This window comes from Novosphingobium hassiacum, from assembly GCF_014196055.1.
Lineage (GTDB): Bacteria > Pseudomonadota > Alphaproteobacteria > Sphingomonadales > Sphingomonadaceae > Novosphingobium > Novosphingobium hassiacum.
Window position 1 is genome coordinate 1 of sequence record NZ_JACICY010000006.1, and the last position, 56,738, is coordinate 56,738.

Here is a 56,738-nt window from a genome sequence, read left to right on the forward strand (position 1 = left end):
CCGTACGCGCGCATCCAATCTGCTCGCTCGCGTCGACGATCTGGCCGACCGCGTCTGCGCCGAAGCGAACGTCGACCGCTGGAACCGTGCCCGCAAAGGCAACTCGCGTCGTAGCCACCCGATCTCTGCCGACCATCCAGATTGAAAGTAGCCGATCTGATATTTCAACCTGCGGGTATTCGGTCGGCATCTGGCCCGATATCCATGATCAGTTTCTGTTCTTCTTGGCGGGAGTGGAATCGCCAAAGAAACGTGTTGAACCGCCAGGCACGGTTGCTGGCGGCTTGGTCGACCCATACTGCTGCTCGCGCGGCGGGTTGCAATGACCACGGTAACGCGATGCTGTCGCCCGCCCAGTGCGAATGGCAGCAGATTTTGAAGGCGGAAGGCGTCCAGAAATCTAAGGGCTGTTCGCGGGAACGATCATGACCGAACAGCAGATCGCTCTTGCTCCGACCGCCCCTGCTGAATACTCGGCCTTCAAGAAGGCCTTGCAGGCAGCTTTCGCGCTGGCAGTCGTTTCAGGTGTGGGCACGATTCAGGATGGCCCCATCCCCTCAGATCAGGATCTGGATCTGGATCAGGCGATGACCGCAAAGGGTGCGGTCGTACTGAATATCATGCAGAACGGTCAGGTGGCAGGCGGGGCGGTTGTGACGATCAACCAGGCAACGCAGCACAACTCGCTGGACATGTTTTTCATTGCTGTTGGTCATCACAACCAAGGTCTTGGCAAGCAGGCGTGGTTTGCGATCGAGCGTGCTTTTCCGCAAACCGCCGTGTGGGAAACCGTGACGCCCTGCTTTGTAGAGCGCAACATCCACTTCTACGTCAACGCGTGTCATTTCCGCATTGTCGAACGATTCAAGGATCCGGACTTCACGCAGGAAGTATCGCACCATCCAAACGTACCGGACGATGGTGACATGTTTCGGTGCACGAAGGTCATGCGGCCTGATGGCGGGCAATTTCCGCCCGCCTGACGTCAAGCGTCTTCAGGATGGCATTTCGGCAATCTGCCGTGCTGCGCGTTCCCCTTCGGCAACTGCCGTTTCCCACATTTGTGCGCCGGCCAATTCGGAATGGCCAAAGGCGATGCGATGGAACGGCGTTTGCAGCACGTCCTTGGGCGCTTTCTTTCCATCCTTGCCGAAGAAGAAGCCCGGAGCGCCGACGAAATAGGCATGGCCCTGCCGGTTGGTCACGATACCGGCAATGTCGCGCTTGTCATCGAAGCCGTAGGGACCGAACATCTTTGTGAACTGCTCGCGCACCTGTGCTTCGATATCCGCATAGGACATCGAGAACAGCTGCATTCTGGCTGCGGTGCATTGCTCTGGAAATGGCGTATCGGGCAGCAGGAACGGAATATACTGCGTGAGCACGACCGGCTTGTTGGGGTCCAGCGGCTGCGTCTCTTGCCCGTCAACCACAAGGTTGCGTCTCAGGCTGGTCCACCAGCCAAACCCGTTGAACCAGCGGACGCCCGAAACCCCGATCTTGTCGAGGAAGCGCCAGTTGCGCAGGGCCACATTGATCACAAGCATCGGCGCGTGATGGAACGCGCCCATCGCTTCGCGGTATTCTGCGTTGATGTCATGGCAGATGCGGCGGTTGGCATGTTGCTGGCCTGAACAGATCACGGCCTTGGCCCGGACGCTCAAAAGCTTGCCGTCCTTGTCGTATGTGACGCGGACGGTCTTGGCTTTGGCCGGCTTTCCTTCATGCACCACCGAGAACACTGTGCTGGACAGGCGCATGCGAACGTTCTGGCCGGATTGATCGAGCTGATCCCACTGCACCTTGCCGTTCATGACATCGGTCATGGTGTCAGCCCCGGCAATCGCTTCGGGCTTGGTCCGTTTCAGCAGCTTGCGTGCAACAATGCCGTTCCCGCCGGGGAAGGATGCAAGATAGAGAACATCGGTGGGGTCCTGCCCATCGAACTGATAGCGATAATAGCCGTTCACGCCGGGCTGCAGGAAATTGTAGGCCGAATAAGCCGAAATCACATCACCGCCCTGCCCGCAGCCCATCGCTGCCATGACCGGACTGAGCACTTCCAGAACGCCATCGATGCAATCAGCCGGAACGCCGACGACATCGAGGAGAAAGGCCTTGTAGGTCATGGAATCGAGCCATTGGGCCCAGTCCTCGCGACGCGGCGGGGTGCGATAGAGCTCCAGATCGACCAGTGCCCGCTTGATCTTGTCCGGGATCGGCGCATCGCGAAAGCTGTTCTGCCACGGATTGATGACCATGCCCTTGTCTTCATAGAAGAACGCGGTATCGCCGCGCTCCCACGAAATATGCATCGGGCCCCATGCATCGTGCGGAATCTGCAGCGGCTTTGACAGGCCGGTCGCTTCCTGGAACTTGAAGGTCTCCGGGAAGCCCAGCTCCTGCAGGATCGGCGCCGCAAAGCCAAGCTGGGACGCGCGCGCAAACGGAACGACGATGCCGGTCGAACCTTGCGGCCCGGTGAGGCGGTGGCCGTCTACATCAAAGTCGTTCTGCTTGGCTTCGCCCCCGAAAATCGCATGCTGATCTAGAATCAGGATTTTCGCATCCGGCTTGCTCTGGCGATAGCGATAGGCCGAGGTCAGTCCGGAAATACCGGCGCCGACGATGACAAGATCGTAGAGCTCATCGACCACAGGCGCGTTCGCGATGCGCTTGTCGAGATCGCCATTGCGGATGTGGCCATGCGCTGCATTCACCACATCTGCCGTGTTGCCGTTCTTGCCGGCATAGTCGCCGACGCCGCCCGGCCCCGTCCATTCAGGGCCCAACCCGTTGAGCGGAGCAGCAAACGTCTGCGCGCGGGCAGGCGAGATCACACTTGGCGCAGCCGCTGTCATCAGCGCCGCGCCCGATCCGACCAGCGTCCCGCCAACGAAGTCCCGCCGCGTTACTCCGCCCTTTTTACCGTTACCCATGTGTGCCCTCACAGCCAGACTTTATTCGATGGTAATCGACTTTTGGCCCGGAGCGCAAGCGCCGTTACGAGGTTGCAACGAAATCTCTCAAATCGTTGAAATATCGTAGATGCAGGACGGGGTGTTAAAACTGCCGGGGCGTTCGCGCGCTGTTGGCGATGCGGCGAAGCCCACGCCGTCGGCTTGACAACCGGTTTTGATTCCCGTTTATTACTCGAATTAATTCAACTTATGGACATTTGTCCGCACACGCCAATCCGCCGCGTCATGCAGCAACCCTCGCAAATGCGTGCGGTCGTCCGCAGAGCCAGATTTCAATTGAACCAACAGGAAAAATGGAATGAAGCACCTTCTGTATTCGGCCGCGCTTATGGGCGTTGCTACCATCGCCGCGCCTGCCCAGGCCACTGATGCCCCCGTGGGCAACCTCGTCCAGGCGCCAAAGGCAATTGCGGACGATTTCCGCAGCCAGGTCGATGCTCTCTATCGGATGAAGGAAAAGGCGTTTGCGAATGAGGACGCCGACAAGATCGTCGAGCAGTTCTATTCAGCCGATGCGATCACCTTCGGCCCCGAAGGCAAGCCGGTCGTCGGCCGTCCCGGTTTCCGGGACGACTATCGCAACATCGTGAAGATCGCCAATGTTCGGGTCGAACCCGTCCACACTCACGTTGGCACCGATGCCGCGTGGGAATGGGTGAACTTCCGCGCGACGCCCAAGGATGCCAGCCAGAAGCCCTTTACCTTCATCATGCTGTTCGTTTTCGCCAAGCAGGATGGCAAGTGGGTTTCGGGCGGCGATGCCTACACCATTGGTGAGTTTCCTGCCGCCAAGTGAACTCGCTTTGATCGCACGGCGCCTGGCCGAGCCTGCCATCCCCAAGGCAGCTCGCGCCAGGCAAGCCCCGTTCGCTCACCGCGGCCGCGCAGGAAGGCCAGTGGGCAGCGCGGAGGTGATTGGCGTTGTCGATGGAAAAGAGCGCCGATATAGCCGGATATATGGCTGAACCGGGAACCACCAAGCGTTACACGCAGGCAAGAGGCAGAGCGCGCCGGGAAGCGCTTGTCGCTGCCGCACGCACGCTGCTGCAGGAATGCAGCGTGGATGAAATCACGCTGACCATGGTCGCCGAGCGCGCGAGCATTCCGGCAAGTTCGGCCTACCATTTCTTTCCGGACATTCGCGTCCTGTACAAGGAACTGGCCTGCCAACTTGCCGACGAGATGACAGAGATTGAATTGCCGGCGATGCAGTACGACCGCTGGCAGGATTGCCTTGCCGCATTTGTTGGCACGTCGGCGATGTATCTGAATGGCGATGCCGCAGCGCGCCAGCTCTTGCTGGGCCCACAGACAGCGCCGGATATCAAGCGGGCCGCCTGCCATGACGACATGCGTTTCGGCGCCATTCTTTTCAGCTTGCTGGATTCACAGTTTCATTTGCCGAAGCTGCGAACCCCGGTGCTGACGTGCTTTTACGCCATCCAGATCGCTGACACATTTTTCAGTCTGTCGGTGCAGGACCACCAGAAGATCAGCGAGGACATGTTGGGCGAAGCGCTGGTTGGCGCAACGTCCTACCTCGCCAACTATTTCCCGCCGATCCTGCAGCCCAAGGCAAAATTGACTGCGGTTGCCACAGACGCGATGTAGCTCCCGCAGACGGTGAAGTGGCCGACGTTAGCCCTGCCCTGCTGTTCCGCCGACTGATGCCACCTTGCATGTGAGGCGGCCATGCGGACCAAAATCGGCCGTGCACGATTGCCCGATATCGACGGCATGAACGCCCGTGATCGCGCCGGTGGACAAAAATGTGCCCGCCTTCAGTGCCACACCCATCGCTGAAAGCTGGTTTAGCGCAAAGGCGACTGCCGTTTTCGGGCCGCCGGGCAAGCTGGCGGCCCTGGCGCTTCCGGCAAGGGCTCCATCGATGTGCGTTTCGCACGAGATTGCATCGACCTGATCTTCCGAAACGGCAGGACCGACCAAAAGCGCAAGGTTGTTTCCGAACACGGCGACGGATGGCAGTGCCCCCATCGTGCCAAGACCGGGCACGGGGCAACCCGCCACTTCAATGCCGATGTGCCAGTCGGAAATGGCGACGCCGATGGTCTCCGCCGTCCAGTCGGTTTTCCCGACCGGCAGATCCTGCGCCAGCACAGCAATGACTTCGGCCTCAAACGCGCTCGTACCCCCTTCGATAGCGGGGAAAATTGCCTCAACCGCCGGCGTGACGTCTTCCACCGTTCCGGCGAAAATCGGGCCGACAAAGCGATTCACCCCGAACCGTTGCTCCTCCTCGCCAAGGAAGCGCCCGACTTTCCATCCCACCACCGGCTCACCCCACTGAGCAACGAGCTCGGCCTGCATGGCATAAGCCTGCGCCACGTCCGCCGGTAGCGCGACCCGTTCGACAACGCAGGTTTGCCCGTTCCGCCGCGCCATGACGATGGCATTGCACAGGGATTCATATTCGGCAGACATGGCTACTCCTATCGATTGATCAGTTCCAAGGACCGCTTGTTTGTGAAGGCGGTTTCAACGCAGATTCTGCACAACGTTCGCCAGAAGCGCGCTCAACTGCTGCTGGTCGCGGTCGGACATGTGGTAGAAAGCCCGGTGCGCCACGCGCGATGCAGCCTGATTGCCGACAGCGGCGGCATGCCTGCCGGTCTGTGTCAGCGTGACCTCTGTTACGCGGCGGTCTGCGCTGCTTTCGCGCGTTTCAACAAGGGCATCGGCCTTCATGCGCTGTACCGTCTTGGTCATGGCGGCGAGCTTCGAATTCGAAAGGGCCGCAATTTCGCTAACGCTCATCCATTCGGCATCGCGCAACACCATCACCACGCGCCATGATGGCATATCCAGCCCAGTGCCCTGCAGCGCCGATGTCATCGCATCTGCATAAGCGACTCCCGCCCGCGTCAACCAGTAGAACGGCCATTCGGTGACTTGCACTGCGGGTTCTGTCGGGTCTTCGGTCATTCGTCATCGCACCTGCAAAGCATCGCCATCGCCATCGGGGTTTTGCGGACGACAATCAACCCGGCGCAGAAATTTAGTTGACTGTTCCCGTAAATTGGATAGCAATATGACTTAGATCAATGCAGTGGGAGAACGAGGTGTGACGGCCGGGAACGAGGTGGTCTTCGTTGAACGACGAATCATCGGTGAAGGCGACCTTCACATCGCCATCAAGGACTGCATCGATGTTGCGGGAAGCCGCACTTCGTCGGGATCGCGCGCCTTTGCGGATAAACCTCTTGCCACGGAACATGCCGACGTCGTGCAGGCGCTGGTCGATGGCGGGGCATGCATCGTCGGCAAGGTCACGATGCATGAACTGGCCTATGGCGTTACCGGGATCAACACTTGGGCGGGCACGCCGGTCAACCCCGCCTTCCCCGATCGGGTGCCCGGTGGCTCGTCCAGTGGCTGTGCCGCTGCAGTGGCCGGTGGCATGGTCGATGCCGCGATCGGCAGCGATACCGGAGGGTCCATCCGTGTTCCTGCCGCATGTTGCAACGTCACCGGGTTCAAGCCCAGTTTCGGTCTGGTTTCGCGCAAAGGGGCATATCCCGAAGAGTCATCGCTCGATTGTGTGGGGCCAATCGCACGCGATGTGACCACTATCGAGCGCATCATGACCATGATCGCACCGGATTTTGCCAGCAAGCCACCTGTCTCGCAGGTCAGGCTGGGGCGCGTGGCCGTGGCGGCAGAGCGGTACGTTGACGACGCCCTGTCCTTGCGGTTGCAGGCTCCCCAGATTGAGACGATTGCCGTGGCGCTCCCGTCCTTTGAGGCGGCTTTCCAGGCGGGGCTGACCATCATGGCCGCCGAAATGGCTTCGCTTTACGGCCACCTTGTTGGCACCGGACTGCTGGGTGCCGACGTGGACGCGCGGCTCAATGCAGCGAGCAAAGTCACGGCAGAGGCCGTTGCGCAGGCAGAAGTCGTTCGCACCCGCTTCATCGATGAAGTCGATCAAGCGCTGACACAAGTCGATGCGCTTGTTCTGCCAACGCTGCCGATGATCCCGCCGAAGCTCACTGAAATAGAGGATGCCCCGCGCACCTTGCGGATGACCGCGCTGGTCCGCCCGTTCAACGTGTCCGGACATCCGGCGGCGTCCTTGCCCATGCTCACGGCCGAAGGGCTTCCGGCAGGCCTGCAACTGGTCGGGCGCCGTGGCGGCGATGCGGACTTGTGTGCCGTTGCCCGCCTGATCGAAAGCCTTGCGCCATGACCATGGATCACATGCTTGCACGGCTTGCCGATCTGGAAGCGGAGGGACGGATCCGCCGCCTGATGGCGCGCTACATGGAATTGTGCGACCATCTTGATGCGTCCACGCCCATGGATGAGCTTGGCGCTCTTTTTGCCGAAGACGCCACATGGAGCGGCAAAGGCGCACGTTATGGCGCGTCGTTCGGCGCACATCGCGGGCGCGCGGCGATCGTTGCCATGCTGGATCGCTACCGCGGGCCTGTGCCGCATTTTGCGATGAACGCGCACTTCCTGTGCTCCGAGTCCATCCATGTCACCGGGGAAACGGCGCATGGATCCTGGATGATGCTGCAAACCTCGACTTACGCCGATGGCCGTTCCGATCTTCGCTCCGCCCGGCTCGAGGTCGGCTTCATCGTTGAAGACGGCGCATGGCGCATCGGTTCTTTCGAGACCGAAAACCTGTTCAGCCGGCCCGTGACAGGCTGGGACAATCCCGCCGAAATTCCAGTTCCGACAGACCAAGGAGACCCATCATGACGGAAACGCTTCCGTCGCGCGACTACGCCAGCCTTGTGCAGGACGATCGCGTGCACACCTCGCTGTACCGTGACCCGGCGATTTTCGACGACGAAATGGACCGCATCTTCAAGAACACCTGGGTGTGGGTTGGCCATGCCAGCGAAGTGCCCGGCCCGAACACGTTCAAGACATCCTACGTGGGCCGCCAGCCCGTGATCCTGACGCGAGACAAGGACGATCGTTTCCACGTCCTGCTCAATCGCTGCCGTCACCGCGCAGCCACTGTCTGCGAAAGGCGCAAAGGCAAGGGCAACGTCTTCGTCTGCCCGTACCACGGCTGGAGCTACAACATCGACGGCAAGTTGCGCGCCGTTCCCCATGCCTCTGTCTATGACGACAGCTTCAACAAGGATGACTTCGCGCTCGAATCCCTGCGCGTGGAACAGTACAATGGCATGATCTTTGCCACGTTCCGCCAGGACATTGAGCCTCTGGTCGAATTCCTTGGCGCGGCCACCAAGTGGATCGATCTGTTCATGAAGCAGGGCGCCGGGTTTGGCGTGAAGACCTTGGGCGAACATCAGTTCCGCTTCCGGGGCAACTGGAAGATCCAGCTCGAAAACACGACCGACGCCTACCATTTCCCCATCGTTCACAAGACCTTCCTGGATTCGCTCGATGCGGAAACAGAGAACGTGTTCGACGTGCTCGGCCAAGGTGGCTGGGTCGAGGATCTTGGCAACGGCCACAGCCTGATGGTGATGATCCCCGATCTTGTCGATCTTGAAGCCAATCTCGATGCCCCCATTCCCGATCGCTTTGCCGAACTGGCAAGCGAACTGGCGGCAGAGGGGCATTCGGACGCAATGGTTCGCAAGATCGTGCGTGCCGTTGGCGGAACCGGGTTCAATCTCAATCTGTTCCCCAACGTCGCCTGCTCGATGGCCTTCTTCCGCGTCTTGCGCCCGATTTCGGTCGAAGAGACGGAAATTCGCCACGTCGCCATCGGCATGGATGGCGGACCGGAAGCGGGCAACCGGGCGCGTCTGCGCCTGCACGAGCATTTTCAGGGGCCAATGGGCTTTGGGTCGCCCGACGATGCCGAAGGGTGGGAGCGCGTGCAACGCGGTGCGCAGGCAGGCGACAACCTGTGGATCATGGTCAATCGCGGCATTGATCCGCTGGTCGGCCACATCGCTGGCAGCAACGTGACCGATGTCAGCGCCGAGACCGGAATGCGCGCGGCATATCAGATGTGGAAAAGGATGATGGTGGCATGAACACGGCCAATCTTGCAGCACACCCGCCGCTGACCGGCACCAGTGGCATCGACTTCACCCAAGCGATGGCGTTCATCTGGCGTGAAGCCGAAATGCTGGACCGGCATGACTACAGTCCCTGGCTCGCGTTGTGGACCGAAGATGGGCGCTACATCATCCCGATCGATCAGGACGAAACTGCCGATCCGCTCAACTCGCTTAACATCGCCTATGACGATGCCGAAATGCGCAAAGCCCGTGTCAAGCGGCTGCGCAGCGGCTTTGCCATGTCCTCTGCACCCGCAGCGCGGACTGCGCGCACGGTCTCTCGTTTCGTTGTGGTCGGCGACAGCGAAGATGGTCTGGACATTCGCGCGGTGCAGCACATCGTGGAGTACAAGTTCGATCGCACCCGCATATTGGCCGGTGAAGTGCTCTATCGCCTTGTCTGCGGCACGGACGGACTTGCGCTTGCCCGCAAGGAAATCCGCCTTCTCAATTCGGACGACCCGCTGTGGGGAATTGGCTACCTGCTCTGAGTCGGCCTTTGCGAAAGTGGCGCAAACGCGTGAAACCAGCATTGGTAGCTCTTGTACGATTTGCGAAAGCAAAATGTGGGGCGGCCGGTTCAATGTCCATTTCGCGCACCTTATGCGGCCCTGCGGTTTGACATAGATGCACTGCTAACGTCTCATCAGTCTCACAGTTTTCAGTGACAAGGCAGTCGTCAAAGGCCCTCATTATCGTTCCTCTGACGTAACAATAATGCCCGATTGCCATTCACTGTAAACCGTGAAATACCTTGGTGCGTTCAGCAAGGTGAACGTTTTGACACGACACAAGCGCGCGAGAGGGAGGCGCCGTCGTGTATTTGGGGAGAACATCATGATGACACGTAGCCACAAGGCGGCACGCATTGCCGCGCTCTTGATTTCCACAGCCGGCCTTGTCGGCGCGGCCAGCAATGCCGTCGCTCAGGACGCTCAGCCGCAAGATCAAGCTGCAGAAGCAAGTTCAAACGAAGGTGGCATTGCCGACACGATTGTCGTCACAGCCAACAAGCGCAGCGAAAGCCTGCAGAAGGTCGCCATCTCGGTCAGCGCTTTTTCGGGCGAACAGATCGACCGTCTGGGTATCACCGACACCACGCAGATCACGCAGCAGATTCCGTCACTGCGGGTCAACGCCTATTCGCCAAACCTGACGATCTTCAGCCTGCGCGGCATTTCGCAGAACAATTTCACCGACAATCTCGAAGCGCCTGTCGCGGTCTATCAGGACGGTGCCTACGTTGCTTCGATGAACGCGGTCGCCGGCCAATTGTTTGATATCAAGCGCGTCGAAGTCTTGCGCGGTCCGCAGGGCACTCTGTTCGGTCGCAATGCCACGGGCGGCCTCATCCACTATCTCAGCGAAGATGCGAGCAAGGACGAGGTTAACGGCTACGCCCAGGGTGAATACGGGCGCTTCAACTCCTGGTCGCTCGAGGCTGCGGCCGGTGGCGCTCTGGCAAAGGGCGTGCGCATTCGCGTGGCCGGTCGTGTCGAGAAGGCCGACGGCTACATCAAGTCGCGCGATACCGACGCTACGGCGCTTGGTCTTGGTGTGATCCCGGGTAGCGGGCAGGATCTGGGCGGCAAGAACGGCTGGGCCGCCCGCGCCAACCTGCAGTTCGACCTGTCGCCCGACGCCACGCTCAGCTTGTGGTACAAGCACTCCGAGGACAACAACGTCGCCACCGGTGGCTATGTGTTCGAAAACTGCGTCTATCTGCCCAACGGCTATTGCGATACCGGCCCGACTGGCCTCACCTCCGACCAGACCGGCGTGATCAACGGTGTCACCGCCGAAAAGGCCTCGCCATGGGAACACTTCGGCGAACATCGCGGCAGCTTCGATCGTGTCATGAACAGCTATCAGGGACAGCTCGACTGGGATCTTGGCAATGTGGACCTGACGTCCATCACCAACTACCTCACCATGGACAAGGTCTATGCCGAGGATGGCGACGCCCTTCCCTTCACCGTCGTCAATGTCGACTCCGCTGTCAACTTCCACCAGTTCTCGCAGGAACTGCGCCTGGCCGGCGAGACCGGAAAGCTCAAGTGGCAGCTCGGCGGCTACTTCCTCGATATGAAGTATGACGGGTACTACAATGTCACCGGTACACCGATCATCGATCTGGCAATTGCAACGAATGGCGGATTCTCGCTGCCAACCGTCGAGCAGAACTACATTGTTAATTCAAAGAACTGGTCGATCTTTGCGCAAGGTGACATCCAGTTCACCGACACGCTCTCGTTGACGCTGGGCGGGCGTTATTCAAAGGACAACAAGTCCATCGACCTTCGCAACTTTGTGGTCGATGCGACATATGCCCCGCAGCCTGACCCCAGGCTCCTGTTCACCGACAAGGACCTTGCCGCAATCGTTCCGGGTGCGAACGAGGAGCACTACGGCGATTGGGCGGCCCGCGTCTCGCTCAACTTCCAGATGACTCCGGACACGCTGCTCTTCGCCTCGTGGAACCGCGGCATCAAGGGTGGGAACTGGTCGCTCTCCTCGGCAATCTCAGCACAGGATTTCCGCCATCGTCCTGAAACGCTCAACAGCTTCGAAGGCGGCTTCAAGACCACGCAGCTGGGCGGCAAGCTTCGCCTCAACGGCACGATCTTCCACTACATCTACGATGATTATCAGGCGTTCTCGCTCGCAGGTGGTGTGCCCAAGATCTACAACAGCGACGCCAAATCGACCGGTGCGGAACTCGAGGCGTTCTACTCGCCGTCGCGCAACTTCGATGCGGTTCTGGGCGCGACCTGGCAGACCTCATCGGTCGAAAGCATTCCCGCTACGGGCGTGCAGTTCGGCCCGGAACTGTTCCCCGGCGCGCCTGACAGCCAGTACTGCACCAACCTTGGCGGCGTGTTCCGTTGCGACTTCCCGCAAAAGAACATCGTGGGCGCAGAGCTCCCCAACGCTCCGCGCTTCAGCTTCAACTACCTGCTGCGCTACAACCGTGATGTTGCCGGTGGCAATGTTGCGGTGCAGGTCGATGGCGTCTGGTACGATGACCAGTTCCTTGAGGTGACCAACGGCCTGGGCTCGCTCCAGAAAGCCTACAACGTCACCAACGCCTCGCTGACCTACCGCCACGAAGACACCGGCATCTCGCTCACCGCATGGGGCCGCAATGTCTTCAACAAGGCCTACAGGGCATATGCCCTCAACCTCGGCATCCTTGGCGTAACGTCCATTTACGCGCCACCGGCATCATACGGTGCGACCCTCAGAATACCTTTTGGTGCCAGCAGATAAGGCTTTCGGGGTATGTTTTCCGAACGTTGACGCACGTTCTCTTCCAAGCCCGGACAAGATTTCAACGGCATCTGGTTGTTGTGTCTCGTCGGCTAGCTAAATGACATCCGCGTGCCTTTTAAGGTGCGCGGATGTCTGGAAGAAAGGCCCAAGTGAAACCTGACATAATTGGCGACGGTTCGGCGCCCATGTCGATGTTGCCTGATGAACATCGACATAGGTGAAGCGATTTGCGGACCGCCAGTAAACGCGGTTGGCGGCACTAGCCTCAGGCTTGCGTATTTTGCTGAGACGAGCCGGCGGCTTGCCACAATCTCGGGCATCGGCCCGACCACTGCATCAGCGGGATCGGTTGCAGGGTCCGAAGGGTCCTCATCGCAAAGGGCGTGTGCGCCGCAGCGGCCGCCCACTAATGAGCCCATTTTCTCTACGAGCGATTGGAGAGCAATCTCCCCGCACTTGCTTCAACGAACTGTCTGTGTGGATCTCTGTTCGAGGCGCGCCCTGCAGGGAGAGCGCGCCTCCAGGTCAAAGATCGAAGCAATCGTTGTCGAACCCGAACGCCATTGCGCCGACATTGCGGGCATAGGGGAACGGATTGTTGGCAACATGAGCGCGGGCGCAGTGGATATCCAGAAACGCCCGCTGTATCTGGTTGCCAAGGTAGATCGCCTTGCCGCCCGAATAGAGCATCAGCTGATCAACCGCCTCAACACAGCGACTGACCATTGATGTGGTGTGATGACCCAGTTCAGCGCGCCGTTCGAGTGGCCAGTCGTTTGCAGCGGCGCGGCGATCCAGCTCTGCAAGGTCGTTTGCCAGCCGAAGTTCGAGGTCATGCATGATGACCTTCACATCAGCCACCGCTTCCTGAATCCGCGTATCAGATGCGAGCCGCGCGCCTGAGTATGTGGCGCGCTTTTCGCGCGTTGCCTGCACGAATACGTCGAGTGCGCGGCGAAGTGATCCGAGCGATGTTGTGGATACCGTGCGATTGAACAGTTGCGCGAAAGGAATGCGATATAGCGCACCCGGATTTGCCTTCATGCCCGGGCAATCAAGCCGGAACATGTCCTTCTCGCGAAGCACTCGGTGCGCAGGGACGAATGCATCGTCGACGACGATATCGTTGCTGCCGGTCGCACACAGACCCATCGTGTGCCAAGTATCGACGATTTCGTAGTCCTTGCGCGGAAGGAGGAAGTTGAAGGGCTCGGGCGTCCCGTCACCGTCTTCGGCAACCACGTTCGCACCGAGAATGACCCAGTCGCAATGCGCTGATCCGCTCGAAAACGCCCAGCGCCCACTGAAGCGATAGCCGCCATCGGCTTTGGTGACCTTGCCGGTGGGCATATAGGACGAGCTGATCAGCACGTTGCTGTCCTCGCCCCACACATCTTCCGCCGCTTGCGGATCGAACAGGGCAAGTTGCCAGTTGTGCACGGCCACGACGCCGTAAACCCATGCACTGCTCATGCAGCCTTCGGCCAGCGTCTTGGCGATCTCGCAGTAAACGGCGGGCGACATCTCGTAGCCGCCATAGCGTCGGGGCTGCAGAACCTTGAAAAAGCCTGCATCGGCAAACGCCTTGATCGTCTCGGCAGAAAGTTGACGGTTGGCAATGGCCTCACGCTCACACTCGCGCAAATGAGGAACCATGGCGCGAGCATGTGCAATCAGTTGCTCGCCAGTCGGGCCGGACGACGTTGCATCTTTGTCGGCATGGGCGGGTGAAGCAATGGCTGCGCTGTGCATCTCTTTCATGGTCCCTTCCTCGTCGCGCCTCCGAAGTGCGCGAATCCTAATCGTCCGCATTGGCCGTCAAGCGCGGGAACAGTTTGCCGAGCAACGGCTTGGGCTACCCCACCCCCTTGACGCTCAACGCTCTCAATTGTTTCTCATACGAAACAATAATGCCGGTTATCCTACGGCTGTAAACGTATAGCAACTCAGCGCGTTCGGCAACACGAACGTTGTGACACATCGCCAACATCCCCTGCGAGCAAGCCATCGATGGTCAAAAATGGCGTAAGAGCCCGGAAACTCGGCAAACTCTCAGCCTAATTGCGCCGCCTGACATCTGCAGCATAGGTGCCGTAAAGCGGGCGGCGGTCGTCAAGCATATCGAATAGGTCGTTGCCGCCCCCTCACGACATCGGCCGAGTAAACAAAAGCGGCAAACGCCATGTCACATGGTTTTCAATCGAAAGGCGCAGCAACCAGGGTCGATGCCGGAGCGGCCAACGCCAGACGGACAAGATCAGACTGCCGCGATGCGCTCATCTTACTCATGAGGGCCTTCAACTGCGAGCGCGCCGTGTGGATGGAAACGTCACGTTGGATGGCAAAGTCTGCAACATCGCCGCCCATCACGAGATGGCTGAGCAATTGCGCCTCTGCCTGACTGATTCCGAAGGTCAGCACATAATCGGCAGTCGCCATGGCGGGCCGGGCCGAAAGGTCGGCCAGTACCACGATCCAGCCTGCATCGCCCTCCCCCAAAAATGGAGAGCGTTCCTGATCGGCAATCCCATGAAGCTTTGTCGTGGAGACATGAAGTTCACGCAGCCCCGCGTTCCAGCGGAAAATCCGTCCCCGCCTGCCGGGATCTTCTCGGCCAAGCAATGACCTCGGCACCGTACCACCGATGCGGAACCGACCCATTGCGCACTGATCACATGCCCGCGACAACAACGCCGCAGCGGCCGGGTTTATCGAAAGGATCGTGCCCTGCGCGTCGCAGGTGATGATCCCATGGCGCAGGCCGTCCATTGCAGAATAAACGTAGCGTTGCGTCTGCCGGTCGGCCGCGATGCTGGCCGAAAGGCCCACCGCTTCGCGCACGTGCGGCATCAGTTCCATCAAAAAGGCGCTGCTGGCCTCATCCAGTGCCGATCCATCGATCCGGCCATGCAGCGCGATGCCCACTTCGCGCTTCGCATCCAGGGTGATCCGCGCCGCAAGAAACCTGCCCATGCCGAATACGCGCAGCTGCTCTTGCCACTTGCGCACCTCGGGCTGAAAGCTGTCCGGCAGATAATGATCTTCAAGCAGGCTGGGAGCGGTGCGTTCCGGGTTGTATTCTGCGATCGTGCGCGGATTCAAATCATCGAGCAGCGCCATGCGATCCATTTGCGCAGGCGTGTTCGAGCAGGATGATTGCCAGCGATGGCGCAGTCTTTCCGGTGTCCGCTCGAACAGATGAAAAGTGGCGGACATGGCATTCGTTCGCAACCGCACCTTATCGAGCGCAGACGTCAGCCGCGCATGATCCACAGCAGTTCCATAGAAGTCGGACAGCAGCTCAGCTTGCACGAAGACTCCCTCCAAGTCGGTTGCAGATCACCTTATGACCGGATGTGCAAATTGCGACCACAACGTGACGATCCACCGAGTTCCGGCCAATACGTTCATTATGCACCGCTTGTGCAATCTTGCGGATTCCGGACAATCGTTGACGCAAATCGAGACATCCCCAAAACCACCAATACCACAAATGGGGGATGCGCGAGACCAAACCGCCCGACATGCTCCGCCAATCAAGTAATGGGGGAAAGTCATGTGGGAATTCCGGAAACGTACCGTGCTTATGGCCGGTGCCTGTGTAATCGCTTTGTCCGCCTCACCGGTGCTGGCGCAGGAAGCAATCGATGATGGCGCGCTCGAAACCATCGTAGTTGTTGCACGCAAGCGTGCAGAGAATGTCCAGACAGTTCCGATTTCGATCACCGCGATCACCGGCGAGGGCCTGCAAGCGCGCGGCATCGCCCGCGTCAGCGATTTGGTTAGCGCTGTTCCGAACCTGTCGCAGGACGGCGGCGGATCGGTCATCGGGGCGATTGGTATTCGTGGTATCGTCTCGCAGACCCGCAATATCGGTTTTGACAGCGGGCTCGGGGTCTATGTCGATGGCGTGCTGGGCGTGCGGCCCAACTCCTTCGATCAGGAACTGCCCGACATTGCCACGCTCGAAGTCCTGCGTGGGCCGCAAGGCACCCTGTTCGGCCGCAATACGACCGCTGGCGCGATCAACATCACCACGCGCAAGCCAGATCTGGAAGCCTTCCACGTCGAAGCCCGCGCAGCCTATGGCAATCTCAATCAGGCCGAAGGGAGCGTGTATCTCACCGGCCCACTTGCACCGGGCAAGCTCGGCTTCAAGATAGCCGGGTCCATTGCATCACGCGACGGCTACATTCGCAATTTGTTGTCCGACGACAAGCTCAACAATCTGGACCGCAAGTCCCTGCGCGGTGGGCTGTTCTGGAAAGCCGGAGACGATGTTGACGTGTCATTGGGTGGAAGCTGGCTGAAGCAGGCCGACCGGCTGCTGCTGGGCCAGGTCGCTGACAACACCAGAGGCGGCCTTGCCGGCCTGCCGGGTTTCTTTGACGACCCCTATCTCGTGGCGCAGGACGCAGGCAGCCTCCAGACACGTGAAATCTGGACCACCAACCTCAATGTCGATTGGCGGTTGGGCGACTATACGCTCACATCGATCACCGCTTATGGTGACAACAAATCGCAACTGCTCGATGATGACGATGCACGGCCGATACCGCTGTCGACATCAAACTTTCAAGACGGCGCACGGCAGTTCACGCAGGAACTGCGACTTGCCTCGCCCGGTGGTAAAAGCTTCGATTACCTGATCGGCCTTTACTACCTCCATCAGGATGCCGACGCCGATCGCGCGACCAGCGTTTTCGGCCCTCCCGGCCCGGGCGCGTTCCTTGGGGCGATTTCCAGCATTTCCACGCTCAAGACCGATGCCTACGCAATCTTTGCAAGCGGCAATCTGCGCCCGGCCGACGGCATCACGATCAGCGGTGGCCTTCGCTACAATATCGAGACGCGCAATCTTGATTTCCGGCAGACCAATACGTCGTTCGTACCGCTGCCGAACCTGACCGCACAGCTTGACCGCAAGGACGAAAACCTGTCGGGCAATCTTAGCGTCACTTATGAATTCGCCAGCAATGCGCGCGTCTATGCCAGTGTCGCGCGCGGGTTCAAGAGCGGCGGCTTCAACCCCGATATTGTTGGCAGCACGGATATCAGCTTCGGTCCTGAGAATGCATGGAGCTACGAAGCCGGCTTCAAGGCAGACCTGCTTGACCGCAAGCTGCGCGTCAACGCGGCGGCTTTCTACACCGATTACAAGGACTTGCAGGTCTCAGCTTTGGTCGGCGCGGCCTTTCAGATCCGCAATGCAGCCGCGGCCAAAATCAAGGGCTTCGAAATTGAAGTCACGGCGAAGCCCGTGCGCGCGTTCGAATTCAACTTTGGCGCGGGCTATACCGATGCGACGTACGATGATTTTCCGGGCTGCGGACCGGGCCTGAACTGTGCGGGCAACCGCCTGCCGTTCGTGCCCAAACTCTCCCTCAATGCGGGCGGTCAGTTGACCCTGCCAGTGGCTGAGGGATCGCTTGTCCTGCGCTCAGACCTGTCGTGGCGCAGCAGCGTGTTCTACGAAGCGAGCAACGTGCCCGATGGCAAGCTTCCGGGCTACGTGCTGGTCAACGGACGGATTGGCTATACCTTCGCCGATGACAAGCTGACGGTTGCGGTGTTCGGGCGAAATCTGTTCGACAATCGCTATCGCGACTTCTCGTTCTATCTTGCGCCATTCGATCAGCGCATGGTGCGTTGGGCTCCGCCGCGTACATACGGGCTCGAGATCAGCACCCGCTTCTGACGTCCGCCGGCTGCCTCATCCGGGGCAGCCGGTCACCCCCTACAATCTTTCCGAGTTACACACATGCGCAAACCCCTCCGCCGGACCCTGCTTGCTGCGTCAGCCCTCGTACTTGCTGCGGCAATGCCTGCCCATGCCCAGTTCCAGGATGCGATTGGCAAAGCTCCTCCCGTCCCGGCAGACGTGATCTATACCAATGGTCACGTCCTGACACCGCAGGGGTGGCGCGAAGCGATTGCTGTGGCCGATGCCACCATCCTTCGAACTGGCACCGAAGCGGAACTTGCCGAACACCGCAACGCCTCTACGCGCACCGTCGACCTTGGGGGACGCACGGTCCTGCCCGGCCTCATCGACATGCACGTCCATGCCGTTGATGCAGGACTTCAGGCAGCAGGGTGCATTTTCCCCCAAGGCGCTGCGATGGCCACCGCGATCGCGAAGGTCAGACAGTGTGCCGCCCAGGCAGCGCCGGGCGCCTGGATACAGGGCGGGCAGTGGGACTCGACCTCGCTAGGCAAAATCGCACCAAGCGCCAAGCTGCTGGACGCCGTGGCGCCGAACAATCCCGTGGTCTTGCATGACATCAGCCTGCACAGTGTTTGGGTGAACAGCGCAGCCCTGAAACTGGCTGGCATAACCAGCACCACGCCCAATCCTGCGGGCGGCGTGATCGAGCGCGACGCCAAGGGCAACCCCACCGGAGTCCTGCGCGAAACCGCAGCCATCGCTTTGCTCAACAAGGTCCCTGCGCCAACGCAGGAGCAACGGGTTGCCGCGCTGGAAAGCGCGACACGCCAGATGCTGGCTCAGGGCATCACGTCCTATGAAGAAGCGTTAATGGCCACGGCAAATGCCCGCGTCTATGCCGCGCTGGCCGACCGTGGTGGTCTCGTTCCCTATGTTCGCACCTGCATGTGGGACAACGATCAGGACCTGATAGCGCAGCGCAATCTCTACGCCCGGCCCCGCCTTGATCTGGGTTGCGTCAAGATGATCCTCGATGGTGTCCCGACAGATGCCCACACCGCGGCAATGATCGAACCTTACGCCGATGCAGATCACAGGCTTGGCCCTGACCGGCAGAAGGGCACGCTGATCATCGATCCTCAGGATATCACCGCAAAGATCGTCCGATACGATGCGGCGGGCCTCACTGTGAAGCTTCACGCAGCAGGCGATGCCTCCGTGCGCGCGGCGCTCGACGGGATTGCCGCAGCCCGTCAGAAGAATGGCATATACGGCCCGCACCACGAGATTGCCCACGCCAATTTCATTGCGCCGCGGGATGTGGCGCGGGCTGCTCAACTTGGGGCGACCTACGAATTCTCGCCCTATCTGTGGTTCCCCAGCCCTCCGGTGAGAGACGTTGTACGCTCAGTCGGCGCGGCACGCATGGAGCGATTCACGCCGGTGCGCGATGCCTTGGAAGCCGGAGCGCGGGTCGTGCTTGGATCGGACTGGCCGGTCATTCCTTCGATGTCGCCATGGGTCGCGATCGAAACCCTTGTTACGCGGCAGGCACCGGGCGGCAGTCCCGAGGTCTTGTCGCCGGGCCAGCGCATCTCTGTGGGCCAGGCCGTGACGATGCTGACCAGCAGCGCTGCCAGCCAGCTTGGCATCGGTCACCGCGTCGGCTCAATCGAACCAGGCAAGCAGGCCGATTTCATCGTGATCGACCGCGACATTTTTGCCGTATCACCCACGACTATTCACCAGACGCGTGTGCTGCGCACGGTGGTGGCGGGCAAGGATGTCTACGCCACGCAATGGGGCGGAGGCTGGCATGTAGTGCCAGCCTCTGTCACGCTACCTCGGCGTTCCGTGCCTTCACACCAAGGTACTCCCTTGCCGCTGCTCCGCTGACAACGGGACGTCCAACCGATGCTGCCAATGCGATCGCGGCTTCTACAAGTTCGCCGTTACGCAATTGGGTGGTTCCACTCACGTCCTCTTCACCCACCCGAATGTGACCGCCCTTCTCGAGAGCATAGCGCGCAACCGGTGTATCGAGAACATTGTCTCCCTGGGTTGCAATCAGCCAAGGCAGATCAACGCCTTCCAGCGCTTCCAGATAGGCATCGAGCGCCTTGACGGTGGGAGCAAGAGCATTGCGCACCGTCGGCTCCCTGTTCGTCCAGACCTTGTACCGTCCGCCAAACCAGATCTTCACCATCGTGCCTTTGGGCAACAGGCCGCGTTCGGCATATTCCCGGATCCAGTAGCACATCGATGGCGTATAAATGCCCAGCGCAAGGGGTGTCTGATGCTTGTTGGCAAGCATCACAAGATCATGCGCTTCGGAATAGGTCTGGCCATTGACCCAGGAATTGTTGGGCAGCCCTGTCTCGTCCATGACAGCGAACACGGTGCGCCCGAGTTCAACAGCGATCATGGTTAGGCAGCCAGCTTGCGCAAGCGCGGGGTAATGCTGGTGGACCTCGGCGTGGGTCGTGCCCGTCAACAGCGGCGCAGGATAGATCAGGGCGTGTGGATGTGTGGCGAGTATCTCCTCATTCATCCGGACAACCTGCGCCACCTGCTGCTCGATCGACAGGTCTATGTCCTGATGGTGATGAATGATGCTTGCCCCTGCATCGAGCGAGGCGCGCGCTCCAGCCAGCGTCGGTCCATAAAGGCTGCGCTCGCTTAGTGCAGATCTCGCAGCCTCAACATCTATCGCTGGCGAGGCGTTATCTGCCAGAACTGCAATACCCCCCGCCTTTTCCAAGGAGACGGCGGCTTCCACGATGACCGGAGTTTCGGAGCCCGACATGACAACTTCCTCTTCCAAGCGGTGACCGCTTCTATTGGAAGTCTAAGATTGCCGTGTGCCAAGCACAACGCAACGGCCTCAACCTTGAAGCCACATTTCAGGCTGGGACAAACCGATGACATCGGGATGCGTTGCGTGGAGCCGCGGGCAGCTCCGCAGTTCAGCCGACAGGGTGATAGCGGCGATCAAAGTAGATCAGCCCACCCTCGCCTGTGCCTTTGAGGATCTCGCGCACTTCACCCATCACGATGCTGTGGGTCGAAGCCTCGATCATCATCGAAACGGTGCAAGCGATCGTCAATTGCGCCACGCCCAACCCCGGCAGATCGAGTGCGGTGCGCACCAGATCGCCTGCCTGATCGAAGCGCCGGGCCATGGGTAATGCCGGATCGGCAAAAAGTCGTGACAGATCCTCTTGCCCGGCCGCCAAGACATTGACCGCAAACGCACCATTCTGCGTCAGCACGTCATGCATCCGCGACGATCGGTTGATACAGACCAGCATCGATGCCGGGCTATCGGAAAGCGAGCAGACAGCCGTGGCCGTCATCCCGTGCCGACCGGCCGGTCCGTCAGTCGTAATCACGCTTACTGCCGCACCGAGCGTTGCCATTGCATCGCGAAAGCTCGGACTTTGGCGCGGCTCACCGCATGAAGAGGCCACCGTTTGCATCCCAAACTGCTCCATTGGCAAACGCCGCGTCGCGGCCGGCCAGATGCACCGCGGTGCGGGCGATAAATCCTGTGTCCCCAAGGCAGCGCACGGGAATGGTCTCGACCAATGCAGACAAGGCCGCAGCAGGTACCAGTTCGTGCACGGCCGGTGAATCGAGTGGTCCCGGCGCGATGGCGCTGACGGCTACGCCCGATGGCCCCAGATCGCGTGCGAACACCTTGGTCAAAGTGATGATCCCACCCTTCGACGCGGCATAATGCGCGCCGGTTGCGGTGCCACCGTTTTGCCCGGCAAGCGAAGCCATGTTGACAATGCGCCCGTATCCCTGCGCCTTGAACAGCCGCCCGAAGACCTGACAACCGATGAATGTGCCCCGCAAATTGACCTCGACGACCGCCGAGAACTCGTCCGGGTCGATCTCAAGCACGGGTCTGGCTTTGGTCACTACCGCGTTGTTCACCAGCGCATGAACGCTGCCGAACTGCGCGAGCATGGCATCGCGCGCGGCTTCGAACTGGGCTACATCGCGCACATCGAGTGTTATGCCAATCGCTGTGCGGCCTTCCGGGTCAAGGCTTGCGGCAAGCGCGTGCGCAGCCGCCCCATCGACATCGGACACGCCCACATGCCAGCCCGCGCTGTGAAATGCGCGCGCCAGAGCCTCGCCCAGACCACGCGCAGCGCCGGTTATGAGGACTGTGTCAGCGCTCACCCCTCAAAGCTCCGGAATGACGAGTTCGCGGCCGATGCGTGCCTCGAAGCGCATGTAGCGCCACAGGCGATAATCATCGACTTCGATCGTGCGCAGCAGGTTGCAAGCGGCTACCACGCTGTCGCGGTTCGGCATGTCAGCAAGAATATAGAACGTCCAGGGCCAGCCGGTGGGCGATGTGCCGACCATCGTCTCATCATCGTCGATCGTGCCCAGAATGGTCACACCCGGCAGATCGCGGATGCTGCGCAGCAAAACGCCTGTCGCAGCCCAGACCTTGCCGATCTCGCTTGAAGGCAGGTCAAAGAAGTTCTGCAGCACGGCTCCGCACAGGAGGACACGCAAGGGGCGGGTTGATGTTTCGGTCATAGCAGTTGATCTCCGCGATCAGGGGAAGCCGGGGGGCGGGGTCAGCCCGAAGAGCACTTTGCCAGCACTTTCGAAAGTGCCGTCGGCCAGAAAAGCGTGCTGCGGCACGATCATCGCATCGTGCATGTAGTGCGCCACGGGATGGCCTTCGAAGATACCAGTTGTCCCGCTCATGCGATAGACGGCCGTTGCCACGTCCGATCCCGCGCGTGCCGCATGACTAGCGCCCAGGCGCAGCATCGCAATCTGCTTTGGTGTCAGGTCATCACCGTTTTGCAACACGTCGAATGCTTCTTCGGTGGTCTCATAAAAGAACGCACGCGCAGAGCGCAGCGTTGCTTCGGCGCGGGCAATATCGCTTTGAACGTTTGGCCGGTTGGCCAATGTTGGCGCTCCGGTGATGGATGTGCGTCCCAGCGCATAGTCCATCAGCTCCTCGATCGCGGCACGGCCTACGCCGAGCGCGACGACAGCCAGAACCTGCGCGGCGAGTGCCATCGCTGGATAGCGGAATAGCGGGCCATCGAGGTTGGACTTGCTCCCACGCACGAACGTCCATTCGCGCGGCACAATGACCTTGTCCACGACCACGTCGTGGCTGCCCGTACCCTTGAGACCGATCACATTCCAGTTGCGCACGATTTTGGCCTTGTGAGCAGGCATGACTGCAACCAGCGGCAGACGCCCGGTCGAAGCGTCGCCTTCCACCTTGATGCCAACGCCGATGTAGTCCGCGCCCGTGCTGCCGCTTCCCCAACTCCAGCGGCCATTGACTTCCAGCGCATCGCCGATCGGCGTTGCCGCTTGTGGCGGGAAAATCATGCCGGAAAACACCACGTCCGGGCCATTGGCATACATCTCCTCAAGCGAGGAGATCGGCAAAGAGCCGAGGTAGGTTGCCGAAACACCGAAGCTTGCCACCCATCCTGCCGATCCGTCGGCCTGCGCGATGCGCTCGATCATACGCAGGAACGCGGCGGGTGAAACTTCGTCACCACCCAGCTTTTTGGCGACGCAAGCCCGATAGACACCGGCCCGCTTCATCATGCCGACCACATCTTCGCTGATCTGCTGCTGTTGCGAAAACTCGCCTCGCCGCGCGCGGCACGCGGCAAGCAGTTCCGCCATCGGGTCTAGAGCATCAGTTTGCTCAAGAGGTGCAGCTGCCATCGGATCCTCCGTTTACGTGCCAGGTTTGTGCGCGGGCATTTCCCCCGCGGTCTGGTGACCAGCATTTGCCGCCAGATACTGCGCAGTTGCTATGCATTTCGCGCAGCAAAGCTGGTTTGATTTTACAGCAACGGCATCGTGATGGCTTTCACCTCGGTGTAAAGCTCGATTGCGCTATGGCCGAGTTCGTGCCCGTACCCGGACATCTTCCAGCCACCGAAGGGCACCGCCGGATCAAGGATGTTGTGCGCGTTGATCCACACATTGCCAGCCTTCAGGCCACTGGCAAAACGGTTCGCGGCATGAAGATCGCTTGTCCAGACACTGGCACCAAGGCCAAAACAGGTGTCATTGGCCAACCGCAGCGCTTCTTCTTCGGTGTCGAATGGCAACGCGATCACCACGGGGCCAAACACCTCGTCGCGGAAGATGGTCATTTCCGGCGTGCCATCGGCAAGGACGGTCGGGCGGTAGAAAAACCCGTCACCTTCCGGCACTGTCCCGCCCGCCACAAGGCGCGCGCCCTGTGCCAATGCACCTTCCACAAATCCCTTCACGCGGTCGCGCTGACGCGCGGATATCAGCGGCCCCATTTGCGCCTGCGGGTCATCGGACGTGCCCAACGTCATGCCGTTGGCTGCTGCAGCAAGGCCCTGGACCACATCTTCATAAATGCTGCGATGGACAATAAGTCGCGAACCTGCCGTGCACACCTGTCCATGATTGAAGAAGATTGCGCCCGCCGCACCTTCGACCGCCATTGGCACCGGACAATCGGCAAGCACGACGACGGGGCTCTTGCCGCCCAGTTCCAGGCTTAGCCGCTTCATCGTCGAGGCAGCCCGCCGCTGGATGTCCTGCCCTGCGCTGGTCGATCCGGTGAACGCGATCTTGTCCACATCGGGATGTTCGACCAGAGCAACGCCCACCTCGCGCCCGCCCGTAACGATGTTGACCACGCCGGCCGGAATGCCGGCCTCATCCACCAGCCGCGCAAGATAGAGCGCGCTGAGCGGAGTATCCTCGGCCGGTTTGAGGACCACCGTGCATCCTGCCGCCAGAGCCGGAGCAATCTTCCAGATCGCCATGACCAGCGGGAAATTCCACGGGATGATCTGCCCCACCACACCCACAGGCTCGCGCACCGTGCGCGCTGAGAACTGCACGTCCGGAATGTAGGAGAACGACGGCGTAATTGTCGTCCCCTCGATCTTGGTCGTCCAGCCAGCAGTGTAGCGCAGCGAATCAAGCGCAATGACAACATCGCCATAGCGCGCAGCTGGCAGTATCTTGCCGGTATCGCGCGCTTCGAGTTGCGCGAGGATGTCGGCGTCGCGCTCGATCAGATCGGCGAGCCGGTGCAACATGCGCTCACGCAGTAGCGGCTTGAGCTTGCGCCATTCGGGGGCATTGAAGGCCTTGCGGGCGGCAATCACCGCAATATCGACATCTTGCGCGGTGCCTTCGGCAACAGAGCAAACGACCGCGCCGGTCGATGGGTCGACGACGTCACGTCGTGCACCACCAACGGCGGGCACATCCCGCCCATCGATCCACAAGCCGAGACCGGAAGCCAAAAATGTCTCGGCGATTGCTTCAGCGCCTCGCGCTTCATTTGCACCACTTGCCATTGACCCACACTCCCGATGCATGGCCCATGCGGCCCGTCCTCTTGGGCTAGAAGCGGATGCAACCGACTGGCTATCCGATTTGCGCAACAGGTGTGCCGAAACGGAAGGGCCTTCGACTCCTCGCTTGACTCATCACGGTAACACGTGTGTCTTCTCCTCGGAGACGAAGACGCTGCGTGGCTTGAAGGACGCAAGGCCGCGCCAGCCAAACCGGACGGAGCAGGGTCGTGCTTGCATCGCTTGCCCAAGCCAATGTGCCCGGCGTGTCGAGCCTGTGCTCGAACGATGCAGAAGTCGTGCACAACGCCCTGTCACGCCAACTGTCGCGCCACAGCTTCGATTGCAGCCCCGGCATACGGCTTGATGCGCGCGTCTACAGCGCCGAAATTGGCAGCATCCAGATCGTCGATCTGCAATATGGCGCGGATGTCGGCGTGTCCGCCGAACTTGGCGATGACCATATCCTTGTCCATCTCGCGCTCGACGGCGAAACGACGATGTGGGCAAACCATGGAAAGATCATCCTGCGCCGCGACGAGATGATTGTGTCCTCGCCGGGAACGCCTTTGCGTGTGGAAATGACGCCGCAATGTCGCCATCTCGCCGTGCGCCTGCCGGTCGCCACTTGCACTGAATATCTTTCGCGCGAACTGCACATTCCCGTCAGCCACCCGCTGGAGTTCTATTCCGGCAACCACGCCGCGCGCGAATTGCCGCTCGTCTGGCGCGAGATGATCCATCACATCAGTGCCCAGTTGCGCCTTGGCCCTAGCATCATGGCCAGTCGGCGGCTGAAGCGGCAGTATGAAATGGTCCTGGCTGAAGTGCTGCTGGGCAACTACACCAACAGCTATTCCGAACAGATTGCGCTGCACGGCAATGACATTTCGCCACGCCATGTCCGTCGGGCGCGAGAGATCATTCATCAGTCTCTGGACGACACGATCTCGATCAATGCATTGGCCACGCAAGTCGGCGTTTCGGTGCGATCGCTGCAGAATGGTTTCCGCGATTTCCTTGGCCTGACGCCGCTGGAATATGTGCGCCGCCACCGGCTCGAACGGCTCCACGCCGCGCTCATGGTTGGCAGTGGCGATACAAGCGTTACCGAACTTATGCTGGAATGCGGGATCGTCAATTTCGGACGCTATGCCCAGTATTATCGCCAGCAGTACGGCTGCCTGCCCTCTGAAACGCTGCGCCGCCGCGTTTAGGTGATGGTCCTCCCGACGACGGACCGGCCAGGTTTCGTTTGTGGCGCACCGACTGCCCCAAAGTACTTCCCGATTGTCCTGCACGGCGCCTTGGCCGGTGTCCGGAACACGCATCGGTCTATACAAATCACGCTTCAATCGTTGCCGACCGGCTTATTGCAGAAAGATCTGGCGGAGCAGGAATCGGCACAAATCAGGGGTTCCCTGTCCTCGCCATGCCAAACGCGAAAATCCTGTCCGAATTCGGAAGCGTTATGCAATTGAAAATGTCGCCGCTTTCATCGATTCTCGGTCACATCTGATAACAAGCACGCCAATCGGACGGATGTCCGTGCCAATGCCATTGTCTGTCGAGCCCATTTGCACGACTGACTGCTCGGGCCGGTCAAAGGGGAGCACGCCACACTATGTATGCAGATCGACTGAAGGGGCTACCTCTCTTCATGGCAGCATTGGGGCTGCTGGTCAGCTCTGCTGATGCCCGGCCCGCAAAGAAGGCAGCGCCGCCCAAGGTGCCAGTCCTTGCCACCGAGGACGTGACGCTGGTCGAGTTGAAAGATCGCATGCCGCCGCACTGGGTGGTGGTAAACGATGTCGTGTTCACCCACCTGATCGACGGGCGCAGCTACATCGTCGATGCCGACAGCGGGACGTATCTTGGCACCGTTCCGGGCGGCCATTCGCACGTTGGCGTGCAGTTCACGCCCGATGCTTCAACCTTGTTGATACCTGCCACGTTCTTCTCGCGCGGCAGCCGGGGCGAACGAACCGATGTCATCACCTGGTTCGGCCTGAAGGACCTGATGCCTGGCGCAGAAGTCGTGATCCCGCCCAAGCGTGTGCAGGCTCTTCCCTTGCTTTCCTCGATCCCGTTGACCGACGACGGGCGCTTCATGCTGATCTACAATTTCACGCCAGAGCAGACGATGACCGTCGTCGATGCTGCGGCCAAGACGCTGGTTGGCGAATTCGAAACGCCGGGCTGCGCCCTCGCGCATATGACCGGTCCGCGCAGTTTCATGATGCAATGTGCCGATGGCAGCATGCAATCAGGCGCGCTCGCCGAAGATGGCAAGATCACCCTGGGTGCCACCACGCCACCCCTCTTCGAGCGCGAAGATCCGGCGAGTGACAAGCCTGTGCGGATCGCGTCAAGCCGCTGGTTGTTCATCACCTTTTCGGGCGCTGTTGCCGAAGTCGACAATGCTACCGGCACGCCGACGCCTGGCGCACGCTGGAAACTGACGGCGGCAGGCGAAGAAGCGTGGCGTCCCGGTGGATTGCAGCCTTACGCCTATCATGCACCCTCAGGGTTGCTTTATGTCCTCATGCATGAAGGCGGCCCCGGCACCCACAAGCATCCCGGCACCGAAATCTGGGTGTTCGACGTCGCTGCCAAAAAGCGCGTTGCTCGCCTGCCGCTCGAAACGCCATCCACGGCCGTATCGATCAGTAACGATGCCGATCCATTGCTTTACACAGCCCTGTTCGGTTCCGGCACGCTCGTCGTGCGTCGCCCCTCGGACGCTGCGATCCTTCGCAAGGTCGAAGGGCTCGGTTCGGACATTACGTTGATTCAGGCCCCGCCGGTCGCTCCCGCCGCTGCGACGGCGCCATGAACGACCCGATCATCCTTTGGCTGGGCGGGCTCGGTCTTGGTGCCCTGATGTTGGCAAGCGCTTTGCACAAACTGCGCGATCTGCGGCAGTTTTCCGGCGCGGTGACGGGCTACAATATCGTCCCGGCTGTGCTGGTGCCTTTGGCAGCGCCGCTTCTTGCCATGGCAGAACTTGCCGCTGGCCTTGCGGCGCTGATGGTGCCCTTTGTCGCTTCTGTCGGAAAGACAGGCATGATCGCCAGCGCCGCAATCCTCATGCTTTACGCAACAGTGATTGCCTTCAACATCGCGCGCGGCAACACGGCGATCGACTGCGGCTGCTTTGGCTTCGGCGCACGTGGACCCGGTTTGCGGCGCGGCATGATTGTGCGCAACATTGCCTTTGCGGCGCTCGCCCTGCCCGCCGTTGTTGAAGCGGCGTCGCGCGAATTTGTCTGGCTCGATGCGATCACCCTGCTTGGCGGGCTGATCGTGCTGGGTCTTGTCTATGCGGGCGGCGAACTCTCGCTTGCCCTTCCCACCAAGGAGACTGCGGCATGACGAACGCCGTGATAGCTGCGCTGATCGCGCTGTGGGCACTGGTCATTGGCCTGTGCCTCGTCGTCATTGCCCTGCTGCGCCAGGTTGGCATGTTGCATGAACGGCTTGGCCCGGTCGGGGCGCTGGTCATGCCGGGCGGTCCGGCTGTGGGCGATGCGGCACCCTCGTTCGAGCTTGCGGCAGTGGATGGCAGGGCGGTTCGGATCGGCGGCGCAAGTACCGCTCCGCTCACGCTGCTGTTCTTCCTCTCGCCCAGCTGCCCCGTTTGCAAATCGCTGCTGCCGCTGGTCAAATCGGTAGAGCGTGAACGACGCGGCGCGCTTCAGGTCGTGCTTGCCAGCGATGGCGACATGCCCGCGCAGCTCGCCATGATCAAGCGTGAGAAGCTCGAGGCTTACCCGCTCGTGCTTTCCACGCCGCTTGGTCTTGCCTATCAGGTCTCGAAGCTGCCTCATGCAGTGCTGATCGATGCCGCCGGGACGATCGTCGCCAAGGGCCTGGTCAACAATCGCGAACACCTTGAAAGCCTGTTCGAAGCGCACCGTCTGGGCGTAGGATCACTGCAGGATCTTGCGGCCCGCACTATGGCCGAGGCTGCGGAATGACGGGCAAAGCACCGAACATCAACAGGGATATCAACCATGCGCAGATTTGATCGTGCGGCAGAATATCTGGCGCGGTCCACCGCCCGAAATACCTCGCGTCGTGGCTTCATCGGACGTCTTGGCGCGATTGTCACCGCCACCGGCGCGGCAACGCTTCTCCCGATCTCCCGCGTGCGTGCTGAAAAGGCCGCCGTGCCTATTCAGGTTCAGGAAGAAGGCGATCCCAATTCGTGCGATTACTGGCGCTATTGCGCGGTCGATGGGTTCCTGTGTTCATGCTGCGGGGGTTCGGCATCATCCTGCCCGCCGGGGACTGAGCCTTCACCGATCACCTGGCTCGGCACGTGCCGCAATCCCACCGATGGCCGCAACTATGTGATCAGCTACAACGACTGCTGTGGCAAGGCTGCCTGCGGCCGCTGCAATTGCAGCAGGGACGAAGGCGCAACGCCGGTCTATCAGCCGACCACGGCCAATGATCTTGATTGGTGCCTCGGCACGCAGACTGGTGTGGCCTATCACTGCTCGCTCTCGGTGGTGACAGGTCCGGCGGACTGACCGCGATGGCCTATCCGCTGCCCCTGTTTGCGCTTGCCGCTTCGGTTGTCACAGCAGTGGCGGCTACCGTCGCTGCGGCAAGCGCGCCGGTCGCGATCCGTCCGGCAGACATGGTGGCCAAGACCCGGGTCGAAGTGGACTATGCCCTCCATTGCCAGGGCTGCCACCTCCCTGACGGGCGCGGCATCGCTGGCAAGGTGCCCGATCTGCGCGCCTCGCTCGGTCGGTTTCTCGAAGTGCCCGGCGGACGCGCGTATATCATGCAGGTTCCGGGCGTTGCCACATCCCGGCTGGACAATGACGGGACGGCCCGCCTGCTCAATTGGCTCGTGGTAGAGATGGGCGCTCCCGCTTCCTGCAAGCCCGCACCTTTTACCGCAGCCGAAGTTGGCGCCCTTCGCGCAAACTGGCTGCGCACGGCCCGCCCCGTGCGCGAGCGTCTGATGCAGCAGATTGGTGCATTGCCGATACCGCAGGCACGCGCGCGGCGCCCGACTTGCCCCACCTGAACTTATACCTTCCGGGTATGATCCATGCGATAATCGCGCATATTTGACGCGTCCCGTTCTGTTTATGACGGGGTGCAGTACCTTCCCCTTCGCTAGAATGCATGATCCCGATGTCCTCCAAGATTTTTCCTGACCCGAAAGCCGCGCTCGACGGTCTGCTGTTCGATGGAATGACCGTGATGTCCGGCGGCTTTGGCCTTTCCGGCAATCCGGAAAGCCTCATCCCGCAAATCCGCGACTCCGGCGTCACTGGCCTCACCGTCGTGTCCAACAACGCAGGCGCTGAGGGTTTCGGCCTGTGGATGTTGCTCCAGAGCCGCCAGATCACACGCATGATCGCGTCCTATGTCGGCGACAACAAGCTGTTCGAAGAGCAGTTTCTGTCCGGCGAACTCGAACTTGAACTGAGCCCGCAGGGCACTCTGGCCGAGCGCATCCGCGCTGGCGGTGCAGGAATCCCGGGCTTCTATACCCGCACTGGCGTTGGCACGACCGTTGCCGAAGGCAAACCGACCGAGGTATTCGAAGGCGAGGAATACGTGCGCGAAACCTGGCTGCGCGCGGACCTTGCGATCATCAAGGCGTGGCGGGCCGATCCGGCTGGCAACCTGATGTTCCGCAAAACCGCGCGCAACTTCAACCCGGTCATGGCCACTGCTGCCAAGATCACCGTCGTTGAGGTGGAAGAAATCGTACCCGCAGGCACGTTCGATCCCGATTGCATTCATACCCCGGGGATCTACGTTGATCGTGTGGTGCTTTCGACGATCAATGAAAAGCGGATCGAGAAGCTGACCACCCGCCCCAAGCAGGCCACCGACGGGGAGTTGCAGGCATGAGCTGGACCCGCGACGAAATGGCCGCGCGCGCCGCGCAGGAGCTGCGCGATGGCTACTATGTCAATCTTGGCATCGGCATACCGACACTGGTAGCAAACCATGTGCCCGAGGGCGTCAATGTCACCCTCCAGTCCGAAAACGGAATGCTCGGTATCGGCCCGTTCCCCTATGAAGGCGAAGCCGATCCTGATCTGATCAACGCCGGCAAGCAGACCATCACCGCCCTGCCCGAAAGCAGCTTCTTTTCGAGTGCTGACAGCTTCGCGATGATCCGTGGTGGCCACATCGACATGGCCGTGCTGGGCGCGATGGAGGTTGCCGCTAACGGTGATCTTGCCAACTGGACGATCCCCGGCAAGATGGTGAAAGGCATGGGCGGCGCGATGGACCTTGTTGCCGGTGTCAAACGGATTGTGGTGGTCATGGACCATTGCGCAAAAGATGGCAGCCCTAAGATTCTGGAACGCTGCACGCTCCCGTTGACAGGCAAGGGTGTGGTCGATCTGATCATTACCGATCTTGGCGTGATCTCGGTCGAAAAAGGCGCCAGACTTACGCTCGTCGAATGCGCGCCGGGCGTCAGCGTGGACGAGATTCGCGCCCGCACCGGCGCAGAATTGAAAGTGGCAGCATGATTCAAGCGTTTGTCTGCGATGCCGTGCGTACACCGATCGGGCGCCTGAACGGCAGCCTTGCATCCGTTCGCGCCGATGATCTTGCAGCACTGCCGCTGCGCGCCCTTGTCGAGCGCAATCTTCAGGTGGATTGGGCGGCTATCGATGATGTCGTCCTCGGCTGTGCAAACCAGGCGGGCGAGGACAATCGCAATGTGGCGCGTATGGCCGTCCTCCTTGCAGGTTTGCCCGAAACGGTGCCGGGCGCCACGATCAATCGCCTGTGCGGTTCCGGCATGAACGCGATCGGCATCGCCGCACAGGCCATCCGCAGCGGGGATGCTGCCTTGATGATCGCTGGCGGCGCCGAAAGCATGACGCGCGCACCCTATGTGCTCGGCAAAGCAGGATCGGCATTCGGCCGCGACCAGAAGATTGAAGATACAACCCTTGGCTGGCGTTTCGTCAATCCTGCCATGCAGCGCGAATATGGCGTCGATACTATGCCGCAAACGGCCGAAAACGTTGCGGTGCAGTGGAACGTATCGCGCGAAGAGCAGGACCGCTTCGCCTTTGCCAGCCAGGAAAAAGCTGCCGCCGCGCAGACAAACGGCCGTTTCGCGCGCGAGATCATCGAAGTTTGCGTCCCTGCCGGCAAAGGCCAGACGCGCGCGTTTGCGCAGGATGAACATCTGCGTGCCACCACCCTCGAAGCGCTGGGCGCATTGCGGCCCGTGGTCCACGGTCAAGGCACCGTGACCGCCGGAAACGCATCGGGCCTCAACGATGGCGCGGCTGCGATGATCGTTGCGAGCGAAAGTGCCGCTTCGACACATGGCCTCGTCCCGCGCGCGCGGGTGGTCGGCATGGCTTCAGCAGGCGTGGCACCGCGCATCATGGGCGTCGGCCCTGTCGATGCGGCGCGCAAGCTGCTGGCGCGCACTGGCCTTGCGATGGGGCAAATGGACGTTATCGAACTGAACGAGGCCTTTGCCGCGCAGGCCATTCCCGTGCTGCGTGATCTGGACGTCGATCCCTTCGATCCCCGTGTCAATCCGAACGGTGGCGCTATTGCCCTTGGTCATCCGCTTGGCATGTCCGGCGCGCGACTGGTGCAAACCGCCGTGCAGGAATTGCACGAAACGGGTGGCCGCTATGCACTGGCCATGATGTGTGTCGGCGTAGGCCAGGGCATTGCCATGATCGTGGAGCGCGTGTGACCATGCAGACCAGTGCACGCACCATAGTCGTCGACGATGGCGCAAGCCTTGCCGTGGAATGTGCTGGCCCTGAGGATGCACCAGCCTTGCTGCTGTCCAACTCGCTGGGCACGACAATGGCAATGTGGGACCCGCAGATTCAATCCTTTGCCGATCGCTACCGCGTCGTGCGCTACGATGGCCGCGGCCAGGGGCAGTCGCAATCGACGCCCGGTGGCTATTCGATGGACCGCCTTGGCCGCGATGCCCTCGCCGTGCTCGATGCACTCGGCATCGCGCGGGCACATTTCTGCGGCCTGTCGATGGGCGGGATGGTCGGTCAGTGGCTGGCCCACCGCGCGCCTGACCGGCTTCTGCGCTTGGTGCTGGCCAATACATCGGCCTGTATGGCACCCGCTTCGGCGTGGCAGCAACGGATCGAAGGCGTCCTGGCAAACGGCATGGGGCCACTGGCCCAAGCCTCGCTGGCGCGCTGGTTCACGCCTGCTTTTCTCGAAGCGTCGCCCGCGCAGACTGACTGGATCAGCGGGATGCTCCTTGCCAACGATCCGCAAGGCTACGCCGGAAGCTGTGCTGCCATCCGCGACATGGACCAACGCCCCACTGCGGCACTCAACCGCGTGCCAACGCTGGTCATCGCCGGAACAGCCGATCAGGCGACCACGGTGGAAGACGCCCAGTTCCTCGTTGCAGCGGCCGCCGATGCGAACCTCGTCACACTGCCAGCGGCACACCTTTCCAACGTGGAATGCCCCGATCTGTTCGCGCAGGCGGTGCTCGCACACCTGGCTCAAGACTAGGAAGGGCCGGGCGCAGCCGCACTGGCAGGCCAGGTGTCGCGCCCCGCATCACGAAATGCGCGGGCGGCTGCGCTGCTGTCCGATGCGCGCAGGCTCAAAATGACCGGCGACACCACGCCCTGCCCTTGGAGCTGACGGTAGACGATGTTGCCATGCCGCGTCTGGCTCAACGCTTCTGGGACGATGGCGACGCCATCGCCCACCGCAACCAGGCCCAGGGCAGTCTGCACTTCGCGCACCTCGCGCGATGCCGCAGGCACCACCGCGTTGCGCGCCAGCAGACCTAGAACCTGATCCGCATAGGACGGGCGCGGTTGGCTGGGATAGAGAATGACCCGCTCTGCCTCCAGCGCGGCGATCGGCAGCGGCCCCGCGTCTGCAGCCAACGCCGAATCGATGGGGACGGCCACCATCAACGGTTCTTCGAACAAGACCTCGCGCACGATTGCCGGATCGTCGATCCGCACACGCCCCAGCCCGGCATCGATCCGGCCTGTCTTGAGCGCGGCCACCTGCTCCAGCGTGATCATTTCGATCAGTTCCACTTCGACATCGGGCATCGCCGCGCGAAAGCGGCGGATCATCGCTGGCATGTCGCCATGCAGGATCGATCCCACCACGCCCACCGCGAACCGCGGGCGGCGTGCCTGCTTCCACCGCTTGATTGTCGATTTGATCTGATCAACCGCCGCCACGACAGGCGCAGCCTGTTCAAACAGCAATCGCCCCGCCTCGGTCAATTGTACAGGGCGCGTCCCGCGTTCGAACAGGTCCACCCCAAGCTCGATCTCAAGATCACGGATCTGGCGGCTCAATGGCGGTTGTGACACGCCAAGGTGATCGGCGGCGCGGGTAAAGCCGCGCATCTCGACCACGGCGAGGAAGTAGCGCAAGTGCCGAATTTCCATCACGCCCTCTCATCATACCTTCAGAGCATGATAGCAGAGCGAACCGGTCTTTCCCACATTTCTGCAAAACGCTTAGTCAAATGGGCCATGACTGACTCTGCAAATTGCCGAATTTCGGGAATCGAGACGATACTGATCGATCTCCCGACGATCCGTCCGCACGTGCTGGCGATGGCCACGATGCATGCGCAGACGATCTGCCTTGTACGCGTCACCTGCTCGGACGGTATCGTTGGGTTGGGCGAAGCGACCACGATCGGCGGTCTTGCCTATGGTCCTGAAAGTCCCGAGACGATCAAGACAGCCATCGACACCTATTTTGCCCCACTGCTTTGCGGACAGGAAGCCACACGGCCTGCCACGGCGATGGCGCTGCTGGCCCGTCACGTGGTGGGCAATCACTTTGCCAAATGCGCCATCGAAACAGCGTTGCTCGATGCACAGGGCAAGCGGCTCGGACTTCCGGTCAGCGAACTCCTCGGCGGCAGGCGTGTGGAAGCCCTCCCCGTGCTGTGGACGCTGGCCAGTGGCGATACCTCGCGCGACATTGCCGAAGCCGAGCAAATGCTGGGCGTGCGCCGTCACAATGCATTCAAGCTGAAGATCGGCAAACGCCCGTTGGCGCAGGACGTCGCGCACGTCGGCGCGATCAAGCAGGCGCTGGGCGACCGGGCTTCGGTGCGGGTCGATGTGAACATGGCGTGGGACGAACCAACCGCCCGGCGCGGCCTTGCCATGCTGGCTGAAGTCGGGTGCGATCTGGTTGAACAGCCCATCGTGCGCCACAATCGCACCGGCATGGCACGCCTTGTCGCGCTGGGGCTGATCCCGATCATGGCCGATGAAAGCCTGACCGGCCCTGCCAGCGCGATGGACTTCGCGCGCGCCGCAGCGGCGGACGTCTTTGCCGTAAAGATCGAGCAATCCGGCGGCCTCGATGCCGCGCGCGCCGTGGCCCAAATCGGCGACGCTGCGGGCATTGGCCTATATGGCGGCACAATGCTTGAGGGCGCGATCGGCACGATTGCATCGGCCCATGCCTTTTCAACCTTCCCTTCGTTGCAGTGGGGCACCGAACTGTTCGGCCCGCTGCTCCTCACCGAAGAGATACTCGAAGAGCCTTTGACATATCGCGAGTTCACGCTCGAAGTGCCGCAAGGCCCCGGCCTTGGTATTGCGCTCGACGAAGATCGCCTCGCCCGTTTCCGGCGTGACCGCACAACCAGCCAATTTGCTCTTCAAGGAGCCTGATCCATGCTTTTCCAGGTAGAAATGACCGTCGCTATTCCGCTCGATTTCGACAAAGCCGAAGCGGACCGTATCAAGGCCACGGAAAAGGCCTATAGCCACGAACTCCAGCGCAGCGGCGAATGGCGCCACATCTGGCGCGTCGCCGGGCAATACGCCAACCTGTCGATCTTCGATGTCGTCAGCAACGAGCGGCTTCACGAGATCCTGATGGGTCTGCCGCTCTACCCGTTCATGACCATCAAGGTCACGCCGCTATGCCGGCACCCCTCTTCCATCCGCGATGACGATCGCTGACACCAACGTGCATTCCGGGAGAACACAGATGCCTTCAAACTTTGCCAGTTCCGACGCCGCCCAGAAGCTGCTCGATCGCGCCAGCGGCCTCGATGTCGCAGGCGGAAACCCGCGCCTGAAAGCCATCATGCGCGACCTGCTTCAAGCCAGCGCAGAGATTATCGTCAAGCACGACGTAAGCGAAAGCGAATTCTGGCAGGCAGCAAAGTTCATTGCCGACGGTGCCGGAGAGATCGGCCTGATCATTCCGGGCATCGGGCTCGAGCACTTCCTCGATCTCTACATGGATGCAAAGGACGCCGAAGCCGGTCTGGCCGGCGGTACGCCACGCACCATCGAAGGCCCGCTCTATGTTGCAGGCGCGCCGCTGGTTGACGGCACTACCGAAGTCGACCTCACCTCTGACCCTGATGAGACAGACACGCTGCATATGACTGGTACGATTACCGGCCCCGATGGCGAACCGGTCCGCGATGCCGTGCTCCATGTCTGGCACGCCAACAGCCAAGGCTGGTATTCGCACTTCGATCCCACGGGCGAACAGACGCCGTTCAACAACCGTCGGCGGATCAAGCTGGGCGCCGATGGACGCTATGCCTTCCGTTCAAAGATGCCTCACGGCTATTCGGTGCCGCCGGGCGGTGCCACCGATGTGCTGATGCAGGCGCTGGGTCGTCACGGCAACCGGCCTGCACACGTCCACTTCTTTGTCGAAGCTCCCGGTTATCGCACGCTGACCACGCAGATCAACTTCGGCGATGATCCGTTTGCCGCAGACGATTTTGCATTCGGCACCCGCGAAGGCCTGTTGCCAGTGCCCAGCCGTCAGGGCGACACGGCCCACATCGCCTTCGACTTCCAGATCCAGCGCGCCCGTTCGGACGAAGACCAGCAGTTCTCGCACCGCAGCCGCGCGGAAGGGTAACAGGTCATCGACCTATTCCCTGCGTATCGCAGAAATAGGTCAGACCGGAGCAGAAACATGGTCGCGGCCCCCGGTGAGTTGGGGGCCGCGATCTGATTCCTGAGCAGCGCGCTCGACGATATCTCGCAGATTGCCTCGCGCGCGCAGGCGGAAGCCTGCCGGTGCGGCGAAGCCTCAAGCCAACGGACGCCCCCATCACCGCACTGCCAAATTTGATCCAGATCAAAACTTGCGAATGCCTCTCAATAGTCTTGACCATGCGAATTAGTCGCAATAAGGACACTGCAACGTCCGCCCGATGCGGATCAGATCAGGGGCCTTATGACCATTCTCGCCAGCAACGCACGCACCACCCGCTATCTCGCCCTGTCCTGCGTCGGTTTTATCGCCTCTGCCCCCGCCATGGCGAACGATGTGACCACACCGGCGGACGAAGCGGCTGATGCGCCGGATCAGCGCACGATCATCGTCACCGGCGCGCAGGGCGAAGTGGTCTCGGCTAAGGCTACAGCGCCGATCCTCAACACCCCCCGCTCGATCGTCGTGGTCGACAAGCAGGTGATCAAGGACACCGCCTCGGCAACTCTCGTCGATGCGCTGCGCACAGTCCCCGGCATCACCTTCGGCGCGGCCGAGGGCGGCAATCCCATCGGCGACCGTCCGTTCATCCGCGGCTACGACAGCCAGGGCTCGACCTTCCTCGACGGCGTGCGCGACAGCGCCGCGCAGACGCGCGAAGTGTTCGCGGTCGATCAGGTCCAGGTCGTACGCGGATCGGACAGCACCTTGGGCGGGCGCGGTAGCGCGGGCGGATCACTCAACATCGTGTCCAAGCTCCCCGAGCGCGACGATTTCGTCGCCGCTTCGATCACCGGGGGCAATGCGGACTACAAGCGCATCACCGCCGATGTAAATTATCACCTGACGCCTACGATCGGCGTGCGCGTTGCCGGATTGTGGCACGATCAGGACGTCGCCGGACGCGATGCGATCTACCAGAAGCGCTGGGGGATCGCACCGTCGATCACCGTAGGGCTCGGCACGCCAACGCAGCTGACGCTCAGCTATTACCATCTGACGACCGACGAACTGCCCGACAGCGGCATTCCGTTCCTTTATGCCTGCTCGGCGACGTTCTGTAACGCACCGGTCGGCAGCACCCTCTCCGAACCGGCCATCGGCAACATCACCACCGCCAGCGGGCAGACCGGGTTTGTCGATCGCAGCACCTTCTATGGCTTGGTTGATCGCGACTTCCGCGATAGCAGGACCGACCAGTTCACTGCGCGCGTCCAGCACGATTTCGGCGACGTCACCCTGCGCAACACCGCGCGCTTCACGCACAACACGCAGGACTATATCTTCCTCCTGCCCGATGACTCGACCGGCAACGTCTTCGGCAACCCCGGAAACCTCGCCGCCCAGCCGGGAGGTCAGGTCTGGCGTCGCGCCAACACCCGCTACGGCTATGTCGATACCCTGACCGACCAGATCGACCTGTTCGGCAAAGTCATGACCGGCGGTATCGAACATAGCTTCGCACTTGGCGGCGAATGGTCCGCGGAAAAGGCGCGGCGCGGCACATTCGTCACGCGCGGCTTCCTCAATTCCTCGGGCGTCGAGATCCTGTCGCAAGGCTCCACGATCAGCCCGCGCTGCAACACCGCCACCGTCGCACGCTACTATTGCGCCAGCCTGTTTACTCCCAACCCCAACGATCCCTGGGTGAACTACGCCAGCGACACATCGTCGACGCTTGCGCCCATCGTAAAGTCGCTGCCGCTTGCAGAAACGCAGGTCGTGGGCTCGACCAAGGCGCTCTATGCGTTCGATTCGATCACCTTTGCGCCGTGGCTGATCGCCAACATCGGCCTGCGCTACGATGATTTCACCTCGAAGGTCACCCCCGGCCAGGCCGCCAATGCCACGCAGAGCTTCACGCTCAAACGCCGTGACAAGATGTTCAACTATCAGGGCGGTCTGATCGCCAAGCCGACTCCGAACACCAGCTTCTACGTCAGCTACGCCACCTCCTCGACGCCGCCCAACAGCCTGATCGGCGAAGGGCAGGAACAGAACAGCCTCGGCACGACCGCGTCTGCCGCCGGCCTGATCGACACGCTCAAGGTCGAACGGTCCAAGTCGCTCGAAGTCGGCGCCAAGGCCGATCTGTTCGACAACCGCCTCTCGCTGAACGTCGCGGTGTTCCGCACCCGCACCGACAATTCCCGCGTGATCGGGGCAGACAACACCGCGCAGTTCTTCGGCAAGAAGGAGGTCAAAGGCCTCGAATTCGGCTTCAACGGCCAGATCCTGCCCAGCTGGAACGTGTTCGGTGGTTACACCTACCTCGATGCCAAGATCACCGATGGCGGGTTCCTCGCACTGACCGCCGCTGCGGTCCCCGGACAGAAGGCCAAGGTCGTCAACGTCGCCTCGCCCAACACGGGCAAGCAGTTCCCGCAGACCGCCAAGCACAGCTTCACGATCTGGTCGAACCTGCAGGCGACTGAACGCTTCAGCCTCGGCGGCGGCGCATTCTACACCAGCCGCGTCTATGGCGGCTATGCCGACAATCGCACCGCGACGCAGAACAGCGCAGGCGTCGTGACGATCAATCCAGCGACAAAGGAAATCGCGCGTTCGATCCCCGGCTACTGGCGCTTCGATGCCCGCGCGGGTTTCCGGATCAACGACCACCTCGACGTTGCCGTCAACGTCCAGAACCTGACCGACAAGGTGTTCTTCACGCAGGCCTACCAGTCGCACTACGCTACCATCGGTGCAGGTCGCACCGTGCTTGGCACGCTGAACCTCAAGTACTGATGCCCTCACTCGACGATCTCAACGCACTGACCCCGGAGGCCCTGGCAGCGATTCTGTCAGGGCCTTCCGACGTCCGCGCCGCCTTTCTCTGCGACGCCGCAGAGGCGGGCCTTGCCGAAGCGCAGGCGCTCTATGGCCAGCTTTTGCTCGACGGCAACGGCGTGCAGCAGGACGCAAAATCGGCGTTCGCATGGTTCAACAAGGCCGCGGCGCAAGGCCACCTGATGGCGCTCAACATGGTCGGGCGCTGCTACGATCTCGGCTGGGGCACCGCTATCGACAAGACCCGCGCAGCCGAGTGCTTTCGCATCTGCGCCGATCGCGGTCTCGATTGGGGCCTGTACAACTATGCCACTGCGCTGACGCTGGGCGAAGGTGTCGCGCAGGACCGCCCTGCCGCGCTCGCCCTGTTCGAAAAGGCAGCTGCTCTCGGCAACGCCAAGGCTGCGAACTACGTCGGCAGCTTTCACGAAGACGGCTGGGTCGTCGCGCAGGACCTTGCGATCGCCGAAGGGCACTACCGCACCGCAGCCCAGGGCGGCGACTTCCGCGGCCAGTTCAACATCGCCCGACTGCTTGCCGCGAGGGGCGAGCACGACGAAGCCCTTGCCTGGCTCGCCCACGTCCGCGAAACAGCGACGCCCGCGTTTCTCGAAAAGTGCGAACGCTGGCTGCGCGGCTCGGACGATCCAATCTTGCGCGAACAAGGCGCGACCGCATTGCTCGGCGAGGGAGAACAGCCATGATGCACGTCATTCCCGATGTCTTCGATGCATCAGGCGTCGCCCACATCCGCGCGCTGATCGACGCTGCGCAATGGACCGACGGCAACGCCACCTCGGGCCACCAGTCCGCGCTTGCCAAGAACAACCGCCAGCTGCCCGAAACCTGCGCCGCCGCGCGCGAGGCTGGCGCGTACATTCTCGACGCACTGGGCACGTCCGCGCTGTTCATCGCCGCCGCGCTGCCACTCAAGGTCTATCCGCCGCTGTTCAACAGCTACACCGGCGGCGAGGCATTCGGGATGCACGTCGATGCCGCCGTCCGCATCCAGCCGGGTTCAGACTTCCGCATCCGCTCTGACCTCTCGGCCACGCTGTTTCTCGAAGACCCCGATGCCTACGACGGCGGCGAGCTAATCGTCGAGGGCCAGTTCGGCACCAGCCCGGTCAAGCTGCCTGCGGGCCACATGGTGCTCTACCCCTCGTCCTCGCTCCACCGCGTCGCCCCGGTCACGCGCGGCACTCGTACCGCCAGCTTCTTCTGGCTCCAGTCGATGGTCCGCGACGACGCCGCGCGCAGCATCCTGTTCGATCTCGACACCTCGATCCAGTCGCTCGCCGCGCGCAACGGCCACGATGACCCAGCGATCATTGGCCTGACCGGCGTCTACCACAACCTGCTGCGCCAATGGACGGACTGCTAGGCCGGAACACTTCACGCGCCGCAGCCGTTTGCATCAGGTGAAGATCGCGACCTACAACGTCAACGGGATCAACGGCCGCCTGCAGGTCCTGCTGCGCTGGCTCGACGAGGCCCGGCCGGACGTCGTCACGCTGCAGGAACTCAAGACCAGCGACGAGAATTTCCCCGAAACCGCGCTCAAAGATCTGGGCTACGAGGCGATCTGGCTTGGCCAGAAATCGTGGAACGGCGTTGCCATACTCTCGCGCGTCGGCACCATTCACGAAACCCGGCGCGGGCTCCCCGGCGAACCCGAGGATGAGCAGAGCCGCTACATCGAAGCCGCGATCAACGGCGTGCTGATCGCCGGACTCTACCTCCCCAACGGCAACCCTCGCCCCGGCCCGAAGTTCGACTATAAGATGCGCTGGTTCGCCCGGCTTCATCAGCATCTCGCTGGCCTCGTCGCGCTCGACGCACCGGTCGTGATCGCGGGCGATTTCAACGTCATGCCGACCGAGCTGGACGTCTACAAGCCCGAACGCTGGCTCGACGATGCGCTGTTCGCCCCCGAAGTCCGCGCTGCTTATGCCCGCCTGCTCGAACAGGGCTGGACAGATGCCCTGCGTGCGTTGCACCCCGGCGAAACTCTCTACACTTTCTGGAAATACTGGCGCGGCGCATTCGAGCGCGATGCCGGTCTGCGCATCGATCACCTGCTGCTCAATTCCCAGGCGGCCAGCCGGCTGATCAAGGCCGAAGTTGACCGTACCCCGCGCGGCTGGGACAAGACCAGCGATCATACGCCGGTATGGATCGAACTCGCCGATCGCACGTCACGCTAAGCGCGAGCGAACGAGGCAACTCCTGCTCCCCCAAGGTTATTTCACACTGCAAGTTATTGGACGCGGTGGCAAATACACTCTAATCCCCACGACAGGGCTATCCGGAATTCGGCCGCCAGTCAGAATGGGTCATGAGGCATGGGCACGGACAGCAAGTTTGAAACCGAGGCGGTCGAAAGCCTCGTTTCGACGCCGGGATTGGCCGACGCTCTCGAAAGCGATCGGTTCAAGCAGTTCCTCGACCACGTCCCCGTTGCAATCGCCATCTCGGAACTGCGACCTTCCGAGAAAGTGACCTACTGCAACTTCGAATTTGAGCGGATGACCGGCGTGTCAGCCGCATCTGTCGAAGGCGGCGACTGGACGGCGCTGCCCGGCGTCGCGGCCCCCAAGGATAACGACCAGTCGCTTGCGGACGCCGTCTTCACGCAGGAAGAATACCTCGGCGCGTTCGTGATCGATCGCGCGGGCCAGAATATCGAAGTCGATGCGTGGTCCAACACGATCGAAAACGATGAGGGCCAGCCGATCTACCGCCTCGTCGCCCTTGCCGAGCGCAGCAGCGGCGAACGGCAGCGACGCCTGCCCAGCGATGCCGATCATCAGCTTCAGGAACTGCAGCACCGGGTCAAGAACAACCTCCAGATGATCACCGCGCTGATCCGGATGGAGGCGCGCAACTTCGCCGACGACGAGACGGGTCAGCGGTTCGACCGGCTGGCTGGCCGGATCGGTGCGCTGGCGCTGCTCTACGATCAATTATCGGGCGAAGGCGCGGGTGACGTGATCGATCTCGGCACCTATGTCAGCCGCATCGCCTCGGCGGTGATGGAGGTCCACGCCACCGAAGGCGTCAGGCTCGAACTCGCGGTCGATAGCTGGCCGGTCTCGCTGAACGTAGCGATGCCGACCGGGCTGGTCATCAACGAACTGATGACCAACGCGCTCAAACACGCTTTCGTCGAAGGCGAAGGCGGCACGATCAGGGTCTCCAGCCTGGTCGATGATACGGGCTGCTGCGTGATCGTCGAGGACGACGGGATCGGCCTCCCCGAAGGCGCAAGTTGGCCGCAAGCGGGCAAAATGGGCGCAATCATCACGCATTCCCTGCGTCAGAATGCGGGCGCTTCGCTCAAGGTGCGCTCATCGCCCGGGTCGGGCGTGCGCGTCGAGATCCTGTTCTCGCGTGATGCTGCTGCGCCGGAAGCGGTTCAGACCTGAACGCAAGGTTCGGACGGAGAGGTGCCCGGCCACTCCGTCCGCCGCGATCGGTTCAGTTGCGCAGGCTGTCGGGCACGATGCCGCCGTTTTCGGCCAGCTTGTCCATGACCGCGCGATGCAGGGCGATGTTCTGCTCGGCGGTGCCATCCGCCGCCGCGCGCACGCCCAGTTCTTCCGCCAGTTCCTTGCGCGCCGACAGGCTGGAATCGAGATCGATCAGCTTCAGCAGATCGACGATCGACGACTGGTAATTGCCGCCCTTGTCGTCCTTCATCGATGCCATCGCCTCGAGTACCGCGCCGACATCGACCGACGTCGGAGCAGCAGGAGCGGGAGCGGGTGCCGGTTGCGCAGCCTGAGGCGCAGATGTCTGCGTCACGGCAGCAGGCGACGCCTGCGTCGGCGCGCTCTGTTTTGCTGCGGGGGCAGCCGCCGCCGCACCGGGGTGGAATATCTTTTTCAGGATGTTGCCGAAGATTGCCATGTCCTGCTCCTTGCAAGGTTGTCGTGGCTAGCCAACGCTCGAGCCGCAAAAACAGCTATCGCCGGAACGTCATAGGCCTCGACGGGTTGAGCCTCATGCCACTGTAAAGTCACGATTTGACCAATCCAGGAGATGGCCGATGAAGTACACCGCCACGATCGCAATTTCCGCGCTCGCCTTGTCGCTCGCCTCGTGCGGTTCGAAGGACGACGCAGCCACGCCCGTCGCCACGGAGACCGTCGCCAGCGAAACCATGCCAGACATGGCAACCACTGGCGCCGCTGAAGCCAGCGGCGGACAGGCGTTCGCCAATGCCGCTGCTTCCAGCGACGCGTTCGAGATCGCCTCGTCGAAACTTGCCGCCGACATGGCCAGCAGTGCCAAGGTCAAGACCTTCGCCCAGCAGATGATCAAGGCGCACACCGACTCGACCGCCAAGCTCAAGACCGCGGCCGCCGCCGCGTCACCCGTGATCACTCCGATGCCGGAGATGACGGCGATGCAGCAGCAGACGCTCGCGGATCTCAAGAGCAAGTCGGGCGCTGCCTTCGACACCGCATATATCAGCGCGCAGGTCGATGCCCATCAGATGACGCTCGACAAGCTCAAGGCTTATTCGGCTTCGGGCGACGTGCCGTCGCTCAAGGCCTTCGCCACCGAACTGGTGCCGATCGTGACCGGCCACCTCAACATGGCTAAAGGAATGCAGTAACCTCAGCCGGGCAACGTCCCCGTCTGGCGCAGGGCCTCGCCCAGCGCCAGCGCGGTGGACATCGCCAGGTTCATTGAACGTACCTCAGGCCTGATCGGCAGCGTCAGGCGTTCGTCGCACGCTTGCGCAACCTCGGCCGGCACACCCGCGCTCTCTTTCCCGAACAGCAGCACGTCGTCGGGCTTGAAGCGAAACGCGTAAGCGGACTCGCGGCTTTTGGTCGTGAACAATAGCAATCGGCTCGCCCCTATCGACGCCCGAAACGCGGCAAAACTCGCGTGGCGAACGACGCTGACGTGGTCGATGTAATCCATCGCGGCGCGGCGTACCCTCCGGTCGTCCCATTCGAAACCCAGCGGCTCGATCAGATCGACGCTCGCACCCAGGCACGCCCCCAGTCGCAGGACCGCACCGACGTTTCCAGCAATTTCGGGTTCGAACAGGGCGATACGCATCTTGGCCGATTGGCGCGTGCCCGCGAACCTTGCAAGCCTTTGTTACCCGCCTCCGGAACGCTGGTCCGGCTGCGGTGTTCTGGATTTTGTCGCGGCTCGACCGGCACGGCGACCACGATAAGGACTGCCCAAGATGGCTTCGGAATTAGAGATTACCCGGCGGGGCGTGCTTGCTGGCGGCGCGGCGACGGCGGCGATGGCCACGACGAATCCGGCAAGGGCCCAGATGACCAACCAGACCACTCCCCCGCCGACTGTCCCGGTAACGCTCGACGTCAACGGCACGTCGCACACGCTTAACCTCGACACGCGCACCAGCCTGCTCGACGCGCTGCGCGAGCACATCAAGCTGACCGGCACCAAGAAGGGCTGCGATCAGGGCCAGTGCGGTGCCTGCACCGTGCTGGTCGATGGCAAGCGCATCAACTCGTGCCTGACGCTCGCGGTGATGCAGCAGGGCAAGCGCATCCAGACGGTCGAAGGACTCGGCACGCCCGACAGTCTCCACCCGATGCAGGCCGCGTTCGTCAAGCACGACGGCTACCAGTGCGGCTACTGTACCCCCGGCCAGATCTGCTCGGCGGTCGCGGTTATCGCCGAGATTCGCGCGGGCATCCCCAGCCATGTCACGCCCGATCTCACCGCCAAGCCGCAACTGGCGGACGCCGAAATCCGCGAACGGATGAGCGGCAACATCTGCCGCTGCGGCGCCTATTCCAACATTGTCGAGGCGATTACCGAAGTCGCGGGAGCCAAGGCATGAAGCCCTTCACCTACGAACGCGCCGATTCGCCCGCCGCAGCCGCTGCTGCCGCCGCGCGCAACCCCGGCAGCCGGTTCATTGCGGGCGGCACCAACCTGCTCGACCTGATGAAGCTACAGATCGAAACACCTCCACATCTGGTAGATGTCACCGGCCTCAAGCTCGACCGGATCGACAAGACCGACGATGGCGGCCTTCGCATCGGCGCGCTCGTCCGCAACACCGATCTTGCCGCCGACGACCGCGTCCGCCGTGATTACGGCGTCCTGTCGCGCGCGTTGCTCGCAGGCGCCAGCGGCCAGTTGCGCAACATGGCGACGACCGCCGGCAACCTGCTCCAGCGCACTCGCTGCCCCTATTTCTATGACACCAATATGCCCTGCAACAAGCGCACCCCCGGCAGCGGCTGCTCGGCGATCGGCGGGTACAGCCGCCAGCTTGCGGTCGTCGGCAGCAGCGGATCGTGCATCGCCACGCACCCTTCCGACATGGCCGTCGCCATGCGCGCGCTGGATGCGATGGTCGAGACGGTGCGCTCGGACGGTTCGACCCGCACGATCCCCATCGCCGACTTCCACCGCCTCCCCGGCGAGACGCCGCACATCGACACCAACCTCGCTCCGGCAGAGCTGATCACCGCGGTGACCCTGCCCAAGCCTCTGGGCGGCAAGCACATCTACAAGAAGGTTCGCGACCGCGCGTCCTACGCCTTCGCGCTGATCTCGGTCGCGGCAGTGATCGGCAAGGACGGCAAGGGCCGCGTCACCATTGGCGGCGTCGCGCACAAACCATGGCGCGTGGATGCAGCCGACGCGCAACTGCCGCAGGGCGCAAAAGCGACCGCGCAAGCCCTCTTCGCCGACGCCAAGCCGACCAAGGACAACGCCTACAAGATCCCGCTGGTCGAGCGCACGCTCGGCGTGGTTCTGGCACAGGCGGGAGCCAAATCATGAAGTTTGACACACCCGCCACCACGAACCCGATCGACCAGCTCAAGATCGTCGGCAAGCCAGTCGACCGGATCGACGGTCCGCTCAAGACCACCGGCACCGCGTCCTACGCCTACGAGCGCCACGACGTCGCGGCCAACCCCGCCTATGGTCACATCCTCGGTTCGGCCATCGCCAAGGGCCGCATCGCCTCGATCGACACGCGTGAGGCAATCGCCGCGCCCGGCGTGCTCGCCGTGGTCACCGCGCAGAATGCGGGCGCGCTGATGAAGGGCGATTTCAACACCGCCAAGCTGCTCGCCGGGCCCGAAGTCCAGCACTACCACCAAGCCGTCGCCCTGGTCGTTGCCGAGACCTTTGAACAGGCCCGCGCCGCCGCCGGACTGATCAAGGTCGACTACACGCGCGCCGATGGTGCCTACGATCTCGAGAAAGCGAAGTCCTCAGCGACCAAGCCCAAGGACATGGACGGGGACGCGCCCGACAGCAAGGTCGGCGATTTTGCCAGCGCCTTTGCCGCCGCGCCCGTCCAGATCGACGCGACATATCATACCCCCGACGTCAGCCATGCCATGATGGAGCCCCACGCCAGCATCGCCGCATGGAAGGGCGATGAACTCTCGCTGTGGACGTCCAACCAGATGATCGACTGGGGCCGTGGCGATGTCGCCAAGACGCTCGGCATTCCCAAGGACAAGGTGCATCTGTCCTCGCCTTACATCGGCGGCGGCTTCGGCGGAAAACTGTTCGTCCGCTCCGACGCGATCCTTGCCGCGCTCGGCGCGCGTGCGGCCAAGCGCCCGGTCAAGGTCGCGCTCCAACGCGCGCTGGTCGCCAACAACACCACGCACCGCCCCGCCACGATCCAGCGCGTGCGCATCGGCGCATCGCGCGACGGCAAGATCACCGCCATCGCGCACGAAAACTGGTCGGGCGACCTTCCCGGTGGCGGCCCGGATAGTTCGGTCCAGCAGACGCGCATGCTTTACGCCGCGCCGAACCGCATGACGGCGACGCGCCTCGCGGTGCTCGACCTGCCCGAATCCAACGCCATGCGCGCGCCGGGCGAGGCCACCGGCCATATGGCGCTCGAAGTCGCGATGGACGAAATGGCCGAGAAGCTGGGGATGGACCCCGTCCAGTTCCGCATCCTCAACGACAGCCAGGTCGTGCCCGATGATAACGGCAAGACCGATAGACCGTTTTCGCAGCGCCAGCTCGTCGAATGCCTGCGCCAGGGTGCCGACACGTTTGGCTGGACCGGCCGCAACGCCAAACCCGCCCAGCGCCGCGAAGGTGACTGGCTGATCGGCATGGGCGTCGCGTCGGCCTACCGCGGCGCGCCGACGCAAAAGTCCGGCGCACGCGTCCGGCTCGATGGCTCCGGCATGGTCACCGTCGAGACCGACATGACCGATATCGGCACCGGCAGCTACACGATCATCGCGCAGACCGCCGCCGAGATGATGGGTGTTCCGCTGGACAAGGTCGTGGTGAAACTGGGTGACACCGCCTACCCCGTCTCGGCAGGTTCGGGCGGCCAATGGGGCGCGGCGAGTTCCACCGCCGGTGTCTACGCCGCCTGCACCAAGCTGCGCGAAGCGGTCGCCACCAAGCTCGGCTTCAGCACCGCCGACGTCACGTTCGCCGACGGTAAGGTCAGCTCGGCTGGCCGCTCAGTCGCTTTGGGCGAAGCTGCTGGCCCCGGAGGCCTCGTCGCCGAAGACACGATGGAATTCGGCGATCTGTCGGAGAAGTACCAGCATTCCACCTTCGGCGCACACTTCGTCGAAGTCGCGGTCGATATGCATACGTGCGAAGTCCGCCTGCGCCGCATGCTCGCGGTCTGCGCGGCCGGTCGCATCCTCAACCCCAAGTCCGCGCGCAGCCAGGTGATCGGCGCGATGACGATGGGTGCGGGCGCGGCTTTGATGGAAGAACTTGCCGTCGACAACCGCTTCGGCTTCTTCGTCAACCACGACCTTGCCGGTTACGAAGTCCCGGTTCACGCCGATATCCCGCATCAGGACGTCGTCTTCCTCGACGAGACCGATCCGACCGTCTCGCCGATGAAGGCCAAGGGCGTGGGCGAACTCGGCATCTGCGGCGTTGCGGCAGCGGTCGCCAACGCGATCTACAACGCCACCGGCGTGCGCGTCCGCGAATATCCGATCACGCTGGACAAGCTGATATCGCAGATGCCGGCGCTGGTGTGACCTGCTAGAAAGGGGCGTGTCTGAACTGCTCCCCATCCTCTACAGCTTCCGCCGCTGCCCTTACGCCATGCGCGCAAGGCTGGCGCTCATTGTGAGCCAAACACCCGTAACCCTGCGCGAAGTCAAACTGTCGGCCAAGCCACAGGCAATGCTCGACGCCTCACCCAAGGGCACCGTCCCCGTGCTGGTCCTGCCCGATGGCAGCGTGATCGACGAGAGCGTAGATGTCATGCGCTGGGCACTTGCCAGCAGCGACCCGGAAGGCTGGCTCGAACGCGACGACCCGGACCTGATCGCGCGCAACGACGGCCAGTTCAAACACGATCTCGACCGCTACAAGTACCCCGAACGACACGGCTCGGAACCACTCGCTCACCGCGCGCAAGGCCTCGCAATGCTGCATAGCCTAGAGACCCGACTTGCACGGTCCGGCTATCTTTACGGATCGCGACGTGGCTTGGCCGACATGGCAATCATGCCCTTTGTCCGCCAGTTCGCCGCCGTCGATCCTGACTGGTTTGCCACCCAGTCGCTGCCCTGCCTTCAGCGATGGCTGGCCGAGCACCTCGCTTCGCCGATCTTCGCCAGTGTCATGGTGCGGCACCAGCCATGGACGCCTGGCGACCCCGACGTCGAGCTTGCGCCTTAACGTCTGGCCATGGCCTGCAATGTCGTGCTAGGGGCGCGCCTTGCGTGGTCGATGCCGACGATGCACTGGCGCGACCGGCATGTTTCGTCATGTCGATAGTCTTCCTATTTCAAGGTGTTCGAGTACGGATTGATGGCGGGATACAAGGAACCAGGATTTAACGACCGGGTCGCAGCTGCAGCGGCAGCGCGCGCCAAGGCACTTGCGAAACTGCAAGCCAAGCCTGCGCCCGATCCCGCTGCACAGGCTGCTGCTGCCGCACGCGCCGCGGCCAAGGAAGCCGCCGCCGCTGAAAAGCGCGCAGCCGTCCTGGCCGAGCGTGAAGCCAAGCGCGCCGAGATTGCCGCCCGCAAGCAGGCCGAAGCCGAAGCCGCCGCAGCAGAAGCTGCCAAGCCGGAAATCACCGAGGCCGAACGCAAGGCCATCCGCGACGCCAAGTATGCCGCCCGCAAAGCGCGCAAGAAGTAGCTCGGGATATCGACGCTACCGCAACGACGCTCGATCATGACTGGATCGGCACAGCCCATATCCCGAACGGCGTAGAGATACGCTTGGTGCAGGTCGGCGACGAGTTCACCATCCTGCTTGAACATACCGAATTGATGAGCACGCGGGCGAGTTGCTCTGAAAAAGCGCTGGCGACCATGACCCACGCCCGCCTCGGCGACCGCGCGGGCCAGGAGTGGCTGATCGGCGGCTATGGCATGGGCTACACGCTGCGCGCGGCGCTTGCGGTGCTCCCCGCCGACGCTGGTGTCACCGTTGCCGAAATCGTGCCAGAGATCATCGACTGGGCGCATGGCCCGATGCACGCGCTGACCGCAGGTTGCCTCGACGATCGCCGCGTCATGCTGATCAAGGACGACGTCGCGATCCTGATCGACGCGGCGAGCGAGGCCTACGACGCAATCCTGCTCGATGTCGATAACGGCCCTGACGGCCTGACCCGCCGCGTCAACGACGACTTGTACTACGTCGATGGTTTGCAGGCCGCGATGGCTGCGCTGCGCCACGGGGGCATTCTGGCGGTATGGTCATCTGATCCGGACGCCGCTTTTGCCCAAAGACTGGCCGATACCGGCTTCGATATCGAAGAAGTCACCGTGGACGAAACGTCCAACGATCGGGGCACTCAACACACTATCTGGTTCGCACAAAAGCCTTAAACTGCAAGCCTTTGAGGCGACTTCCGGGGCGCTTCCGACCAGGCCCAGAACCATTTTACAACTATGTTGCAAATTCAACCCATTGGAGTTGCCAACGAATTCAGGTCTCGCCAAAGTCCGTTAGGACGAAGGGGGATGCACGCATGAATGGGGACGACAGGGCCAGACTGGCAACAATCACGTCGATGCTCGGTGATCTGCTGGCAAATCTATCGGGGCAGGCCAGAATTCACGAAACGCCGACAGACGAGCAACTGATAGCAAAAGCGAAAGCGAAGATCCTCGCACGACGGCAAAGGCAGGCGCTCTTCCCCGGGCTCCAGGTTGCCGACCCGGCATGGGATCTCCTCCTCGAACTCTATATCGTCTGCCTCGAAAGGCGTCGGGTTTCGGTGACGGGTCTCGGCCACCACGCCAACGTGCCGAGCGCGACCGTTTTGCGCTGGCTGAGCGCATTTCAGGAAACCGGGCTGATCGAGCGCGAACGCGATCCGCAGGACCGCCGACGCATCTGGGTGCGGCTCACCGACGAGGGGCGCAGGCGCGTTACGATCAGCGTCCACACCGAAATGCAGATCACGTCCGGCAAGTCCATCGCTGCCTGATGGCTCAGCCCCGCCCGCGATAGGACTGAACGCCCTGATCGGGCAACCACAACGCTGCGGGCGGCGCGCCCGATTGCCAGAACACGTCGATCGGAATGCCGCCGCGCGGATACCAGTAGCCCCCGATCCGCAGCCATTGCGGCTGCATCTCGGCAAACAGACGCTGGCCGATGCCTACGGTCACATCCTCATGGAACCCGGCATGATTGCGGAAAGAACCGAGAAACAGCTTCAGCGACTTCGATTCGACGATGGTCTCGCCAGGAGCGTAGTCGATCACCAGATGCGCGAAATCGGGTTGCCCGGTCACCGGGCACAGCGACGTGAACTCGGGCGCTGCGAAGCGGATCATGTACAGCGTGCCTGCGCGCGGATTGGGAACGTAGTCGAGCGCTGCCTCTTCCGGGCTTGCCGGGAGCGTGCTGGTCTTACCGAGGTGGAGCGGTCCTTCGCTGGCCATGTCTGAAATCCTGATCAAGATGTTGCGCGCGCCATGCACTTGTCTCAAGGCGGGGGCAAGTCGGCGGGCGGTGCCAGATGGTTCAGCCGCGATTAAACCGCGACCGCTTGTTGCGCAGATCATGTTAGTGAGGATCATGGGGCCGCTTTCCATCACCCGATTTTCCGTCGTCAGCGCCTTTGCGCTTGGCGCGGGCATTGCGTCGGCGCAGGACGTCGGCAGCTACCAGCTCCCTCCCTCACCACGCCCATCGGCGACGGCGCAGGGTCCGGTCGTGCCCGACGTTCCCCCACCCCGGCCCGCGACCTCGCCCACCGCCTCCCCCACCCCTGCTCCCGCCCCTGCTCCCGCCACGCCGCCTGCTTCCTCGTCGCCGGATGCGCCGCGAATCGTGCTACCCTCACCGCGGCAGCCCTCGGCAGCGTCACCCAGGCCCGCGCCGTCCGCTCCGGTAAGGGCCCCGGCCACGGCCCCGACCGCGCAGGCCGATGCCGCGCCCGCCGCTGCCCCGCCGATTTCGCCGCTCCCCACGGCCACTCCTCTGCCCACCCCATCGGTCTCTTCCCCTCCTCCCCCCCTTACCCAAACCCAACCAGAGAAAGCTGCGATCTGGCCGTGGATTGCACTGGCGCTGGCGCTCGTCGCTGCGGCGCTCGGTGGCTTTGTAACATTCCAGCGCCGCAAACGACTTACGGCGACCGAGGCTGTGTTCGAACCGCCCATCGTGCACCCCGAACCCCTCCCCGAAATTGCGCCCGAAATCGTGCCGCCAGTGCCTGCTCAGCCTCAGACCCCAGTCCTCAACGTGGACCTCGAGGCCACGCGGATGAGCGCGACTCTGTTCAATGCCACCCTCGCCTATCGCCTGAGCGTCTCTGCCGGCACCCGGATCGACAGCCTCACAGTGCGCGGTGACATGACCGCAGCCCACGCCTCGCGCCCTGCCGAGGAACAACTCGGCAGCGGCGATGCGCCGATCCTCCATCGCGCCGGCGCGCTTGCGGCAGAAGAAGTGATTGAGCTTTCAGGTGAAGTTCGCCTGCCGCTGTCTGCGATCAAGCCGATCCAGCATGGCAACGCCGCCCTGTTCGTGCCGCTCGTCCGGCTCGAACTCGAAGGTATGTCGAATGGAAAACCTGTGCGCCTCCGCGCGGCGTTCGTCGTGGGACTCGAAGAAGCCGGCGCAGACGAGCGCCTGCATCCGTTCCGGCTCGACCTCGGCCCGCGCATCTACCCCTATGTCGGCCGCCGCGCCCTCGCCGTTCCGACTTTCGCCTGACGGCCTGCGCTTTTCGTGCTCGACGCCCCCGGCACGCGCGGCTAGTCTGCCTTGACGAGCCCGCGCCAGACGGGTCGCACAAAGCAGGCAGGAGCTTCTAGAACCATGGAATCACTGGTATCTACCCAGTGGCTCGCGGACGAAATCGGCGCGAGTGACCTACGCATAGTCGACGCCACGGCGTTCCTCCCCGAGCACGCCCGCGACGCGTTGCAGGAATATGAAGCGTGCCACATTCCGGGCGCGGTGTTCATGGAACTTGCCGATCTCGTCGATAGCGCATCGCCTGTCGCCAACACATTGCCGCCAGCCGATAAATTCGCGAGCCGGATGCAGGCTCTGGGCCTCGGAGATGGCAGCCGCATCGTGATCTACGATGACAGCCCGATCAAATCCGCCACCCGCGCCTGGTTCATGCTGACAATGTTCGGCGCGCAGAACGTCGCGCTGCTCGACGGCGGCATAGCGAAGTGGAAAGCCGAAGCAAGACCGTGCGTTTCCGGCCGCGAAACCCTGCGCCAGCGCCATTTCACGGTGTGGTCGGACACCGCGCGCGTCCGTACCAAAGCCGATGTTCTCGCCAACCTCAGCGCGAATGATGCCGTCGTCGTCGATGCGCGCGGCGCTGGACGCTTCACCGGCGACCAGCGCGAAACCAATCCGGCGCTCGCCAGCGGTCACATTCCCGGCGCGCGCAACGTCGCTTATTCCAGTCTTTTCAATGACGATGGCACGTGGAAATCGTCTGCTGCCATCCGCAACGCCTTCGAGGCCGCAGGCGTGGATCTTTCGCGACCGCTAATCTCGTCATGCGGTTCGGGGATGACCGCCAACGTCCTGATCTTCGCGCTCCACCTCATCGGCAAGGACGACGTCGCGCTTTACGATGGCTCGTGGAGCGAATGGGGGATGGACCCCGCCACTCCCAAGGCAACAGGCCCTGCAACTTAGCATAGATCCGTTCGTGTCGAGCATAGTCGAGACACCGCTCGCAGGTGTCTCCACTTCCGGGCTTTCCGCCCGAAAGTTTATCCCGAGCAACGTTGAAGGACTCGACCCGAACGGGGAAGGTAAAGCGGTCGAACTCTCGGGGCCAAGCTGCTAATAGCGGTACGAAATGAGCAAATCCGAAAACAGCAAAGCCCTCGGCCCGGCCACCCGCGGCGTTCTCGCCGGACGGCGCGAGGAATGGACGGGAACGCCGGGCCATCCGGGTGCGGTGGTCAATCCGCCGGTGTGGCGCGCCTCGACGCACATCTATCCTGACATGGCCGCCATGCGGGCGCATCCGGCTAACGTCGATGGTAACTTCTACTATGGCCGTCGCGGCGGCCCGACCCAGTGGGCATTGTCGGAAGCGCTGACCGAGTTGGAGCCCGGCGCGGTGGGCACGGTGCTGTACCCGTCGGGCGTATCGGCCATCGCCGGAGTCCTGCTGACCGTGCTCCGCCCCGGTGACGTGCTGGCCATGACTGACAATGCCTACGAGCCAAGCCGCGCAATGGGGCGCGGATTGCTCAGGGACTTCGGCATCGAAACCCGCTGGTTCGACCCGCAGGACCTCGCCTCGTTCGAAGCGGCGTGCTGCGATCGGACGCGCGCGGTGCTGCTCGAAAGCCCCGGCAGCCTGACCATGGAAGTGCAGGACGTGCCCGCACTGGCCGCAGCCGCAAAGGCGCGCGGGCTGGTCACGATCCTCGACAACACCTGGGCTTCGCCGCTCGGCTTCTCAGCGCTCGCCCATGGCGCAGACATCGCGGTGATGAGCCTGACCAAGCACGTCTCCGGCCACTCCGATTGCATGATGGGCAGCGCCACGGCGGGCGAGGACTGGTATCGCAAGCTTCGCCTGCGCGCGCAGGGCCTTGGCAATGTCGTCTCACCGGATGACGCTTCGCTGATGCTGCGCGGTTTGCGCACGATGAAACTGCGGCTCGATGCGGAGACGGCTTCGGCGCTGGCGATCGCGCAGTGGCTCGAAGCGCAGCCACAGGTAGCGCGCGTGCTGTGCCCGATGCTCCCCGGATCGCCCGGGCACATGCTGTGGCAACGCGATTTTACCGGCGGCTGCGGACTGTTCAGTTTCGTATTGAAAGGCGGCACACCGGACGCGCGCGACGCGCTGATCGACGCGCTCGACCTGTTTGGCATCGGCTATTCGTGGGGGGGCTTCGAAAGTCTGGCAACGCCGGCCGACCCCGCCTCGATCCGCACCGCGAGCGCTTGGCCGCTGGCGGGAATGGATGATGCCGACCGCTATGGCGTGCGCCTGTCGATCGGCCTTGAAGATACCGCCGACTTGATCGCCAGCCTTGATCGCGGCTTTGCCGCATGGTCGCGACACGGAGCGCGCGCGTGAACGGATTCAAGCAGAAGGCCGCAGAAGGTGTCCGCCTTCTTAATGACATAGGCTTCGACATTGGGACCTACCACATCTCCGTCTGGGGTGCGCTGCGCCTCGTGATCGTGGTGGTGCTGATGTTTGCTTTTGCACAGATCGTCGGCAAGCTGGCGCGTCGCATGTTCCGCCGGATCGACCGGCTGGACCGCACGCAACAGGTGCTGGGCGAAAAGATCGCGACCATCGTGGTATGGGCGCTGGCCTTCTTCATCGGCATCGACGTTCTGGGCATCAGCCTCACCGCGCTGACCGTGTTCTCCGGCGCATTCGGCCTCGCCATCGGCTTCGGTCTGCAAAAGACGTTCGGCAACCTGATCGCGGGGATCATCCTGCTGATGGACCGTTCGATCAAGCCGGGTGACGTGATCGCAGTCAACGACGGCACGGGCATGTCATTCGGCGAGGTCAAGAAGATCGGAATCCGCGCCGTCTCGGTTACGACGCGCGACAATCGCGAGTACCTGATCCCGAACGAAATTCTGATGACCACGCAAGTCGAGAACTGGTCCTACTCGTCACGCGAAGTCGCGATCCAGATTCCGGTCGGCGTGGCGTATGGCAGTGATCTCGAACAGGTCCAGAAGCTGCTGCTCGAAGCGGTCAGCAGCGTGCCCCGCGTCCTGTCGTTCCCCTCGCCCGGCGTGCTGCTCAGCGCGTTCGGGCCGAGCAGCATCGATATGGCGGTCGTCGCGTGGATCGACGATCCGGAAGGCGGCGTGGGCAATGTCAAATCCGATATCCTCATGGCCGTGTGGCGCCTGTTCCGCGACAATGGCGTCCAGATTCCCTTCCCGCAGCAGGAATTGAGCATCAAAGACAGCGAAGGCCTGCGCATCTTGGCCGAGGCGCTGAAATCGCACACCAAAACCGCACCGGACGAGCCGGGCTAAAGCTCACCTAGTCACGCGACAATCCATTCTCGCTGGTCTCTTGCGGCCCCCGCGCCCATCTGCACCTCATGAGCAATTCCACTGCAAAAATCGGAACGGTTTACCTCGTCGGCGCAGGCCCCGGAGACGCGGACCTGTTAACCGTACGCGCCGCACGGTTGGTGATGAATGCGCGCGTGCTGGTGCATGACGGACTGGTCGATCCCTCGATCCT

At 62.2% G+C, this 56,738-nt stretch carries 56 protein-coding genes (1 of these 56 running past the window's edge); 41 read left to right on the plus strand and 15 right to left on the minus strand.

The genetic code is table 11. The features are described from left to right. Positions 1-425: 425 nt before the first annotated feature. Positions 426-983 (plus strand): GNAT family N-acetyltransferase, encoded by a 558-nt coding sequence (locus tag GGQ88_RS12595; protein ID WP_183613773.1) that lies wholly within the window; start codon positions 426-428, stop codon positions 981-983. Positions 984-995: 12 nt separating this feature from the next. Here GGQ88_RS12595 and GGQ88_RS12600 read toward each other — a convergent pair whose 3' ends face one another. Next, entirely contained in the window at positions 996-2,939 is a 1,944-nt protein-coding gene (locus GGQ88_RS12600; protein WP_183613775.1) for an NAD(P)-binding protein, read from the minus strand. A gap of 340 nt (positions 2,940-3,279) precedes the next feature. On the opposite strand from GGQ88_RS12600, the gene GGQ88_RS12605 reads away from it, so the two are divergent. Next, on the plus strand, positions 3,280-3,777 hold the full coding sequence (locus tag GGQ88_RS12605) for a YybH family protein (RefSeq protein ID WP_183613777.1): 498 nt from the start codon (positions 3,280-3,282) through the stop codon (positions 3,775-3,777). 161 nt (positions 3,778-3,938) lie between these two features. Continuing rightward, on the plus strand, positions 3,939-4,592 hold the full coding sequence (locus GGQ88_RS12610) for a TetR/AcrR family transcriptional regulator (RefSeq protein ID WP_183614039.1): 654 nt from the start codon (positions 3,939-3,941) through the stop codon (positions 4,590-4,592). 27 nt (positions 4,593-4,619) lie between these two features. On the opposite strand, the gene GGQ88_RS12615 is transcribed toward GGQ88_RS12610, so the two are convergent. Both GGQ88_RS12615 and GGQ88_RS12620 read right to left on the minus strand, forming a co-directional pair. Continuing rightward, the gene (locus GGQ88_RS12615) at positions 4,620-5,423 is read right to left on the minus strand and encodes a 2-keto-4-pentenoate hydratase (RefSeq protein ID WP_183613779.1); all 804 of its coding nucleotides are present in this window, start codon (positions 5,421-5,423) and stop codon (positions 4,620-4,622) included. 54 nt (positions 5,424-5,477) lie between these two features. Then, complete coding sequence (locus GGQ88_RS12620; RefSeq protein ID WP_183613781.1) at positions 5,478-5,924, minus strand: MarR family winged helix-turn-helix transcriptional regulator; 447 nt, start codon at positions 5,922-5,924, stop codon at positions 5,478-5,480. Between the two features lie 139 nt (positions 5,925-6,063). Here GGQ88_RS12620 and GGQ88_RS12625 point away from each other — a divergent pair, with 139 nt between their 5' ends. The 5 genes from GGQ88_RS12625 to GGQ88_RS12645 all read left to right on the plus strand — a co-directional run bounded on the left by GGQ88_RS12625 (position 6,064) and on the right by GGQ88_RS12645 (position 12,268). Next, complete coding sequence (locus tag GGQ88_RS12625) at positions 6,064-7,188, plus strand: amidase family protein (protein ID WP_183613783.1); 1,125 nt, start codon at positions 6,064-6,066, stop codon at positions 7,186-7,188. Positions 7,189-7,199: 11 nt separating this feature from the next. Continuing rightward, complete coding sequence (locus GGQ88_RS12630; RefSeq protein ID WP_281372490.1) at positions 7,200-7,709, plus strand: nuclear transport factor 2 family protein; 510 nt, start codon at positions 7,200-7,202, stop codon at positions 7,707-7,709. After that, on the plus strand, positions 7,706-8,971 hold the full coding sequence (locus GGQ88_RS12635) for an aromatic ring-hydroxylating oxygenase subunit alpha (protein ID WP_183613787.1): 1,266 nt from the start codon (positions 7,706-7,708) through the stop codon (positions 8,969-8,971). Before GGQ88_RS12630 ends, GGQ88_RS12635 begins: the two co-directional genes overlap by 4 nt. After that, on the plus strand, positions 8,968-9,489 hold the full coding sequence (locus GGQ88_RS12640; RefSeq protein WP_183613789.1) for an aromatic-ring-hydroxylating dioxygenase subunit beta: 522 nt from the start codon (positions 8,968-8,970) through the stop codon (positions 9,487-9,489). The genes GGQ88_RS12635 and GGQ88_RS12640 overlap by 4 nt, the downstream gene beginning before the upstream one ends. Before the next feature lie 346 nt (positions 9,490-9,835). After that, positions 9,836-12,268 (plus strand): TonB-dependent receptor, encoded by a 2,433-nt coding sequence (locus GGQ88_RS12645; RefSeq protein WP_246385942.1) that lies wholly within the window; start codon positions 9,836-9,838, stop codon positions 12,266-12,268. 528 nt (positions 12,269-12,796) lie between these two features. Here the strand turns inward: GGQ88_RS12645 and GGQ88_RS12650 are convergent. Then, positions 12,797-14,032 (minus strand): acyl-CoA dehydrogenase family protein, encoded by a 1,236-nt coding sequence (locus GGQ88_RS12650; RefSeq protein WP_246385945.1) that lies wholly within the window; start codon positions 14,030-14,032, stop codon positions 12,797-12,799. A gap of 435 nt (positions 14,033-14,467) precedes the next feature. Next, the gene (locus tag GGQ88_RS12655; RefSeq protein ID WP_183613791.1) at positions 14,468-15,583 is read right to left on the minus strand and encodes a helix-turn-helix transcriptional regulator; all 1,116 of its coding nucleotides are present in this window, start codon (positions 15,581-15,583) and stop codon (positions 14,468-14,470) included. Between the two features lie 244 nt (positions 15,584-15,827). Here GGQ88_RS12655 and GGQ88_RS12660 point away from each other — a divergent pair, with 244 nt between their 5' ends. Beyond that, positions 15,828-17,969 carry a TonB-dependent receptor gene (locus GGQ88_RS12660; protein ID WP_183613793.1) on the plus strand — a complete coding sequence of 714 codons (2,142 nt, stop codon included), beginning with the start codon at positions 15,828-15,830 and terminating at the stop codon, positions 17,967-17,969. Between the two features lie 63 nt (positions 17,970-18,032). Further along, complete coding sequence (locus tag GGQ88_RS12665) at positions 18,033-19,835, plus strand: amidohydrolase (protein WP_183613795.1); 1,803 nt, start codon at positions 18,033-18,035, stop codon at positions 19,833-19,835. Here GGQ88_RS12665 and GGQ88_RS12670 read toward each other — a convergent pair. From GGQ88_RS12670 to GGQ88_RS12695, 6 genes are all read right to left on the minus strand, one after another. Then, positions 19,774-20,745, minus strand: coding sequence for a 3-keto-5-aminohexanoate cleavage protein (locus GGQ88_RS12670; RefSeq protein ID WP_183613797.1), 972 nt, complete (start codon positions 20,743-20,745; stop codon positions 19,774-19,776). The genes GGQ88_RS12665 and GGQ88_RS12670 overlap by 62 nt on opposite strands. 160 nt (positions 20,746-20,905) lie before the next feature. Further along, positions 20,906-21,433, minus strand: a complete 528-nt coding sequence (locus GGQ88_RS12675) for a flavin reductase family protein (RefSeq protein WP_425490446.1) — start codon at positions 21,431-21,433, stop codon at positions 20,906-20,908. Then, the gene (locus GGQ88_RS12680; RefSeq protein WP_183613801.1) at positions 21,390-22,133 is read right to left on the minus strand and encodes an SDR family NAD(P)-dependent oxidoreductase; all 744 of its coding nucleotides are present in this window, start codon (positions 22,131-22,133) and stop codon (positions 21,390-21,392) included. Before GGQ88_RS12680 ends, GGQ88_RS12675 begins: the two co-directional genes overlap by 44 nt. 3 nt (positions 22,134-22,136) lie before the next feature. Continuing rightward, complete coding sequence (locus GGQ88_RS12685) at positions 22,137-22,502, minus strand: hypothetical protein (RefSeq protein WP_183613803.1); 366 nt, start codon at positions 22,500-22,502, stop codon at positions 22,137-22,139. An 18-nt stretch (positions 22,503-22,520) separates the two neighbouring features. Beyond that, complete coding sequence (locus GGQ88_RS12690) at positions 22,521-23,672, minus strand: acyl-CoA dehydrogenase family protein (protein WP_183613805.1); 1,152 nt, start codon at positions 23,670-23,672, stop codon at positions 22,521-22,523. Positions 23,673-23,794: 122 nt separating this feature from the next. Then, complete coding sequence (locus GGQ88_RS12695; protein WP_183613806.1) at positions 23,795-25,303, minus strand: aldehyde dehydrogenase family protein; 1,509 nt, start codon at positions 25,301-25,303, stop codon at positions 23,795-23,797. A 227-nt stretch (positions 25,304-25,530) separates the two neighbouring features. On the opposite strand from GGQ88_RS12695, the gene GGQ88_RS12700 reads away from it, so the two are divergent. The 10 genes from GGQ88_RS12700 (at position 25,531) to pcaD (ending at position 33,820) form a co-directional block, all read left to right on the plus strand. Further along, positions 25,531-26,517: an AraC-like ligand-binding domain-containing protein gene (locus GGQ88_RS12700; protein ID WP_183613808.1), complete on the plus strand. Its 987-nt coding sequence runs from the start codon at positions 25,531-25,533 to the stop codon at positions 26,515-26,517. A 443-nt stretch (positions 26,518-26,960) separates the two neighbouring features. Beyond that, the gene (locus tag GGQ88_RS12705) at positions 26,961-28,136 is read left to right on the plus strand and encodes an amine dehydrogenase large subunit (RefSeq protein ID WP_246385947.1); all 1,176 of its coding nucleotides are present in this window, start codon (positions 26,961-26,963) and stop codon (positions 28,134-28,136) included. After that, positions 28,133-28,675: a MauE/DoxX family redox-associated membrane protein gene (locus GGQ88_RS12710; protein ID WP_183613810.1), complete on the plus strand. Its 543-nt coding sequence runs from the start codon at positions 28,133-28,135 to the stop codon at positions 28,673-28,675. Before GGQ88_RS12705 ends, GGQ88_RS12710 begins: the two co-directional genes overlap by 4 nt. After that, positions 28,672-29,280 (plus strand): methylamine dehydrogenase accessory protein MauD, encoded by a 609-nt coding sequence (mauD, locus tag GGQ88_RS12715; RefSeq protein ID WP_183613812.1) that lies wholly within the window; start codon positions 28,672-28,674, stop codon positions 29,278-29,280. The genes GGQ88_RS12710 and mauD overlap by 4 nt, the downstream gene beginning before the upstream one ends. A gap of 36 nt (positions 29,281-29,316) precedes the next feature. Beyond that, on the plus strand, positions 29,317-29,838 hold the full coding sequence (locus tag GGQ88_RS12720) for a methylamine dehydrogenase light chain (RefSeq protein WP_183613813.1): 522 nt from the start codon (positions 29,317-29,319) through the stop codon (positions 29,836-29,838). Positions 29,839-29,843: 5 nt separating this feature from the next. Further along, positions 29,844-30,347: a cytochrome c family protein gene (locus GGQ88_RS12725; RefSeq protein WP_183613815.1), complete on the plus strand. Its 504-nt coding sequence runs from the start codon at positions 29,844-29,846 to the stop codon at positions 30,345-30,347. Positions 30,348-30,457: 110 nt separating this feature from the next. Beyond that, positions 30,458-31,186 (plus strand): CoA transferase subunit A, encoded by a 729-nt coding sequence (locus tag GGQ88_RS12730; protein ID WP_183613816.1) that lies wholly within the window; start codon positions 30,458-30,460, stop codon positions 31,184-31,186. Then, positions 31,183-31,821 (plus strand): 3-oxoacid CoA-transferase subunit B, encoded by a 639-nt coding sequence (locus GGQ88_RS12735; RefSeq protein WP_183613818.1) that lies wholly within the window; start codon positions 31,183-31,185, stop codon positions 31,819-31,821. Before GGQ88_RS12730 ends, GGQ88_RS12735 begins: the two co-directional genes overlap by 4 nt. Beyond that, positions 31,818-33,020: a 3-oxoadipyl-CoA thiolase gene (gene pcaF / locus GGQ88_RS12740; RefSeq protein WP_183613820.1), complete on the plus strand. Its 1,203-nt coding sequence runs from the start codon at positions 31,818-31,820 to the stop codon at positions 33,018-33,020. The genes GGQ88_RS12735 and pcaF overlap by 4 nt, the downstream gene beginning before the upstream one ends. 2 nt (positions 33,021-33,022) lie before the next feature. Continuing rightward, positions 33,023-33,820, plus strand: coding sequence for a 3-oxoadipate enol-lactonase (pcaD, locus tag GGQ88_RS12745; RefSeq protein ID WP_183613821.1), 798 nt, complete (start codon positions 33,023-33,025; stop codon positions 33,818-33,820). Here the strand turns inward: pcaD and GGQ88_RS12750 are convergent. Next, a complete protein-coding gene (locus GGQ88_RS12750) occupies positions 33,817-34,728 on the minus strand; it encodes a LysR family transcriptional regulator (protein ID WP_183613823.1) in 912 nt (303 codons plus the stop codon). The two genes, pcaD and GGQ88_RS12750, sit on opposite strands and share 4 nt — an antisense overlap. Positions 34,729-34,815: 87 nt before the next feature. On the opposite strand from GGQ88_RS12750, the gene GGQ88_RS12755 reads away from it, so the two are divergent. From GGQ88_RS12755 to GGQ88_RS12790, 8 genes are all read left to right on the plus strand, one after another. Then, positions 34,816-35,979: a muconate cycloisomerase family protein gene (locus GGQ88_RS12755; RefSeq protein ID WP_183613824.1), complete on the plus strand. Its 1,164-nt coding sequence runs from the start codon at positions 34,816-34,818 to the stop codon at positions 35,977-35,979. A gap of 3 nt (positions 35,980-35,982) precedes the next feature. Continuing rightward, a complete protein-coding gene (gene catC, locus GGQ88_RS12760; protein WP_183613825.1) occupies positions 35,983-36,273 on the plus strand; it encodes a muconolactone Delta-isomerase in 291 nt (96 codons plus the stop codon). Positions 36,274-36,301: 28 nt separating this feature from the next. After that, entirely contained in the window at positions 36,302-37,198 is an 897-nt protein-coding gene (locus GGQ88_RS12765) for a dioxygenase family protein (RefSeq protein WP_183613826.1), read from the plus strand. A gap of 321 nt (positions 37,199-37,519) precedes the next feature. Beyond that, positions 37,520-40,024: a TonB-dependent receptor gene (locus GGQ88_RS12770; RefSeq protein ID WP_183613827.1), complete on the plus strand. Its 2,505-nt coding sequence runs from the start codon at positions 37,520-37,522 to the stop codon at positions 40,022-40,024. Beyond that, on the plus strand, positions 40,024-40,770 hold the full coding sequence (locus tag GGQ88_RS12775) for a tetratricopeptide repeat protein (protein ID WP_183613828.1): 747 nt from the start codon (positions 40,024-40,026) through the stop codon (positions 40,768-40,770). The genes GGQ88_RS12770 and GGQ88_RS12775 overlap by 1 nt, the downstream gene beginning before the upstream one ends. Continuing rightward, on the plus strand, positions 40,767-41,450 hold the full coding sequence (locus GGQ88_RS12780; RefSeq protein WP_183613829.1) for a Fe2+-dependent dioxygenase: 684 nt from the start codon (positions 40,767-40,769) through the stop codon (positions 41,448-41,450). Before GGQ88_RS12775 ends, GGQ88_RS12780 begins: the two co-directional genes overlap by 4 nt. Before the next feature lie 37 nt (positions 41,451-41,487). Further along, complete coding sequence (gene xth / locus GGQ88_RS12785) at positions 41,488-42,273, plus strand: exodeoxyribonuclease III (protein ID WP_183613830.1); 786 nt, start codon at positions 41,488-41,490, stop codon at positions 42,271-42,273. 138 nt (positions 42,274-42,411) lie between these two features. Next, positions 42,412-43,494, plus strand: coding sequence for a sensor histidine kinase (locus GGQ88_RS12790; protein WP_183613831.1), 1,083 nt, complete (start codon positions 42,412-42,414; stop codon positions 43,492-43,494). Between the two features lie 52 nt (positions 43,495-43,546). Here the strand turns inward: GGQ88_RS12790 and GGQ88_RS12795 are convergent, their stop codons facing one another. Beyond that, positions 43,547-43,978 carry a DUF3597 domain-containing protein gene (locus GGQ88_RS12795; protein ID WP_183613832.1) on the minus strand — a complete coding sequence of 144 codons (432 nt, stop codon included), beginning with the start codon at positions 43,976-43,978 and terminating at the stop codon, positions 43,547-43,549. 139 nt (positions 43,979-44,117) lie between these two features. Here GGQ88_RS12795 and GGQ88_RS12800 point away from each other — a divergent pair, with 139 nt between their 5' ends. Next, positions 44,118-44,690, plus strand: a complete 573-nt coding sequence (locus GGQ88_RS12800) for a DUF4142 domain-containing protein (RefSeq protein ID WP_183613833.1) — start codon at positions 44,118-44,120, stop codon at positions 44,688-44,690. 2 nt (positions 44,691-44,692) lie between these two features. Here the strand turns inward: GGQ88_RS12800 and GGQ88_RS12805 are convergent, their stop codons facing one another. After that, positions 44,693-45,145 (minus strand): tRNA (cytidine(34)-2'-O)-methyltransferase, encoded by a 453-nt coding sequence (locus GGQ88_RS12805; protein ID WP_183613834.1) that lies wholly within the window; start codon positions 45,143-45,145, stop codon positions 44,693-44,695. Positions 45,146-45,278: 133 nt separating this feature from the next. Between GGQ88_RS12805 and paoA the strand changes: the two genes are divergently transcribed. The 7 genes from paoA to GGQ88_RS12840 all read left to right on the plus strand — a co-directional run bounded on the left by paoA (position 45,279) and on the right by GGQ88_RS12840 (position 51,494). Next, a complete protein-coding gene (gene paoA / locus GGQ88_RS12810; RefSeq protein ID WP_183613835.1) occupies positions 45,279-45,908 on the plus strand; it encodes an aldehyde dehydrogenase iron-sulfur subunit PaoA in 630 nt (209 codons plus the stop codon). Next, positions 45,905-46,861 (plus strand): FAD binding domain-containing protein, encoded by a 957-nt coding sequence (locus GGQ88_RS12815; protein WP_183613836.1) that lies wholly within the window; start codon positions 45,905-45,907, stop codon positions 46,859-46,861. The genes paoA and GGQ88_RS12815 overlap by 4 nt, the downstream gene beginning before the upstream one ends. Beyond that, entirely contained in the window at positions 46,858-49,074 is a 2,217-nt protein-coding gene (gene paoC / locus GGQ88_RS12820; RefSeq protein ID WP_183613837.1) for an aldehyde oxidoreductase molybdenum-binding subunit PaoC, read from the plus strand. Before GGQ88_RS12815 ends, paoC begins: the two co-directional genes overlap by 4 nt. Positions 49,075-49,090: 16 nt before the next feature. Then, positions 49,091-49,723 carry a glutathione S-transferase gene (locus tag GGQ88_RS12825; protein ID WP_343057204.1) on the plus strand — a complete coding sequence of 211 codons (633 nt, stop codon included), beginning with the start codon at positions 49,091-49,093 and terminating at the stop codon, positions 49,721-49,723. A gap of 132 nt (positions 49,724-49,855) precedes the next feature. Continuing rightward, a complete protein-coding gene (locus tag GGQ88_RS12830; RefSeq protein ID WP_183613838.1) occupies positions 49,856-50,191 on the plus strand; it encodes a DUF6481 family protein in 336 nt (111 codons plus the stop codon). A gap of 83 nt (positions 50,192-50,274) precedes the next feature. Continuing rightward, positions 50,275-50,889 carry a polyamine aminopropyltransferase gene (locus GGQ88_RS12835; RefSeq protein ID WP_221214659.1) on the plus strand — a complete coding sequence of 205 codons (615 nt, stop codon included), beginning with the start codon at positions 50,275-50,277 and terminating at the stop codon, positions 50,887-50,889. Between the two features lie 143 nt (positions 50,890-51,032). Further along, positions 51,033-51,494 carry a MarR family transcriptional regulator gene (locus GGQ88_RS12840; RefSeq protein WP_183613839.1) on the plus strand — a complete coding sequence of 154 codons (462 nt, stop codon included), beginning with the start codon at positions 51,033-51,035 and terminating at the stop codon, positions 51,492-51,494. 4 nt (positions 51,495-51,498) lie between these two features. Here the strand turns inward: GGQ88_RS12840 and queF are convergent, their stop codons facing one another. Then, positions 51,499-51,954 carry a preQ(1) synthase gene (gene queF / locus GGQ88_RS12845; RefSeq protein WP_183613840.1) on the minus strand — a complete coding sequence of 152 codons (456 nt, stop codon included), beginning with the start codon at positions 51,952-51,954 and terminating at the stop codon, positions 51,499-51,501. A 136-nt stretch (positions 51,955-52,090) separates the two neighbouring features. On the opposite strand from queF, the gene GGQ88_RS12850 reads away from it, so the two are divergent. The 5 genes from GGQ88_RS12850 to cobA all read left to right on the plus strand — a co-directional run. Further along, the gene (locus GGQ88_RS12850; RefSeq protein ID WP_183613841.1) at positions 52,091-53,233 is read left to right on the plus strand and encodes a hypothetical protein; all 1,143 of its coding nucleotides are present in this window, start codon (positions 52,091-52,093) and stop codon (positions 53,231-53,233) included. Between the two features lie 105 nt (positions 53,234-53,338). Then, complete coding sequence (sseA, locus tag GGQ88_RS12855; protein ID WP_183613842.1) at positions 53,339-54,184, plus strand: 3-mercaptopyruvate sulfurtransferase; 846 nt, start codon at positions 53,339-53,341, stop codon at positions 54,182-54,184. A gap of 166 nt (positions 54,185-54,350) precedes the next feature. Beyond that, complete coding sequence (gene metC, locus GGQ88_RS12860; protein ID WP_183613843.1) at positions 54,351-55,592, plus strand: cystathionine beta-lyase; 1,242 nt, start codon at positions 54,351-54,353, stop codon at positions 55,590-55,592. Next, on the plus strand, positions 55,589-56,524 hold the full coding sequence (locus GGQ88_RS12865; RefSeq protein ID WP_343057205.1) for a mechanosensitive ion channel family protein: 936 nt from the start codon (positions 55,589-55,591) through the stop codon (positions 56,522-56,524). The genes metC and GGQ88_RS12865 overlap by 4 nt, the downstream gene beginning before the upstream one ends. A gap of 68 nt (positions 56,525-56,592) precedes the next feature. Further along, positions 56,593-56,738, plus strand: the 5' portion of a protein-coding gene (cobA, locus tag GGQ88_RS12870) for a uroporphyrinogen-III C-methyltransferase (protein ID WP_183613845.1). The gene runs 625 nt beyond the window's last position; only the first 146 of its 771 coding nucleotides appear in the window; the start codon lies at positions 56,593-56,595; the stop codon falls past the right edge of the window.

Coding starts and splice junctions, on each gene's coding strand:
- GGQ88_RS12595 (WP_183613773.1), top strand. CDS start 426: ATGACCGAACAGCAGATCGCTCTTGCTCCGACCGCCCCTGCTGAATAC.
- GGQ88_RS12600 (WP_183613775.1), bottom strand. CDS start 2,939: ATGGGTAACGGTAAAAAGGGCGGAGTAACGCGGCGGGACTTCGTTGGC.
- GGQ88_RS12605 (WP_183613777.1), top strand. CDS start 3,280: ATGAAGCACCTTCTGTATTCGGCCGCGCTTATGGGCGTTGCTACCATC.
- GGQ88_RS12610 (WP_183614039.1), top strand. CDS start 3,939: ATGGCTGAACCGGGAACCACCAAGCGTTACACGCAGGCAAGAGGCAGA.
- GGQ88_RS12615 (WP_183613779.1), bottom strand. CDS start 5,423: ATGTCTGCCGAATATGAATCCCTGTGCAATGCCATCGTCATGGCGCGG.
- GGQ88_RS12620 (WP_183613781.1), bottom strand. CDS start 5,924: ATGACCGAAGACCCGACAGAACCCGCAGTGCAAGTCACCGAATGGCCG.
- GGQ88_RS12630 (WP_281372490.1), top strand. CDS start 7,200: ATGCTTGCACGGCTTGCCGATCTGGAAGCGGAGGGACGGATCCGCCGC.
- GGQ88_RS12635 (WP_183613787.1), top strand. CDS start 7,706: ATGACGGAAACGCTTCCGTCGCGCGACTACGCCAGCCTTGTGCAGGAC.
- GGQ88_RS12640 (WP_183613789.1), top strand. CDS start 8,968: ATGAACACGGCCAATCTTGCAGCACACCCGCCGCTGACCGGCACCAGT.
- GGQ88_RS12645 (WP_246385942.1), top strand. CDS start 9,836: ATGATGACACGTAGCCACAAGGCGGCACGCATTGCCGCGCTCTTGATT.
- GGQ88_RS12650 (WP_246385945.1), bottom strand. CDS start 14,032: ATGAAAGAGATGCACAGCGCAGCCATTGCTTCACCCGCCCATGCCGAC.
- GGQ88_RS12660 (WP_183613793.1), top strand. CDS start 15,828: ATGTGGGAATTCCGGAAACGTACCGTGCTTATGGCCGGTGCCTGTGTA.
- GGQ88_RS12665 (WP_183613795.1), top strand. CDS start 18,033: ATGCGCAAACCCCTCCGCCGGACCCTGCTTGCTGCGTCAGCCCTCGTA.
- GGQ88_RS12670 (WP_183613797.1), bottom strand. CDS start 20,745: ATGTCGGGCTCCGAAACTCCGGTCATCGTGGAAGCCGCCGTCTCCTTG.
- GGQ88_RS12675 (WP_425490446.1), bottom strand. CDS start 21,433: ATGGAGCAGTTTGGGATGCAAACGGTGGCCTCTTCATGCGGTGAGCCG.
- GGQ88_RS12685 (WP_183613803.1), bottom strand. CDS start 22,502: ATGACCGAAACATCAACCCGCCCCTTGCGTGTCCTCCTGTGCGGAGCC.
- GGQ88_RS12690 (WP_183613805.1), bottom strand. CDS start 23,672: ATGGCAGCTGCACCTCTTGAGCAAACTGATGCTCTAGACCCGATGGCG.
- GGQ88_RS12695 (WP_183613806.1), bottom strand. CDS start 25,303: ATGGCAAGTGGTGCAAATGAAGCGCGAGGCGCTGAAGCAATCGCCGAG.
- GGQ88_RS12705 (WP_246385947.1), top strand. CDS start 26,961: ATGGCAGCATTGGGGCTGCTGGTCAGCTCTGCTGATGCCCGGCCCGCA.
- GGQ88_RS12710 (WP_183613810.1), top strand. CDS start 28,133: ATGAACGACCCGATCATCCTTTGGCTGGGCGGGCTCGGTCTTGGTGCC.
- mauD (WP_183613812.1), top strand. CDS start 28,672: ATGACGAACGCCGTGATAGCTGCGCTGATCGCGCTGTGGGCACTGGTC.
- GGQ88_RS12720 (WP_183613813.1), top strand. CDS start 29,317: ATGCGCAGATTTGATCGTGCGGCAGAATATCTGGCGCGGTCCACCGCC.
- GGQ88_RS12725 (WP_183613815.1), top strand. CDS start 29,844: ATGGCCTATCCGCTGCCCCTGTTTGCGCTTGCCGCTTCGGTTGTCACA.
- GGQ88_RS12730 (WP_183613816.1), top strand. CDS start 30,458: ATGTCCTCCAAGATTTTTCCTGACCCGAAAGCCGCGCTCGACGGTCTG.
- GGQ88_RS12735 (WP_183613818.1), top strand. CDS start 31,183: ATGAGCTGGACCCGCGACGAAATGGCCGCGCGCGCCGCGCAGGAGCTG.
- pcaF (WP_183613820.1), top strand. CDS start 31,818: ATGATTCAAGCGTTTGTCTGCGATGCCGTGCGTACACCGATCGGGCGC.
- pcaD (WP_183613821.1), top strand. CDS start 33,023: ATGCAGACCAGTGCACGCACCATAGTCGTCGACGATGGCGCAAGCCTT.
- GGQ88_RS12750 (WP_183613823.1), bottom strand. CDS start 34,728: ATGGAAATTCGGCACTTGCGCTACTTCCTCGCCGTGGTCGAGATGCGC.
- GGQ88_RS12755 (WP_183613824.1), top strand. CDS start 34,816: ATGACTGACTCTGCAAATTGCCGAATTTCGGGAATCGAGACGATACTG.
- catC (WP_183613825.1), top strand. CDS start 35,983: ATGCTTTTCCAGGTAGAAATGACCGTCGCTATTCCGCTCGATTTCGAC.
- GGQ88_RS12765 (WP_183613826.1), top strand. CDS start 36,302: ATGCCTTCAAACTTTGCCAGTTCCGACGCCGCCCAGAAGCTGCTCGAT.
- GGQ88_RS12770 (WP_183613827.1), top strand. CDS start 37,520: ATGACCATTCTCGCCAGCAACGCACGCACCACCCGCTATCTCGCCCTG.
- GGQ88_RS12775 (WP_183613828.1), top strand. CDS start 40,024: ATGCCCTCACTCGACGATCTCAACGCACTGACCCCGGAGGCCCTGGCA.
- GGQ88_RS12780 (WP_183613829.1), top strand. CDS start 40,767: ATGATGCACGTCATTCCCGATGTCTTCGATGCATCAGGCGTCGCCCAC.
- GGQ88_RS12790 (WP_183613831.1), top strand. CDS start 42,412: ATGGGCACGGACAGCAAGTTTGAAACCGAGGCGGTCGAAAGCCTCGTT.
- GGQ88_RS12795 (WP_183613832.1), bottom strand. CDS start 43,978: ATGGCAATCTTCGGCAACATCCTGAAAAAGATATTCCACCCCGGTGCG.
- GGQ88_RS12800 (WP_183613833.1), top strand. CDS start 44,118: ATGAAGTACACCGCCACGATCGCAATTTCCGCGCTCGCCTTGTCGCTC.
- GGQ88_RS12805 (WP_183613834.1), bottom strand. CDS start 45,145: ATGCGTATCGCCCTGTTCGAACCCGAAATTGCTGGAAACGTCGGTGCG.
- paoA (WP_183613835.1), top strand. CDS start 45,279: ATGGCTTCGGAATTAGAGATTACCCGGCGGGGCGTGCTTGCTGGCGGC.
- GGQ88_RS12815 (WP_183613836.1), top strand. CDS start 45,905: ATGAAGCCCTTCACCTACGAACGCGCCGATTCGCCCGCCGCAGCCGCT.
- paoC (WP_183613837.1), top strand. CDS start 46,858: ATGAAGTTTGACACACCCGCCACCACGAACCCGATCGACCAGCTCAAG.
- GGQ88_RS12830 (WP_183613838.1), top strand. CDS start 49,856: ATGGCGGGATACAAGGAACCAGGATTTAACGACCGGGTCGCAGCTGCA.
- GGQ88_RS12840 (WP_183613839.1), top strand. CDS start 51,033: ATGAATGGGGACGACAGGGCCAGACTGGCAACAATCACGTCGATGCTC.
- queF (WP_183613840.1), bottom strand. CDS start 51,954: ATGGCCAGCGAAGGACCGCTCCACCTCGGTAAGACCAGCACGCTCCCG.
- GGQ88_RS12850 (WP_183613841.1), top strand. CDS start 52,091: ATGGGGCCGCTTTCCATCACCCGATTTTCCGTCGTCAGCGCCTTTGCG.
- sseA (WP_183613842.1), top strand. CDS start 53,339: ATGGAATCACTGGTATCTACCCAGTGGCTCGCGGACGAAATCGGCGCG.
- metC (WP_183613843.1), top strand. CDS start 54,351: ATGAGCAAATCCGAAAACAGCAAAGCCCTCGGCCCGGCCACCCGCGGC.